Origin of the sequence: Marivivens niveibacter (genome assembly GCF_002150005.2) — a bacterium.
GTDB lineage: Bacteria > Pseudomonadota > Alphaproteobacteria > Rhodobacterales > Rhodobacteraceae > Marivivens > Marivivens niveibacter.
On the sequence record NZ_MSPP01000001.1, the window covers coordinates 112,568 to 168,096 of the forward strand.

The following is a 55,529-nucleotide window of genomic DNA, read 5'->3' on the forward strand; positions in this document are numbered from 1 at the left end:
TTCATCGTGCCTGGATTAATCATGCTATCGGTGATGACGCAGGCCACCACAAACGCATCATTTGGAATATATTTTCCAAAATTTACGGGGTCGATATATGAACTTCTGTCCGCGCCCGTAAATTTCCTAGAGGCAACCATCGGCTATGTCGGCGCCGCCGCTAGCAAAGCGTTAATCATCGGCGCGATCATCTTTGCGACGTCGTTCTTTTTCGTCGATGTACAGGTCGCGCACCCGCTGGCGATGGTGGCGTTTTTGCTGCTGACCTGTTTGTCGTTTGCTTTGCTGGGGTTCATCATCGGCATCTGGGCGGGCAATTTCGAACAGTTGCAGCTGATCCCGCTGCTGATCATCACGCCGCTGGTGTTTTTGGGCGGCAGTTTCTACAGCACGTCGATGTTGCCGCCGTTCTGGCAAATCGTGACGCTGTTTAACCCCGTTCACTACCTGATTTCGGGGTTCCGCTGGTCGTTCTTTGAACAGGCGGATGTGCCTGTTGCGATATCGTTGATCGCGATTGCGGGCTTTACCGCGTTGTGTCTGGGCGCCATTGCGTGGATTTTCCGCACTGGTTGGCGCATTCGGGACTAAGGCGGCTTGTTTGACATGGGGGGGCAGACTATCTGTCCCCTTATGAAACGCTGGATCCCATTTGTTAAATCAGGCCCGCGCGTTGCAGTCGTTCGATTGCAGGGCGCGATTTCAAATTCATCGCGCGGATTGGATGACGTCAGCCTATCGGCAGTCATTGAAAAAGCGTTTCGCGGCAAACCCGATGCGGTCGCGCTGCAGATCAATTCGCCGGGTGGATCGCCTGTGCAATCGTCGCTGATCGCTGCACGTATCCGCCGTTTGGCCGATGAAAAGAACATTCCCGTCTACGCATTCGTCGAAGATGTCGCTGCCTCGGGCGGGTATTGGCTGGCCTGTGCTGCCGATGAAATTTACGTGGATCGCGGGTCGATCGTGGGATCGATTGGCGTGATTTCGGCGGGGTTCGGGTTTAGCGACCTGATCGGCCGCTATGGCGTTGAACGCCGCGTTTACACCGCTGGGACGTCGAAATCGCAGCTGGATCCATTCAAACCCGAAAATCCCGAAGACGTGAGCCGCCTAAAAGGCTGGCTGACCGATCTGCACGGGTATTTCATTGATCACGTCAAATCGCGCCGCGGGGCGAAATTGAACGCGGATCAGGACCTGTTTACCGGCGAAATTTGGGTCGGTGACAAGGCAGTTGAGCTGGGCCTAGCCGATGGCATCGGGCATCTGGTGCCATTTATGAAAGACAAATTTGGCAAAGACGTCAGTTTCCGCCGTTACGCGCCGCGCAAACCGCTGGCGTTACGGTTCGGGGCATCGGCCATTTCGGGCGTAGTGGACACTATCGAAGAACGCGCAGCATTCGGGCGGTTTGGTCTGTAAATGCTGTTCCGCGTCGTTTCCATTTTTCTGATCGTCATGGTCGTTTTGGCCATGTTTGGGCGGTTGAAATACCCCGGCCAGAAACGAATTCAGAATGCAAAATGCCCCAAATGCGGGCGATTTAGAATTGGTAAAGGCCCCTGCGCCTGCAAAAAGGAATAACTCGGGATGGATTGGGTATATACCGTTATCGGCCTTGTACTATTGTTGCTGGCCGGCGATGCGCTGGTCAAAGGTGCGGTAAACCTGTCCTTGCGGGTGGGTATCCCTGCGCTAGTAGTGTCGCTGACAATTGTGGCATTCGGAACGTCTGCGCCTGAACTGCTGATTTCGATCAAGGCGATCATGGATAATGTTCCTGAATTGGCTTTGGGTAACGTTGTCGGGTCCAATACTGCAAATATCCTGCTGGTTTTGGGTATCCCCGCGTTGATTGCGACCATGCACACCAGCCATCACGATACGCGCGCGTCGTATTTGCAGATGATATTTGCGTCCGTTTTGTTCATCGCGCTATGTTTCATGGGGCCGCTGAATTGGGTCAAAGGTATTGTCTTGCTGCTCGCGCTGGCGGCCATGATTGGTCACGCCGTTTATGGCGCGATGCAGCACCGCGCTGAACGTGCCGCATTAGAAGAAGAGGTCGAAGGCGCTGACCCTGACATCACATGGCCCAAAATCGGGTTCTTTTTGGTTGCTGGTCTGATCGGCCTGCCATTGGGCGCAAACCTATTGGTCGAAGGCGCAACCAATATCGCGTTGCATTATGGCGTCAGCGAAGCGGTGATCGGTCTAACGCTGGTTGCAATTGGTACGTCGCTGCCTGAATTGGCGACAACTGTGATGGCTGTGGTACGTAAACAGGCGGACGTTGCGCTGGGTAACGTGATCGGTTCGAACATGTTTAACCTGCTGGCGATCATCGGCATCTCGACGCTGTTCGGCACCATTCCTGTTGATCCGAATTTCTTGCAGTTTGATTTGTGGGTCATGCTGGCGGCATCGCTTTTGCTGATCCCGTTTGTGTTCATGCGCCGTGATTTGACGCGTGTCAGCGGCGTGATCTTGACCGCGCTATATCTGGCCTATCTGTTCGTTCTGTTGTGATCGGAGGATAACCATGCGGGCATTGGTAACGGGGGCTGGGGCGCGCCTAGGTCAGGCGATGGCGATTTATTTGGCGGACCGCGGATATGATGTCGCCGTCCACTACGCGACCAGCCGTGATGGCGCGGATGAAACAGTCAATGCGATCAAAGAAAAGGGTCGTAATGCCATTGCCATTCAGGCTGACCTGCTGAACGAGGCAGAGGTTCAGGGCCTGTTGCCCGCAGCGGCTGATGCGTTGGGTGGGCCGATTACCTGTCTGGTCAACAACGCCTCGATTTTCGAATACGACAATATTCATACGGCGACCCGTGAAAAGTGGGACCGACATATGGAGTCGAATTTGCGCGCGCCTTATGTGCTGACACAGGCGATGGCGACGCAAATACCTGATCCCGTAATGGATGAAATGGACGAACCAGTCGCCCAAGGGTTGATCGTCAATATGATCGATCAGCGTGTACGCAAGCTGACTCCTGAATTTTCGACCTACACAATCGCTAAGATGGGTTTGTGGGCATTGACACAAACTGCGGCCCAAGGTTTGGCTCCAAAAATTCGGGTCAATGCAATCGGGCCGGGTCCGACGCTGCAGGGCGCACGTCAAAGCCGTCAACATTTTGACACTCAACGAAAAGCAACGGTTCTGCAGCGCGGCGCAAATCCGTCCGATATTTGCGCGGCATTAGGATACTTCATCGATTCGCCGGCGATCACAGGACAGCTTTTGTGCGTGGATGGTGGTCAGCATTTGTGCTGGGAAACGCCAGATATCTTGGGCGTAGAGTGAGTTTTTCCGACAACTGCGACAAGTTGTGCACCGATGGGCCAAGCTGACATGAAAGTGTCACGTTGGAAAATCACTGCTCTAAAATAAGCATGGTGAATAAAAATATCATTTGTTTCCAATGGTTTGAAACTGTGCTTATTTTTTGTGCAAATAGCTGAGGGGCCAGAAAACTAAGGGTTTTTTCTAGATGCCCATAATTTACCAACAGAGTTATCCACAGATTCAGTGGATGCCTTTCCTCTTGCGCCTGCCTTTGTAACATTGCAGCGCCACGCAGAATCACGGATCTGTTACATGACCAATGACTCGCCCGCAGAAAAAACCGGATATGACCGGATCGCGGAGTACCTGAAAACCCTAGACGGATCGCCCGGCGTGTACCGAATGCTGGACGCTGAAAGTCGGGTTTTGTACGTCGGTAAGGCACGTAATTTGCGTAATCGGGTCAGTAATTATGCCCGCCCGGGAAATCATTCGGCCCGCATTGCGCGAATGATTTCTGAAACTGTTTCGATGATGTTTCTGACAACGCGCACCGAAACCGAAGCGCTTCTGCTGGAACAGAACCTCATCAAACAGCTGAAGCCGCGCTACAACGTATTGTTGCGCGACGATAAATCTTTTCCGAACGTTTTGGTGACGGGCCACGAATTTCCGATGGTCAAAAAACATCGCGGTGCGAAAAAGGAAAAGGGCCAGTATTTCGGCCCCTTTGCCAGCGCTGGGGCGGTGAACCGAACGCTGAGCCAGTTGCAACGCGTTTTTCTTTTGCGCAACTGTACAGATAGCCAATTTGAAACGCGCACGCGTCCATGTTTGCAGTATCAGATCAAACGATGCAGCGCGCCTTGTGTTGGCAAGATCAGCGCGGCTGAATATGGCGCTGCGGTAAAAGACGCGGCAGATTTCCTGTCTGGTAAAACGGCCCATATCCAAGAGGCGTTAGCCAAACAGATGATGGACGCGAGCGAGGCCATGGAGTTTGAGCGTGCCGCGGCGCTGCGTGACCGGATCAAGGCATTGACCCAAGTGCAAACGGCCCAAGGGATCAATCCGCGCACTGTGTCCGAAGGCGACATTATCGCTCTGCATACAGAAAACGGTCAGGCCTGCGTTCAGGTTTTTTTCATCCGAGCAAACCAGAACTGGGGCAATCACGATTATTATCCGCGCATCACAGGTGACGAAGATTTGTCAGAAGTGATGGAAGCCTTTGTTGGGCAGTTTTATTCGGATCGAGAGCCGCCAAAGCAAATTGTTCTGTCGCATGGTTTGGATAACGAAGACCTTATGTCGGCTGCATTGGCGGAAAAAGCAGGGCGTAAGGTCGAAATCACCGTTCCCCAGCGCGGGGAAAAGGCCGAGTTGGTCGCGAACGCAGCGCGAAACGCCAAAGAAAGTCTAGCGCGCCGCATGTCAGAAAGCGCGACACAGCTGAAACTGTTGCGCGGGATCGCCGAAGCATTTGATCTGGATGGGCCGCCCGAACGGATTGAGGTTTACGATAACAGCCACATCCAAGGCACGAATGCGGTGGGCGCTATGATCGTGGCTGGTCCCGAAGGGTTTTTGAAATCCCAATATCGGAAATTTAACATCAAAGGCGATAGTCTAACCCCCGGCGACGACTTTGGCATGATGAAAGAAGTGCTAACCCGCAGGTTCAGCCGCCTTTTGAAAGAAGACCCCGATCGAACCCAAGGCATGTGGCCCGATTTGCTGTTAATCGACGGTGGTGCAGGGCAAGTTTCGGCGGTTCAGGAAATTCTGGACGAAATGGGCGTCGAGGACGTTGCTATGGTCGGTGTCGCCAAAGGCGAATTCCGCGATCACGGTAAAGAGGAGTTTTATCGAACCGGCGAACGGCCATTTGCGTTGCAACGTAATGACCCTGTTCTGTATTTCATTCAGCGCATGCGGGACGAGGCGCATAGGTTCGCGATTGGCACACACCGCGCAAAGCGGGCGAAATCGTCAATGGCAAATCCATTGGACGATATCGATGGCGTTGGCGCGACCCGCAAACGCGCGCTTTTGGCGCATTTCGGTAGTGCGAAAGCGGTCAGTCGCGCGAATCTAGCCGATTTAAAAGCGGTCGAAGGGATATCGGATGCCTTGGCCGAAACGATATATGCGCATTTTCACGAAAACGGCTGATCTGTTTCCAAAAGGTGCGGCTGCGCCGCGTTCTTTTTGTCTCGGGCCTTTTGGGGCCCTCGGGTTTAGGGCTGTTCGTTCGGGTTCGCCCCGTTTATGAAGGTCGCAAAGAACCAGAGGGACAAAGATATGAACTGGAACCTGCCGAATATTCTGACGGTTTTGCGGTTGCTCGCGGCGCCAGGTGTGGCGGTGATGTTCCTGTATTTTCATCGTCCCACGGCGGATTGGGTTGCACTGGTGCTGTTTATCCTGGCCGCTGTGACCGATTTCTTTGACGGCTATTTGGCGCGCCGCTGGGGACAAGAAAGCAAAATCGGCGCAATGTTGGACCCGATTGCCGATAAGGCGATGGTGGTTATTGCGCTATTGGTCATCACAGGGTTTTCTGGCATGAATCCGTGGATTTTGCTACCTGCGACTGTGATCATGTTCCGCGAGGTTTTCGTTTCGGGACTGCGTGAATTTCTGGGCGATACAGCCGGTTTGTTAAAGGTGACCAAACTGGCAAAGTGGAAAACGACAGCCCAGATGGTTGCGATTGCCGTGTTGTTTTCAACGGGTGCGTTTGAAACCTATTTCGCAATGGAAACCGACGGCATGGATGTGGCGTTCATTGCCGAAGTGTTACGCGGGAATGTGCCAGATGAAAACGGGATCATCTGGAAACATTTCGGTGCTGTTTGGTCGTGGAACATCGGTGTGGTTTTGCTGTGGATCGCGGGAATTTTAACCATCCTGACCGGATGGGACTATTTCCGTAAGGCTCTTCCTTATCTAAAGTGATCTTATGATCGACGTTTTATATTTCGCATGGGTCCGTGAACGGATCGGAGAGCCAAAAGAAACTGTAGAGACGTCTGCGGTGACGGTTTTGGATTTGGTCAACGAATTGCGGGCGCGCGAAGAACGCTACGCTCTTGCCTTTTCTGACCTGTCGGCGTTGCGCGTTGCTGTGGATCAGGAGCTGACCGAATTTGATGCGCCGCTTGCTGGTGCGCGTGAGGTCGCGTTTTTCCCGCCGATGACAGGTGGCTGATGTCGGTACGTGTGCAATCAGAACCGTTTGATGCAGGTGCCGAACTGAATGCTTTTAGCATGGGGGCTGAAGGTGCCGGCGCGGTTGTTAGCTTTACCGGAATTGTGCGTGATATTGCTGGAGGGTTGGACGTGATGGAGATCGAACATTACCCCGGCATGACCGAAAAGGCGATTTCAGGCATCGTCGCGCAGGCGCAGCAGCGATGGGATTTGGCTGATGTGTTGGTGATTCATCGTTATGGCGCATTGCACGCAAACGATCAGATCATGATGGTCGCAACAGCGTCGCGGCACCGTGTTGCAGCGTTTGAGGCAGCAGAATTTCTGATGGATTATTTGAAATCACGCGCACCATTTTGGAAAAAAGAACACACCAAAGATGGCGCTGATTGGGTGGATGCCACCGATGCCGATGAAAAGGCGCTGGACCGCTGGTAATCTAGATCGGATTTTAACGAACGCCCCATATTTTTAGGGGCTGTTAAAGACCCAAGGTCATAGTCGGACTGATCAGTCAGGACGTATCTATGACCGCCGTTACCAATAGCCCGCTGGACTATATCGTTCAGGAAAGTCAGAAAAATATTAAGCAGACCGTACGCAATTCGCTGGCGGCCGGGCATGCGCAATTGGCCTATCAGCCAATTGTTACCGCAGACCACAATAACTTTGTCGCATTTTACGAAGGCCTGATCCGACTGCGGGACGACGGCGGGCGGATCATTCCTGCGGGCCAATTTATGTCGGATGTCGAAGAAACCGCGATGGGGCGGGACATTGACTGCGCGTCTTTGCGGCTGGGATTAAATGTGCTGCGGACCCATCCAACCTTGCGATTATCTATCAATATGTCAGCGCGCAGTTTGGCGGACGGCAAATGGCGCCGTACACTGATGGAGGGGTTGCGCGGCCAAACCAAATGCGGAGAGCGTTTGATTTTGGAAATCAGTGAAACCTCGGCCATGCAGCTGCACGAGGTGCTGATCCGTTTCATGGAAGAAATGCAGCCCTATGGTGTCAATTTTGCTTTGGATGATTTCGGGGCGGGGTTGATTGCCTTTCAACGTTTAAAAGACTTTTACTTTGATATGGTTAAGATCGACCGGTGCTTTGTGCGCAATATCCACGATTCGCCTGATAATCAGGTCATGACAGAAGCGTTGGTAAATGTGGCGCATCAGTTTGAAATGTTTGCGATTGCTGAAGGTGTGGAATCTCAGCAAGAAGCCGCCGTTTTGACAGCGTTGGGCGTGGATTGTTTGCAAGGCTATTTATACGGTGTTCCAAAATTGAAACTGACACTGTGACCTTTGGTCTTAGCCGCGTCGCAGCGAAATAATGTTGCGCAAATGGGGTCCAGTACTTACAACAATGGCAAGGGCGAGCCAGAATCTATTTCTTCGCCTATTCGGATTTAAGAGGAGATTCCCCTATGACCAATATTGTTATCGCATCTGCTGCACGTACCGCTGTAGGCAGCTTTGGTGGTTCGTTTGCAAATACCCCAGCACATGATCTGGGTGCAGCAGTGCTAGAGGCGGTGGTCGAACGTGCGGGTATTGATAAAGCTGACGTTAGCGAAACCATCATGGGTCAGGTTCTGACCGCTGGTCAGGGTCAGAACCCTGCGCGTCAGGCTCATATCAACGCAGGTCTTCCTATCGAAAGCGCCGCATGGGGCATCAACCAAGTTTGTGGTTCGGGACTGCGTACTGTTGCGCTGGGTGCGCAGCACATCATGCTGGGCGATGCGTCCATCGTAATTGCAGGCGGTCAGGAAAACATGTCGTTGTCAGCGCATTGTGCCCACCTGCGCACAGGCACGAAAATGGGCGACATGAAAATGATCGACACCATGATCAAAGATGGCCTGTGGGACGCATTCAACGGTTACCACATGGGTCAGACCGCAGAAAACGTTGCCGAGAAATACGGCATCACCCGCGAAATGCAGGATGAATTCGCACTTGCATCGCAGAACAAAGCAGAGGCCGCGCAAAAGGCTGGTAAATTCGCTGACGAAATCGCGGCCTTTACCGTGAAAACTCGCAAGGGTGAGACTGTCGTTGATCAAGACGAATACATCCGCCACGGCGCAACGCTGGAAAGCATGCAGAAACTGCGCCCAGCGTTCACCAAAGACGGCTCGGTCACTGCGGGTAACGCATCGGGCATCAACGATGGTGCGTCCGCTACCTTGATGATGACCGAAGAAGAAGCCGCAAAGCGTGGCATCACGCCAATGGCGCGTATCGCTGGTTATGCGACCGCTGGTCTGGACCCATCGATCATGGGTTGCGGCCCAATCCCTGCATCGCGCAAAGCGCTGGAAAAGGCAGGCTGGTCGGTCGGCGATCTGGATCTGGTCGAAGCGAACGAAGCTTTCGCCGCGCAGGCCTGTGCCGTTAACAAAGAAATGGGTTGGGACCCAGCGATCGTGAACGTCAACGGCGGCGCGATTGCAATCGGTCACCCGATCGGCGCATCGGGCAACCGCGTGCTGAACACCCTGTTGTTCGAAATGCAGCGCCGCGGTGCTAACAAAGGTTTGGCTACCTTGTGTATCGGAGGCGGCATGGGCGTGGCACTTTGTGTTGAACGCGCGTAACAAACGTACTTTAGTATGGTTTTTGAGGGGGCGGTTCTTCCGCCCCTTTTTTATTGTTGTGCATTTGCGGCGTAACTATGTTGCGCGCGCAGCATCGTTAATGTAACAAGATTACTAAATGATTTTGTAGGAAGGAGAATCATATGTCCCGCGTAGCATTGGTAACTGGTGGATCCCGCGGCATTGGCGCCGCTATTTCGAAAGAGCTAAAAGAGGCTGGATACACCGTTGCGGCGACTTATGCCGGCAATGATGAAAAAGCTGCGGCATTCACCGCAGAGACCGGTATTAAAACCTACAAATGGAACGTAGGCAGCTATGACGATAGCGCTGCTGGCCTAGCAAAAGTCGAAGAGGAATTGGGTCCTATCGACATCATCGTGGCAAACGCTGGCATCACCCGCGATGCGCCGTTCCACAAAATGACCAAAGAACAGTGGAAAGAGGTCATCGACACCAACCTGACCGGCGTGTTCAACACCGTGCATCCTGTGTGGCCAGGTATGCGGGAACGCAAATTCGGCCGCGTTGTCGTGATTTCGTCGATCAACGGTCAAAAAGGTCAGTTCGGTCAGGTGAACTATGCCGCGACCAAAGCGGGCGATCTGGGTATCGTGAAGTCGCTGGCCCAAGAAGGCGCACGTTTCAACATCACCGCAAACGCAATCTGCCCAGGCTACATCGCAACCGAAATGGTTATGGCTGTGCCTGAAAAAGTACGCGAAGCGATCATCGGCCAAATCCCAACTGGCCGTCTGGGCGAACCAGAGGAAATCGCGCGCTGCGTGAAATTCTTGGTCGCGGATGACGCGCAATTTGTGAATGGTTCGACCGTTTCGGCAAACGGCGCTCAGTTCTTTGTCTAAGGGCTTGCCCGTTTAGCAAAAATCACAATGAATGGGCCGGTCAAATGATCGGCCTTTTTCATGTCTAAAAATACCTATACCGCGATTGGGTTTATTGCTGTTCTGCTGTGGGCGTTGCTGGCGTTGTTCACGGTCGGATCAGCGCCCGTTCCTGCGTTCCAATTGAATGCCATTTGTTTTGCCATTGGCGGCGGGATCGGCGTGGTATGGCTGCTGGCGACAGGCAATGTCGGGCAACTGAAAACGGTGCCGCTGCATGTTTATGTGATCGGCACGCTGGGTCTGTTTGGATACCATTTCCTGTATTTTTCCGCGCTCCGCTTAGCCCCCGCAGCCGAGGCTGGTCTGATCGCCTATCTTTGGCCGCTGCTGATCGTGCTGTTTTCGGGCCTTTTGCCGGGCGAAACGCTGCGACGGGGGCACATCATTGGCGGGTTGATCGGCTTTGCGGGTGCGGCACTGATCGTGGCCAAGGGTGCGAATTTTAACGCGGATGCCTTGCCCGGATACGGATTGGCGTTTTTGTGTGCGCTGACGTGGTCGGGGTATTCGGTGATCTCCCGCAGCTTTGGCGCGGTGCATACGGCATCGGTCGTGGTGTTCTGCCTTGCGACCGCTGTTCTATCGGGAATCGCGCATGTCGGGCTTGAAACCACGGTTTGGCCTGAAACCACGTTGGGCTGGCTGTCGATCATCGGGCTAGGCGTTGGCCCCGTTGGGATCGCGTTTTTCGTTTGGGATGTGGGCGTGAAACAGGGCGACATACAGCTGTTGGGCGTCGCATCCTATGCGGCGCCCGTGTTGTCTACCTTTGCTCTGGTTGTTTGTGGGATAGCAGAACCAACGTGGGTTCTGTTTGCTGCTGCGGCGTTAATCACCGCAGGGGCAGCACTGGCCGCAAAGGCCAGCGCCTAACCTTTAATGGGTGGTCAGTCGGGTAATTTCCTCTTTGACCATGAGCTTTTGTTTTTTCAGTTGCGCGACTTCAAGCGAACTGGCGCTTGGACTTCGTTGAACGGCATCGACTTTGGCCGAGAGGGTCTGGTGTTTCTTCCTTAGTTCTTGGATATGCGAACTTAGGCTCATTATCTTCTCCTCTGTTGTGTGTTGTCACAACTCCACTGCAGCATAGTTTTGCAAAACTGTCACGCGGCAGTGCAGAAAATTTAATAATAAGTCGTTTTCCGCCGATTGAACGCAATTTTATTAATCAAAATAGGCGTAATTCAGCGCCGTCACGTAAAATCGACTTGACCACGGTCGTATAGGATTCGCCGTCAGCGGTATGCGCAACCCCGTCGTGCATGACCAAAGGGGGACGCAATTTGAACGCCGCCCGCCCGTTTTTTCGGGCTGACAGAATAAACAGTCCCGATTCGCGCCCCTGTCGCGGTGCGATCGGTTGAATGACGATCGATCCCAGCAGTGAATGAACCACCGCTACTGTTTCAGGTAGGCGGTCTATCCGCTGGATCAAGGTCAGATAGCCACGCGGCGCGATCCTTTTGGCGCCGATGGTGATCCAATCGGCTAGCGGGGTGTCGCCGCCCAATGCTGTGTCGCGGCCTTTGTCCGTGGCGGGCGTGGACGCGTCGCGCAGGTAGTAGGGCGGGTTCATAATGACGTGATCGAATTGCGTGTTTCGAATGTCGGCGGGCAGGGCGCGTAGGTCTGCGGTGATCACGTCAAACGGCAGATCATTTTCGGCGGCGTTCCGGCGGGCCAGATCCGCGTAATCGGGCTGTAGTTCGATCCCCGTTGCGCGAATGCCCGCGACCCGCGTCGCCGCGCATAATGACGCCGCGCCAACGCCGCAGCCCAATTCCAGCAGCGTTTCGCCTGATTTTATGGGTGTTGCTGCGGCCAGCAATACAGGGTCCACGCCCGCGCGGTATCCGTTGGCGGGTTGATACAGGCGCAAACGTCCGCCCAGAAAATCGTCACGCGTCAGGTCGGTCACTGGCCCAAATCAATCTCGTTATCGCGCATAATCGCGGCGGCGATGAAATGATCGCGGTCGGCCACCATCAAACGGCGCGGCAATATGCCAATGCTTCCGTCAAGGACGCTCATATTTACGTCGAATTCAAAGCAGTCTATACCCTCACCATCCAAGAGCACCTTTGCAAAGGCGATCACTGTCGGGTCAGTCGTGCGCAAAAGTTCTTTCATACCACAGACCTAAGACGCCAAAGAGCGTTTGCCAATACCGCGGATGGAGCCGGCATGAGCCTAGATGTAGCTGCGACTAAACCTCATGAACGTCTGGCGCAGGCGCTGGCCCCTGAAATGGCGGCCGTGAATGCCATGATCCGCGAACGTATGGCGTCTGAACACGCCCCCCGCATCCCCGAGGTCACAGCGCATTTGGTCGAGGCAGGCGGCAAACGTCTGCGCCCGATGCTGACCTTGGCAGCGGCGAAACTGTGCGGCTATACCGGCGACTATCACATCCATCTGGCGACGACCGTTGAATTCATTCACACGGCGACCCTGCTGCATGATGATGTCGTGGACGAAAGCGACCAGCGCCGTGGCCGGCCAACCGCGAACCTTTTGTGGGATAACCCAAGCTCGGTTCTGGTTGGCGATTACCTGTTTTCCCGTTCGTTCCAGATCATGGTGGAAACGGGGTCGATCCGCGTTCTGGGCATTTTGGCCGATGCGTCCGCCACTATTGCCGAAGGCGAAGTTTTACAGCTGACCGTTTCGCGTGACCTGTCCACCAGCGAAGACACTTATCTAAAGGTCGTTCGCGGCAAAACCGCAGCGCTGTTTTCTGCCGCGACCCAAGTCGGCGCGGTGATTTCGGGCGCGGATCAGGCTGTTGAACAGGCGCTGTATGATTATGGTGATGCCCTGGGTATTTCGTTCCAGATGGTTGACGACCTGCTGGATTACGGCGGTACCGAAGCGATCGGCAAAAACATCGGCGACGATTTCCGCGAACGCAAACTGTCGCTGCCATTGATCAAAGCTATCGCAAAATCGGACGCTGATGAAATGGCGTTCTGGACCCGCACCATTGCCAAAGGCAAACAGGACGACGGCGATCTGGAACAGGCCATCGCGATCATGAAAAAACATGGCGCGCTAGAGGCGACCCGCGACGAGGCGCTGGCGTGGTCCGCCAAAGCCAAAGAGTCGCTGCAATCCGTGCCCGACCACGAAATCCGCACCATGTTGTCGGATATCGCAGACTATGTGGTCGCGCGGATTAACTAAGCAGCGGGGTCGGCACGACCCACCAGCTACCTTTGCGAATTTGGATAGGGCGTGCGACCTGACGGGCGGCGCCCATATCTTTGACCAGTGCAACGCAGGTCGCGCCCGATCCTGACATACCCGCCCACAGCACGCCGCGCTGATTGCGCAGGAGGGTTAGGGCTTCGTCGATTTCGGGGGCAATGGCGGCTGCGGGTGGATGCAGATCATTGCGCTGTTCGTTCAGCCACGCCGCAAATTCGGGCAGAGTCGCCCCCGTCGGCAAATCGCCCATCGACGGGTTGCGTTTGGTTTTCAGGCCTTGGAATGTCGCAGGGGTGGGGACTTCGACGCCGGGGTTGACCAGCACCATGGCGGCGCGGGGCAGGGCGGTGAAATCCGTCAGGTGATCGCCGATGCCGCGCATACGGCAGGGTGTCGGCGCACGCAGGCAAACAGGTACATCCGCACCCAGCGCGACAACGGCGTCGTGGTCATGGGGCAATGGGTCGACGTCCCACAGCTCTGCCAGCAATTTCAATGTGGCGGCTGCGTCCGATGACCCGCCGCCGATCCCCGCCGCGTGGGGCAGGTTTTTTTCCAGATGCAGATGCGCGCCCATAGTGATGCCGCGGACGCTACGCAAGGCTTCGGCGGCGCGCAGGATCAGGTTGGATTCGTCAGTTGGAACGCCCACCGCGAAATGACCCGACACAGTCAGGCGCATATCTACGGCGCGGGTGGCAGAGATCACATCGCCGACCTCAGCAAAGGTAACAAGGCTATCCAGCAGATGGTATCCGTCCGTTCGCTGGCCCGTCACATGCAGGGTCAGGTTGATTTTTGCAGGAGCGGTTGCCTTGATCGTGGTCACGGTTTTGGCTCGTCTAGCGGTGCGTTTTCGCGTTCCAGAACGGCGTCCAGCCCAACCTCTAGCTTCAGCCGGATGCGTTCTGCGTCTTTTTCTGCGGGATCAAAGGACAATGCGCGCTGCCATTGAAAACGGGCTTCGATTTTGCGGCCGACCATCCAATAGGCATCGCCCAAATGATCGTTCACTACAGGGTCTGTCGCTTCGAGTTCAGACGCGCGTTCCAAAAGTGGTGTGGCCTCTGCGTAGCTGCCCAATTGGTACATGGCCCAACCTAGGCTGTCGATAATTGCCCCATTGTCGGGATCGGCGGCTATGGCCTCTTCGATCAAGGCCAGCGCTTCGTCCAGTTTTTCACCGCGTTCGATCAGGGAGTACCCCAGATAATTCAAAACGGTCGGATGTCCGGGACGCAATTCCAAAGCGCGGCGGAAATCCGTTTCAGCGGCGTCCCATTGCTGCATCCGTTCACGGCAAATGCCGCGGGAAAAATACACGAACCACAGTCTGCGAACCTCTTCGTCGGGGGCGTGCATTTCCAGTGCTTTGGTGTAGGCGGCTTCGGCTTCGGCGTATTGTTCGTCGCGGCGCAGGTGATCGCCTAACGTGTATAAAACGAATGGCGCCGCGGTAAATCGGCGGTTTAAATTGCGCAGCGCCTCGATTGCGGCTTCGGATTGGCCTGCGTTTTCCAATGCTTCGGCACGGCCCAATTCGGCTTCGATAAATCGTGGGTCGTCGTCGGGAACCAAAGCATAGGTTTGCGCGGCCAGATCATCGCGGCCCGTTTGGGCATAAGTTCCAGCCGCCATGATAATGGGGTCGGATTTGGTCGGGGCCAGCAGATGTGCAGACCATGCGTAGGTCAGCGTATATGATGGCGGCGCGTCAGCCGATACGGCCGAAGCAATCGACATGAACACTTCGGACAGGCCTTCGCTGGGGGACGTGATAACGTCAAAGGCAAATGTTTTTCCGTCTTGCAGCGCGCGGATCATCCGATTGCCCATCGGGTTCACGGCCATCGGGTCAGCGCGGCGTAGAATGCCGATAGCATCGTCCGCGCGGTCCAGTTGGCTTAGGATCTGGGCATAAGCGATAACGGCGGCAGGGTTGAGCGCCATGCCGTTGTCCATAGCATCGGAAAACAGTTGGTCTGCGCTTTCAAAGTCGCCGACATAGGCATAGGCCAGCGCCTTTTGATATACGCCAAAGGACGACGATCCTTGGATTTCCGACTGGGCGTCAAATGCCTCGATCGCGTCAGACATGCGGCCATCGGCCAGTGCGGCCCAAGCCTGAATCGATCCATCGACCAACGGGCTGATCGACATGCCCTGTTCCAGATAGGTGTGCGCCTGATCCCAATCGCCGTTTTTGATTGCTTGAATCATGACCACGATATTGGCGACCTGACTGATATTTCCCTGATCTGCCAGCTGACGAGCGTATGGTGCGGCGCTATCGAAATCGCCCATCGCTGCATAGGCGTTAATGATGCCGTCAACGATCGACAAATCCTGAGGGTTATCGGGCAAAAAGCGTTCGAAATAATCGGCGGCTTCTTGGTAGGAACCTTCGGTGAAAGCCTGCTTGCCCGCCAGATACGCGCCAAAACCACCATCGGCGCGGGCGGAAAATGGAATAAGGCTAAGGGTAATTGCAGTTGCTGCGCACAGGCGTCGGATCGACAAGGTCACGTAGGCCCCTTTCATTCTTTTTCGGGCTAAGCGTAATGAAAACGCCCGCCCTTCGCAATCAAAGGACGGGCGCAATTGGCAAGATGCCGCGCGTGGGATGGCCCGCGATTGGCGGGCCGCCGCTTACATATTTGGATAGTTCGGGCCGTCGCCGCCCTGAGGTGTGGTCCAGTTGATGTTCTGCGATGGGTCTTTGATGTCGCAGGTTTTGCAGTGGACACAGTTTTGGAAATTGATCTGGAATTTCGGTCCATCGTCGCCTTCGATGACTTCGTAGACGCCTGCGGGGCAATAACGCTGTGCAGGTTCATCGAATTTCGGCAGGTTCACCGCGATCGGCAGCGAAGGATCGGCCAATTTCAGGTGGCATGGCTGCGATTCTTCGTGGTTGGTAAAGCTGAACGACACGTTGGTCAGACGGTCGAAAGACAACACGCCATCTGGTTTTGGATAGTCGATCTTTTTGTGCTTTGCGGCCTCTTCGGTGGATGCGGCGTCGTTTTTGCCGTGCTTCATCGTGCCAAACAGCGAAAAGCCCAACGTGTTGGTCCACATGTCCAGACCGCCCAGTGCCAGACCGCCCAGCAGGCCGTATTTCGACCACATCGGTTTGACGTTGCGCACTTTGTTCAGGTCCTTGCCGATTACGCCGCCACGGATGCGTGCATCGTATTCGTCCAGAGTGTCACCCGAACGGCCCGATTGTATCGCGGCGAACGCGGCTTCGGCGGCTTCAATGCCCGAATGCATGGCGTTGTGGTTGCCTTTGATGCGTGGGACGTTGACCAGACCAGCCGAGCAACCCAGCAGCGCACCACCAGGGAATGCCGTTTGTGGGATCGACTGCATGCCGCCTTCGGAAATGGCACGGGCGCCGTAAGCCACGCGTTTGCCGCCCTTTAGCAGTTCTGCAACCATCGGGTGGTGCTTGAATCGCTGGAATTCCATGTACGGATACAGGTGCGGGTTTTTGTAGTTCAGGTGAACCACGAAACCGACATACACTTGGTTGTTATCTAGGTGATAGATGAACGAACCGCCGCCTGCTTCGGAACCCAAAGGCCAGCCCATGGTGTGGGTCACGCTGCCTTCTTTGTGTTTTGCTGGGTCGATTTCCCAGATTTCTTTCATGCCGATGCCGAATTTCTGCGGGCAGTGACCGTTCGACAGGTCGTATTTCGCCATGACTTCTTTGGACAGGGATCCGCGCACGCCTTCGGACAGGAACACGTATTTGCCGTGCAGCTCCATGCCTGGTTCGGTGCCTTCGCCGATGGAACCATCAGCCTCTAGGCCGAATACGCCAGCAACAACGCCTTTAACCTCGCCGTTTTCGCCGTAGACCAGTTCGGAACAGGCCATACCTGGGAAAATTTCAACGCCCAGCTCTTCGGCTTGTTCAGCCATCCAGCGGCAGACGTTGCCCATCGATACGATATAGTTGCCGTGGTTGTTCATCAGCGGCGGCATCGCAGCGTTCGGCAGGCGGATTCCGCCCGCTTCGCCCAAGAAATAGAATTTGTCTTCTTTCACTGGAACAGTGATTGGCGCGCCTTTTTCTTTCCAATCAGGAATCAGACGGTTCAGGCCCGATGGGTCCAGAACGGCGCCCGATAGGATATGCGCGCCGACCTCTGACCCTTTTTCCAAAACAACGACGCTTAGGTCTGCGTCCAGCTGTTTCAGGCGGATCGCAGCAGACAGGCCAGCAGGGCCCGCACCTACGATCACAACGTCATATTCCATAGCTTCCCGTTCGATGGCGGTCATGGCTGTTCCTTTTGCTGCGCGGAGGTATCCGGTAACTTTCTTTCGTCTCGGATTATCCTATGGGTGCGATTGGGGCAATCGCGACACGGCGTTATTTCGCCTTAACGCGACAAAACGGTACAAGATTCGGCTATTGCGGTACTTTCTGACCGTTTGCGCGATGGCGGCCACTTGACTTCTATCCCCCTCAATACGTTATGCACTTCTGATCAAGGAATTTACTTCGACGGAGTACCCAATGGAAAAGATCCCGCTGACCCGGGCTGGTTTTGATAAAATTGATGCCGAGCTGAAACACCTGAAATCGGTGGAACGCCCTGCAATCATCGAAGCCATCGCCGAGGCCCGCGCATTGGGCGACCTTTCGGAAAACGCGGAATACCATTCGGCAAAGGAAAAACAGTCCTTTATCGAAGGCCGCATCAAAGAACTAGAAGGCGTCATGGGTCTGGCCGATGTGATTGACGTCGCCAAAATGTCTGGCACCGTTAAATTCGGCGCGACTGTCGAATTGGTGGACGAAGACACCGACGAAGAAAAAACCTATCAGATCGTTGGTGAATACGAAGCCGATCTGGAAAACGGCAAGCTGAACATCAAATCGCCGCTAGCGCGCGGTCTGATCGGCAAAGACGAAGGCGACAGTGTCGAAGTTCGCACGCCAGGCGGTTTGCGCAGCTATGAAATCCTAAGCATTACGTATAAATAATCCCTAGCAACGCGGGGGTGCCTATGGCCATCGATCTAAAACAGGATTCTGATTCTACGCAGCAGGATCTGACGGCGGTGGAATGGGCAGGTATCGCAGCAGCGCTGATCTGGTTGGTCGGCGCTGGTGTCTATTTCACTTTCTTTTCGACCGGTAGCGGCGAAAATTCGGATGGTATTCGGTTCGTGTTTACTCTTGTTGCTTTGCTACTGCCTGTCGCAGTTGTCTGGATGGCCGTCACATCGGCGCGCAACATGCGCATCTACCGCGAAGAAACCGATCGCTTGCGTCAGTCGATTGATTCCATGCGTGCCGCGTTGTTGGCCGAACGTCAGGCCAAAACCCAAGCGATAGCCCCGCAGGTCGAAGAAAAACTGGCTGCGATTGCACATACAGCGCAGAAAACCGAAACGGTTCTGGCTACTTTTACTTCGTCCCGTCAGGCAGGCCGCGTTCAGGTGCCGCTGCCCCGTTCCGTCGAAGCGGACGAACAGCCCAGCTTGGCCCTTGGTACGCCCGCAGAGGATCTAGAGCCGCCGCTATCGACGACCGATCTGATCCGCGCGCTGAATTTCCCAGAAACCCAAGAGGATGTCGAAGGTTTCGCCGCCTTGCGTGCCGCGCTAAAGGACCGTCAGGCGCGTCAACTGGTGCAGGCTGCGCAGGATATCCTGACGCTGCTGTCCCAAGATGGTATTTACATGGATGACATGCGCCCGGACCGCGCACGCCCCGACATCTGGCGTCGTTTCGCCAAAGGTGAACGCGGGCGCACCGTTGCGGCATTGGGCGGCATTCGTGACCGTTCCTGTCTTGCGCTGACGTCTACGCGTATGCGCGAAGATGCGATTTTCCGCGACGCAGCGCACCATTTCCTGCGCCGTTTCGACAAGACCCTGATCGAGTTCGAAGAGCACGCAACCGACGAAGAAATCGTTTCCTTGTCTGAAACGCGAACCAGCCGTGCGTTTATGCTGTTGGGGCGCGTATCAGGTGCGTTCAACTAGGGTTGCGCCCTTTGTCATTTTAATAAATGATCAAATTCTCAATTCGTGAATTTGGCGACCGATGACACCCCAATCCCGTAAAATCTATCTCAAAGGCCTCCTTGGTGGGCTGCCTTTTATGCCGGTTTTGATCCCTTTTGGACTGCTGTTCGGCGTTCTGGCAATGGATGCCGGATTGGCCTTGGGGCAGGCTATGGGCATGACAATGCTGGTTATTGCAGGCGCGTCCCAATTCACAGCGCTGCAAATGATGGTGGATAACGCGTCATTTTGGTTGATCGTCGCGGCAGCATTGGCTGTGAACCTGCGCATGGCGATGTATTCTGCCGCATTGGTGCCTTATCTGGGCGCGGCGCCGCTGTGGCAGCGAGTCTTGGTGGCTTATGCCAATTTTGATCAAACATATGCGGTGTCTGTTGCTGCCTATGATGCCAACCCGAATTGGACCGTCTCTGAACGGATCGCGTTCTTTTTCGGGGTGGCGACCCCGATCGTGCCCGTTTGGATCGCGGCATCTTTGGTTGGCGCATTGATCGGGCAGGCTATCCCTGTGAATACAGGTATGGATTTTGCGCTGCCTATCACTTTTATCGCGCTATTCGCGCCAATGCTAAAAACCATTCCGCATCTGGTTGCGGCAGCAGTGTCGATTGTGTTCGGTTTGCTATTTGCGACGCTGCCGTCGGGGCTGGGCCTTCTCGCGGCGGGCGCTCTGGCCATGTTCGCCGGCGCGGTGACCGAAACCATGATGCTGAGACGGGGTAAATCATGATCGATAATTCAGCGATGGTATGGGCGATAATTGCGGTTTTAGGTGTCGGTACTTTTCTGATCCGCTTTTCGTTTTTGGGGCTGATCGGCGATCGCCCTTTGCCGGATTTTCTGCAGCGCCTATTGCGATATGTGCCCGTTGCTGTACTGCCCGCTTTGGTCGCACCGCAAGTTGTCTGGCCCAACGCAACAGCAGGCGTTTTTGACCCCCTTCGGTTTTCAGTTGGAATTGTGACACTGGTGGTGGGGATCGTCACGCGGCAGGTGCTTGCCGCGATTATCGCAGGCGCAGGCGTGTTGCTAATAGGGCTATTGATTACCGCAGGGGCGTGACGTTGATACGATAAAGGACGCCAGAGTTGTCGTCTGAATCGTATTCCCGCACTTCGCGCGTCCGAACGTTTGGTAGCTTTGCGAACCTATTTTCCAGCGTGACTGGGAAAAACGTTGTGCCGATGGATTCGAACCCTGGCAGACCCGACAACAGACGTGACGTGGATGCCGCGCACATGGATTTGGGCACGGGGCCGTCCGACAGTGCGGCTTGCAATGCCATTTCTGCGACCGCTGGACTGACATCAATCTCTTGAATCACGGTATAATAGGTCGCACGCGAATGGTACGACACATAGTAGTCTGCGATTTGCGGCGTGACGCCAATAATCACATCATTCCGTTCGGGGATGTCGGGGTGGCGAAATGATCCCGCAGGGTCCCAGATCACGCGCTGGGATGCATTGATCATCAAAGACGTATGCGCCCCGTTGCCAGAGCCGACGTTTCGCATTGTCATCAATGTTAGGCGGGGTGGTCCGTCATGGGTGTATTCCATGGATCGGACAAAGTCGTCGGGTGCCCAAATGGCTTCGCCACAGCCGGCAACCAACAAGGGCGCGCCTAACATGAACTGTCTACGGTTCACTAGAATCGCGCCCCCTTGGCGATTGATAACGGATTAGCCGTTGATCAGAGTCAGCAGAACCAATGCCACCAAAATGCCGATGGTGGTGCGGGTTGCCAGCTTCATGAAACCGTTAAAGGTTTTCTCGTGTTCGCTGATATCCATGCTGCCGTGTTTGTGCTCAGCCATTTCAGGCTCCTTACATTCCTGTGTCGCGTTTGCGGGACTGAATAAATGATAATTTCTGGCCTGTCATCCCTTAGACCTGCTGCATCACGTCACAGCATCTAGATCTTTGCCCAATTGGAACCCGATCCGGTTCGGTTCGGCCTGTTCATTGGGTTTTGGCAAGGCCATCAACATCACGTTCAATTGGCTGACATGCTGAATCAGCTGCGTCCGTGCCCCAGATTCGTTAGACCCGTAGAAGGTGACGATATCGGGGTCATAGTATCCCAAACCTTCGATCCTCAGCGTACCCGCCGATGATCCAGTGAAACCCATTGCGACCTCTTGATCCGCATCCAGCTGTTTTTCAAAGTTCTGGATGTAGATGATCAGGCGTTCATAGGCCCATTGCGCAGGGCTTTTGTTGGCGGCGTTTTGTTTGACGGATGCTGGCAGGTCATCTGTTGATGGGCCATGCCGCGATGGATCGACATGCACTTCGTGAATGGTTGGCAAAACGGCATTTTCCAAAATTTCTGCCGACGTGTCGATGCTATCCGTGGTTTTCATATCGCGCCCCTTGTGACTTTGCGCTGAACATAATCACACTGGGTCGAATTTCTAGGCCCGCTGCCACAGCCATGCGCCATCGTCACCCATTTGCCGCGTGATGTGACCGCGATGAAATAGGTAATTCAAATGCGCAACCGTTTCGACAAAGGCCAACCCGTATTCGCCGCCTGATATGTCGCGCTTGAACAGCGGCACAAAACACTCCCCCCCGCGCCGAGGCGTTTCCAGATGGTCCAGCAGACGATCCAAGGCACCGTGATGGTTTTCGATAAGTTGGCGCAATCGAAGGGGCAGCCCGAAATAGGGTAATTTATGCCCGCCCAAAACCAGCTGGTCATCGCGCGCGAGGGGCAGGAATTTCTCGCAAGACGCAATCCATTCGCCCAATGGGTCGCTTTCAGGTTCTGTGGGGTACACGCCGATGTTGGGGCTGATAGACGGCAGCAACTGATCGCCGCCCAGAACCAGATTGTCGTCGCGGCTCCAGAATGTGGCGTGTTCGGGGGCGTGGCCGTCGCCGGTGATAACGTCCCAGGTCCGTCCGCCCATTTGTATTGTATCGCCGTCTTTGATCCGCAGGTATCCGGCTGGCAAATCGCCAACGCAATCGGCGAAATTGAACGGGCGTTCATCGGTGGACCGAGCGGTCAGAACATCGGCGTTCATCCCATAGCGTCTGTAAAATTCCAGCGCATGGTCGGTATATTTTTCCTGAACATCCAGCGTCAGCATACGGGTCAGGATATAGGTCGTGCGCGTCGTAACTAGGGCGGCACCCTTGGCGCATAATTCGCCCGCCAACCCGACGTGATCGGGGTGGTGATGAGTCAGGACAACGCGGCCCACGGGCTTGCCTGCAAGTGGCCCGTTCAAAACGGCGTCAAGCGCCGCGCGGCATTTGCGCGTCCCTATGCCTGCATCGATCAAGGTCCAGCTGTCGCCATCATCTAGCGCGTAGATATTGACATGATCGAGCGCCATCGGCAGCGGAAGCCGAAGCCAGAAAACGCCCGAGGCGATTTCGATTGGGTATCTGATTGTCTGTTGTTCGCCGTCCATCATACAGCCAGATCATCAGGCGTAATCGCCATCAGATCAACCGCACCTTCACGTACATGACTACATAGCGACACATGTTCCGGCAGCAGACGTTTGATATAGAACGCGGCCAGTCGCTGGCGGGATTCATCGCCCTTTGCTGCTGCGATCAGGTGATAATATCCGCCTAGAACACGGGCGAATGCACGCAGGTACGGAACAGACACCGCAAAACGATCCGAAACATCCTGAGCAACCAGCCATTCAGTGGTTTCGCGCAGATCTTCGGTCGATTGCCAAACGGCTTCGGCCAGTTCAGGTAGGTTGGCTTTTTGACCTTCGGCAAAGGCTTCGATTTCGTCCATCAGTTGGAAAGCAGCATCGCCGCCGTCCATCATTTTGCGGCCGACAAGGTCCATGGCCTGAATGCCGTTGGTGCCTTCGTAAATGGCTGTCACGCGGACATCGCGTAGATATTGCGCGGCGCCGGTTTCTTCGATGAACCCCATGCCGCCGTGGACCTGAATGCCCAGGTTCGCAACATCAATACCGGTGTCGGTGCCAAAGGATTTGGCGATAGGGGTCAAGAGGGCCGCACGGGCGGTCCATTTGGGGTCTTTGGTGGCGTGCTGCAGATCAATCGCAGCACCGCAAGCCAGCGCGATTGCGCGCGCCGCAAAGGTATCGGATTTCATGTGGGCCAACATGCGGCGCACATCCGCGTGTTCGATAATCGTACCCGTGCCGCCAACGCGGCCCTGTTTACGGTCCATGGCATAGTTATAAGCCGCTTGATACGCGCCTTCGGCGGTGCCAATGCCTTGTGTACCTACGCCCAGACGCGCGTTGTTCATCATCGTGAACATCGCCGCCATGCCGCCGAATTCGGGACCAACCAGCCAACCTTGTGCGCCCTCATAGCTCATCACTGCGGTCGGGGACCCGTGCAGGCCCAGTTTGTGTTCCAGGCTGACCACGCGCAGCGAATTGCGTTCGCCTAGCGATCCGTCAGCGTTGGGAATGAATTTGGGGACCATGAACAGGCTGATGCCTTTGGTGCCTGGTGCGCCATCAGGGGTGCGCGCCAGAACAAGATGGCAAATGTTTTCGGCGAAATCATTGTCACCCCAAGTGATATAGATTTTCTGACCCGTGATCGCATAGCTGCCATCGCCGTTTGGTTCGGCCTTTGTTGACAATGCGCCAACATCCGATCCTGCTTGTGGTTCGGTGAGGTTCATCGTGCCAGTCCATTCACCGGAAATCAGTTTGGGAATGTACATTTCCTTGATCTCGTCACTGGCGTGGGATTCCAGTGCTTCGATCTGGCCTTGGCTCATCAGCGGGTTCAGCTGCATCGACAGGCACGCGCCGGACATCATGTCGTTTACGGCGGTCGCAACCGTCAAAGGCAAGCCCATGCCGCCGTATTCAGGATCTGCGCAGATGCCGATCCAGCCACCTTCGGCGATTGCGCTGAACGCATCCGCAAATCCCGGAGAGGTCCGCACAATCCCGTTTTCCAGCTTTGCAGGATGCAGATCGCCATTGCGCTGGATCGGAGCGATTGCATCGTCGCACAGTTTGCCGGCTTCGGTCAGGATCGCATCGACCATATCCGAAGATGCCTCTGAGAATTTCGGCGTCGCTGCGATTGTGTCGAAATCAACGACGTTTTTCAGGATGAACTGAAATTCGGAAACAGGGCTACGGTATGGCATCGTGTCGAACTCTTTCTATCGGCTGTCGCGCGTGTTTTCCATTTTGCGTCAGCGCGGTCTATTCCACTTTTGTTGGGTTTAAGGTACGCACAGGCCCTGACCCCGCAACTGGAACGCAGCGTCATGACTGAATTGCACACCCGATACCTAACGTCGCAAACCGCCGACATCGCGACCGCCGCCAATATTTTGGCCGACGGCGGTTTGGTGGGATTCGCGACCGAAACTGTTTACGGGCTAGGGGCAGACGCACGAAACAGTACTGCCGTTGCCCGCATATACGAGGCAAAGGGGCGGCCATCGTTTAACCCCCTGATCGTTCATGTGCCTGATCTGGATGCGGCGCGGTGCTATGTTGAATTCAATGATTTGGCAGAAAGGTTAGCTTCGGCGTTTTGGCCTGGTGCGATGACATTGGTTTTGCCAATTAAACAGGATGCAGGCATTTCGCCATTGGTTACGGCGGGGCTGGATACTTTGGCCATTCGGGTGCCCGATGCGCCGATTGCCCAGCAGTTGCTGCGCGAATTTGGGGGCCCAGTGGCCGCACCTTCGGCCAATCCATCCGGCCAAATCAGCCCGACCACCGCGCAACATGTGATGAACGGGCTATCTGGCCGGATCGAAGCTGTTCTGGATGCTGGGCCCTGCGGCGTCGGTGTGGAATCGACAATTATCGGCTGTTCAGATGTGCCGCGTTTGTTGCGCGCTGGCGGTATCCCCGTTGAAGCGATCGAAGCTGCATTGGGCCAACCGCTTCAAGGCGCAAAAGAGGGCATAACAGCGCCCGGGCAAATGACATCGCATTACGCCCCAAATGGTACGATGCGATTGAACGTGACGGATCCCGATGCGGATGAAACTGTTCTGGGATTTGGGAATGTAGATTGCACGATTAACCTGTCGCCTTCGGGCGATTTGGTTCAGGCTGCTGCCCGCCTGTTTGACTGTCTGCATCAGCTAAACGACATGGGCGCCCAGAAAATTGCGGTCACACCTGTGCCGATAACGGGGCTGGGTCGTGCGATCAATGATCGTTTGACCCGCGCTGCGGCCCCGCGGGACTGATTAGCCTAGATTTTTCTGTTCGATATAGCGACGCAGCTCTTCGGCTTCGTGGCGGGCATCTCGCAGACCATCCATTGCCGCGCGAAGTTCCGCTTCGGTCTGGGATAGCTGGTTGGTAATTTCTGCTTCGCGCTGGTGAACATAATTGATTGCCTGATCGCGTGTTTCTTCGGCTTCGTGCAGCGCTTGGGCCATGCGGTCCAATTCGCCAATTTCCGCCTTTGTCACGCGATTGAAGCGGTTCACCAGCCAGTTCGCCATCCAGCCCAAACAAAAGGCTGCAAACAGGATCACAGCGGTCGCAAAGATCAATTCGGTTCTGTTCACTTTGGTATCCTTTGGTCTTTATTCGGCTGGCGCTGCATCATCGGATTCGGCGTTTGCCTCATCCGTGGTTTCGGTATCGTCCGCAATTTCGTTTGCTACTAGATTGAATTCGATCCGGCGGTTGGCTTCGCGGCCTTCTTCGGTGCTGTTGTCGGCGATTGGGTTTTCTTCGCCATAGCCAACAGCAACAAAACTAGAGGTCGGTATGCGGCGATTGCGTAAGGCGGATAGAACGGCCTCTGCCCGTTGTTGGGACAGGTTTTGGTTCATTTCTTCGCGGCCTTGGCTATCGGTGTAGCCTGCAATTTCCAGCTCAATATCAACGCATTCGCGCATGACCTCGGCGATATCGTCAATTACTGGAATTGAATCCGACGATAGTGTCGATTTGCCCGGATCAAATGTGATTTTGCGATCACCGGTGACCAGAGTGATTTGGTCCAAACATTCTTGCGGAGTGGGTTCGTTCGAAATCGGGTCAGGCAGGGCCACAAATTCCACATCGACGCTGAATTCTGCATCAGCGCCCAGCTTTTCAACCAGCAAAGATGAAATTTCGGCCTGCGCTTCTTCGTCGTTGGTGATGCCCGAAATAATCAGGTTGCTTGGTTCGACAATGACCGACCCGTTCGATAACCGCGACAATGCTTCTACGGCAGCCAGTGCGCGCACTTGCCAATCTGCCGGTAGGCCGTCACCGACGCGCGTACCCATCGCGATGTCCGTTCCGGGGAAACGCGCCGAGGCATAATTTTCAACCACAGTATTGGTTAAATCGTTCGGAATGCGGCCACGGAGTTGAACCAGACCTTCGGGGCTAAGGGTCGCGGAGAATTGCGGCGGACCTTCTTCGGTTTCGGTGGGCGCTTCGGGCAAGGTTGCGTCCAGCGCGAATAATTCGGGCAGCGCGTTGTCTAATTCACCCACGACCTGATCAAAGCGGGCTTGGGTCGTGCCGATGCGGCCTACCAGCGAAATATCCGCATCCGATACAGTGATCGTCCCGCCGCCCAATTCTGCGATGGCGTCAATCGACAGAGCGACCGCGTCGCCCCATGTGCGGGATGGAACGCCCAACGCCAATGCGCAGGTCACATCGTCTGTCACACCGGCGGTTCGTGCTGCGGCCAGAATTTTTTCACGCGCCTCTTCGGTATCGGCCGTGCAAGCCTCAAACGCGGGTCCATTTTCGTCGATGGTAAAGCGGGTGATGTATGGCGACACAACGGGGCGGGGCGCAGCGATTTCCATTGTGACGTCGACGTTATCGGGCGCGATTGTGGTTAAACGCTGTTCAACGCGGCGTTTTTCATCGGCGCTGTCTGTGCTTGCGATGACGGTGACTTCGCCAGCAGCGACAGAAATTTTGGAACGCGGCAACATTTCCAGCGCACGCAGCCCAAAATTGATCGCCGGGCGCCAGTTGTCTGGCATGGGGTAATCGGCAAATTCCATCAGGTCCGAAACAGGCACGCCATCTGCCAAATCGGTCATGCGTTTCGTGAAATTTTCACGATCGGTTTCTGCTGGGACCAGACCAATGAGGAACACGCCGCTATCGTTGCGCAGGATTTCCAGCGCGAAATCAGGGGTGTCAATTCCAACCTGATCGGCGACGCTAATGTTGTTGATCACGCGGCTGGGGTCGACGGCCTGACCCGCGACGGTAACAGAGCGCAAGCGAACAACTTCGTTCGGGGCTTCGCCTTCTAGGACGATCTGCAAACCATCTGCAATGACCCGCGACCAAGACATGTCAGCATCAATCAATGCCTCTTGCACAGCCATCTGGGATTTGTATTCCAGCGTTTTGACTGCAGCCTTACCCGCTAATACGGCGACTCCGGCAGCTATGCCAAAGGCTCCAAAACGGATCGCAACTGATGATAGACGCATTGTGTGCTGTCTCTGACTTCTAAGAAATTTGTCTCTGATTAAGCTGTTAAACCTATTGGTGCAATCAAAGTAGCAGCGCACAGGCGAAAAACAGCACAGGGATCAGCCCTGCGTCGCGGTTTGAACGAAACAACCGCAGTAATCCGTCGCCGTTTTCTGGATCAAATCGTGCCATTTGCCACATCAGGTGCCACCCCATCGCCCAAACGCCGCAGAACGCGACGATCAGCGATAGCAGGGAACGGTCAATGGTTGCAAAAATTGCGGCCGACCCCAGCAGGATCATCGTCAGTGCCATGAACAGCCGCAGCCATTTGGGCGTTGCGTCGCCAAACAGGCGGGCGGTGGATTTGACGCCGATCAGGGCGTCGTCTTCGGTGTCTTGGTGGGCATAGATTGTGTCGTAAAACAGCGTCCACGCGATACCGCCCAGATACAGCAGTACCGCAGGCCAACCCAATGATCCCGTATGCGCTGTCCAGCCGACCAGCGCGCCCCAGTTGAACGCGATGCCCAGAAAAACTTGGGGCCACCAAGTGAAGCGTTTTGCAAACGGGTAGATCGCAACGGGCGCCAGCGACAGAACGCCGAGCGCTATGGTGTAGGAGTTGAACGTCAGCAAAATGCCCAGCGAAATCAGCGACTGTACGGCCATCCAAACGGCGGCCTGTTTCGTCGAAACTTGCCCCGACGGGATCGGGCGTGAACGGGTGCGGGCGACCTGCGCGTCGATTTTGCGGTCGGTGATGTCATTCCACGTGCATCCCGCGCCGCGCATCAAAAACGCGCCCATCGCGCAGCCCAGAGCGATCCACAGATCAAACCAACCCGCATTACCCGTTTGCATACAGGCCAGCGCCAGTGACCACCAGCAGGGCAGCAGCAATAACCACGTGCCAATCGGGCGATCCGCGCGGGATAGGCGCAAATAGGGGCGGGTCCAGCGGGGGGCGATGGTATCGACCCAGTTATCTTTCACCGCATCTGCTACTGTGCCCTCTGGCAATTGGTTCTCTGCGCTCATATTGTCCGGCCCATGGCATCCAAAGTTCGACTGTATGTAGATCATCCCCTGACCAAAGGGCAAACCGTCTCTCTGAATAAAGAGCAGGCGCATTATTTATTTGGCGTCATGCGCCTGACCGAAGGCACGGTTTTATCCTTGTTTAACGGCTCCGATGGGGAATGGGACGCCGAGGTTGTGTCCGCTGGCAAACGCGCAGGCGAATTGGTTTGCGCGGATCAGACCAAACCGCTGCAATTGCCGCCTGATATCTGGCTGGTTTTCGCGCCGATCAAAAAGGATCGCACCGATTTTATCGTGGAAAAGGCGACCGAATTGGGCGCCGCGCGGATTGTACCGATGCAGACCGAATTCACGAATTCGGGGCGGATCAATCAGGAACGTCTGCAGGCCCATGCGTTAGAGGCGGCAGAACAATGCGGCGGCACCTATGTGCCCGAGGTCGCCGATCTGGTGAAATTCACCCGACTGATCGACGATTGGGATCACAGCCGCCAGATCATGTTCTGTGACGAATCCCTTGTCGGCGCAGCCGAGGCACTGGGTGACGTCAAAGGTGGCCCTTGGGCGATTTTCATCGGGCCAGAGGGTGGATTTTCCGACGCAGAACGCGCGCGTCTGAACGGAATGGACTGCGCCCGCGCTGTATCATTGGGCCCGCGCATTTTGCGCGCGGACACGGCGGCTGTGGCGGCATTGACGGTTTGGCAACAGCAGTTGGGCGATTGGGAATGACCCGCGCCACGCAGGCCGATCTGCCCGAGGTGATCGATTTTCTGAAACGCGATATTTGTCGGTCGATGTTCGCGCTTTCCAATCTGGATCGGCTCGGACTGGACGGGGCGGGCAAATATGGCACGTCCTGTTGGATTCGCCGTTCGGGCGGGGACATCACTGACGTTTTGTCGATCACAAATAATGGGATCGTGATGCCTCAGTGTCCGACCGAACCGATTATTGCCCCGATTTTCGGACGCAAAGTCGCGGGCTTTGTCGGGCCAGCGGAACAGTGCCGCCCGCTGATGGACCTGCTGAAAATCGACGGGCCCATCAACGTTGATCGGGACGAACCGCAGTTTGAATTGGCCCGCGCCGATCTGATCGTGCCTGACGCGGGCGGTGAACTAATCCCATTCCGCGATGCGCCACGCGATCTGATGATCCAGTGGCTCACCCAATATTCGCAAGAGGCGATCGGCATGACCGCCCAAGACGCCGCAAATTCGGCCGCTGCTGCGGTTGATGGTATTGCGGCTGATCCCGAGCAATGGGTGCTGGTTGTTGATGGTGTCCCTGTCGCGAAAACAGGGTTTAACGCTGATTTCGATGGTGTAGCGCAAATCGGCGGAGTCTTTACGCCGCCCGAACATCGTGGCCGCGGATATGCCCGCCGCGCGGTGGCGATGCATTTGGCTCAAGCCGCCGAATTTTCGCGGTTCACCCTATTTGCCGCCAGCGATACCGCCGCGCGGGTCTATAAATCCATCGGGTTCAAACGCATCGGCGATTGGACGTTGTGCCTGTATCGGAGTCCAATCGATGTCTAATTTCCTACGCCCCGAAGCCGTCCGCACCATAAAACGCTGGACCCAAGCAATTGTCGGCGTCGCGGTCACGGTGTTTGGCTTGTGGGTTTTCGTGTCCACCTTTGGATTCGTAAAATGGTTCGGCGCGGGCGTTGCCGTTTTGGGGCTGTCGATCATGATCGAAGGCACCCGCCGCGCGCGTCTGGCTGCGCGGATGGGATCAGAAATCGGCGTCGGCATGGTCGATATCGATGAACGCCAGATCAGTTGGCTGACCGCCGAATGGGGCGGTGCGGTATCGATCGATCAACTGGCCAGCGTTGCCATTCGCATCGACGAAAATGACGATATGTTTTGGCAACTGACCCAAAAAGACGGCGAACGTCTGACGATCCCAGCTAATGCGACAGGCGCCGAAGAAATCATGGACGCTTTATCTGCGCTGCCGTCGCTGAACTATGATGCGGCGGTTTCGGCCATCAATTCCAAAGGCGCGGGTGTTTATGTGCTTTGGCGAACACCTATTCCGCATAACGAAATCCGTGGTCCCCGTCCCTTGACTTGACCCGCTAACAGGTCCACCTCATGAGCTTAAGACTTTGTAACTAGATCGAGGCCATCTATGTCCATTCCACAATCCGGCGGAGGCCCGATCGAGCGGCACGAACAACTGGCCGAATATTTGGCGGCTGGCTGCAAACCCGCAGAAGATTGGCGCATCGGCACCGAACACGAAAAATTCGGATATTGCCGCGACACGCTGAACCCGATCCCATACGAAGGCCCGCGTTCCGTTCTGGCGGTACTAGAGGGTTTGCGCGATCGTTTCGGCTGGGCCCCTGTGACCGAGGCCGGCAAATTGATCGGTCTGGAAAAAGACGGCGCAAACGTCAGTCTGGAACCAGGTGGTCAGCTGGAATTGTCTGGTGCGCCGCTGGAAACCATCCACCAAACCTGCGACGAGGTGAACACACACCTGCGCGAAGTCCGCGAAATTGCGGACAAGATTGGTGTTGGGTTCATTGGTCTGGGTGCTGCCCCGATCTGGAACCACGAACAAATGCCGGTCATGCCAAAGGGCCGCTATTCCCTGATGACCGACTACATGGACCGCGTTGGGACCTCGGGCAAATCGATGATGTACCGCACCTGTACCGTTCAGGTGAATCTGGATTTCGGTTCGGAATCCGACATGGTCAAAAAATTCCGTACCGCACTGGCGTTGCAGCCTGTTGCGACGGCTCTGTTCGCGAATTCGCCGTTCTTTGATGGCAAACCGAACGGGCACAAATCGTGGCGCAGCCGCGTTTGGCGTCATTTGGATGATAGCCGCACAGGCATGTTGCCGTTCGTGTTTGAGGACGGAATGGGGTTTGAACGCTATGTCGATTATGCCTTGGATGTGCCGATGTATTTCGTCTACCGCGACGGCAAATACATCAATGCGCTGGGCCAATCGTTCCGCGATTTCCTAAAGGGCGAACTGCCCGCGCTACCTGGTGAAAAGCCGACCCTGTCAGACTGGGCCGACCACCTGACCACGATCTTCCCCGAGGCGCGGATCAAGAAATTCATGGAAATGCGCGGCGCTGATGGCGGCCCGTGGCGTCGTTTGTGCGCTCTGCCTGCGTTCTGGGTCGGCCTGATGTATGATGGATCGGCGCTGGATGCTGCGTGGGATCTGGCCAAAGGCTGGGATACAGAAACCCGCGAAGGTCTGCGCGTTGCCGCATCAGTCGATGGTTTGGCTGGCGAATTTGGCGGCTTGAAGCTAATGGACATCGCGCGCGAGGCGGTATCCATCGCCGATAGTGGCCTAAAGGCCCGCGGCAAAGAGGGTGCAGGCGGCATGGTCCCTGATGAAACCCATTTCCTGAACGCGCTGAAAGACAGCATTGAAACAGGCCAGACGCCTGCGGATGAATTGCTGGAACGCTATAATGGTGACTGGGGCGGCGATCTGACCCGCATCTACGGCGAATTCAGCTACTAAAGAAAAAGGCGCCCTTTGCGGCGCCTTTTGTTATTTTTTGCCAATCTTGCTTTCTGTACCGGCCCGTAGGCGGCGGATGTTTTCGGCGTGTCGCCAGTAGATCAGCACCGCCAGAACAATGCAAAATCCGAACAAATGGCCGTATCCCAAAAACACCGCATATACGGCGGACATGCCCGCAGCCAGCAGTGCAGAGAGCGACGAATAGCGGCTGACAACGGCGGTGATCAGCCATGTTGCGCAGACGGCCAAACCGACAGGCCAGGCAATCGCCAGCATGATCCCGATGAATGTCGCAACGCCTTTGCCGCCTTTGAATTTCAGCCAAACGGGGAAACAGTGGCCGATGAATGCGAAAAGACCCGCGATGATCGCAGCGTCTTGGCCCGCAATGGCGCGGGCGATCAGCACGGCGACTGCGCCTTTGCCGCCGTCCAGCAATAGGGTTGCGGCTGCGGCCTTTTTATTGCCAGTGCGCAGGACGTTGGTCGCGCCGATGTTGCCCGACCCGATTTTGCGCAGATCGCCCAAATTCAGAACCCGCGCCAGTAGGATGCCAAACGGGATGGACCCCAGCAGGTAACCGATGCTGGCCCATGCGACGGCGGTGGTGATGTCGGTTGCGAAGATGGTCATTGCGGCCTCCCTTAGACGCGGCGCCCAGCGACCCACGTTCCGGCAACGGTGCCTTGCATCCGCGCGCCATCAAAGGGGGTGTTTTTCGATTTCGATTTCAGTTTGAAACGGTCCAAAACGAATGGCGCATCCGGATCGAACAGCACCAGATCGGCAGGGGCCTCAACGGCAATGGTGCCGCCGTCGATGCCAAACCGCTGCGCAGGGTTGTAGGACATCGCACGGAACAGTTGCGGCAGCGTCATCTGGCCCGCATGGTACAGACGCAGGGACGCAGGCAGCAGGGTTTCCAGACCAACAGCGCCGCTTGCCGCTTGTTCGAATGGCAGGCGTTTGGATTCTTCGTCCTGCGGGGTGTGCATCGAACAGATGATGTCGATCAGGCCGCTGGCAACGGCATCGATCACCGCGTTACGGTCGTCTTCGCTGCGCAGAGGCGGTTTCACCTTAAAGAACGTGCGGTAATCCGCGACATCGAATTCGTTCAGTGTCAGGTGGTGGATGCCGACGCCTGCGGTGATGTCCAGCCCGTTGTTTTTCGCGCGTTCCAGCGCGGGCAGGGCACGGGCGGTGGTCACTTGATCCACGTGGTATTTCGCGCCTGTCATTTCCAGCAGAGCAATATCACGGTCCAGCCCCATCCGTTCGGCCATTGGGCTAACTCCCGGCAAACCGCGCAGCGACGCAAATTTGCCCGAGGTCACAGCCGCACCAGCCGACAGGGTGGGTTCCTGAATATGACCCACGACCAGCGCGTTTAGGCTGCGGGCGTAGGTCAGGGTGCGCGACATGATTTTGGTGTTTTCGATGACGCTCGACCCGTCGGAAAACGCAATCGCGCCTGCGTCCAGTAGAAACCCGATTTCGGTCATTTCGCCGCCTTTGCGGCCCTTGGTCAGGGCAGCCATGTGGCGGACGTTGACTACGCTGTCTTCGGCTGCGCGGCGAGCAACGAATTCCAGCGTTTCGGGGGAATCGATGGTCGTGTCGGTGTCTGCGCGGGTCACGATGGTGGTCACGCCGCCCGCCGCCGCAGCGCGGCCCGCTGAGGCGTAGGATTCTTTGTGACGTTCGCCCGGTTCGCCCACCTTTACGCCAACGTCGATGATGCCCGGGGCCAGACACAGGCCGCCGCAGTCGATCACCTCGGTCGCGGTTGGCAGGTCGCCGCCTGTGTAGACGCCTGTGATTTTGCCGTCTGTGACAGCGATTGCGCCTGTGGTTTCGGTCAGCTCAGCCGGATCAATCAGCCGCGCGTTTTGGAACAGAATATCGGTCATTGCCGTCCTATATCATTTGCGCGGGATCAGCCCGCGACCATCACCATTACGACGACCAACAAGGCCATCACGATCAGGGCCGCCATGGCGACCATGCCGCTCATTCGGGCGTCGGATTTGGGTTTCTTGTCTGCCATCAGACCGTTACCACCTGACCAGCCGCGCGGCGTTCGCGCAGGTTGCGGGCCAGCAGGTCCATCGCGGCCATACGCACAGCGACACCCATTTCGACCTGAGTCTGGATCACCGAACGGTTGATGTCATCTGCGATTGATCCGTCGATTTCCACGCCGCGGTTCATTGGGCCGGGGTGCATGACGATGGCGTCATCTTTGGCATAGGACAGTTTTTCCGCGTCCAAACCATAGCGGTGGAAATATTCGCGTTCGGACGGGATGAACCCGCCGTCCATGCGTTCTTTTTGCAGACGTAGCATCATCACAACGTCCACGTCTTTTAGGCCTTCGCGCATGTCGTCGTACACCTCGACGCCGAGTTCTGACACTTCGGACGGCATCAGGGTTGGCGGCGCGATCAGGCGCACGCGGTTTTCCATTTTGCCCAGTAGCATGATGTTGGACCGTGCCACGCGGCTGTGCGCGATGTCGCCGCAAATCGCGATAGACAGGCGGTGCAAACGGCCCTTGGCGCGGCGGATTGTCAGGGCATCCAGCAACGCTTGGGTCGGGTGTTCGTGGCGGCCGTCGCCCGCGTTCAGGACAGCGCAGTTTACCTTTTGCGACAGCAGGCTGACCGCACCAGCGGACCCGTGGCGCACCACCAGAATATCGGGGTGCATTGCGTTCAGGGTCAGCGCGGTGTCGATCAGGGTTTCCCCCTTTTTCACCGAAGACGTCGCCATCGACATGTTCATCACATCCGCGCCCAGACGTTTTCCAGCCAATTCAAAGCTGGACTGAGTCCGCGTGGAATTTTCAAAGAACATGTTCACTTGGGTCATGCCCGCCAGAACATCCTTTGACTGGATGCCTTTGCGGTTTTGTTCGGCGTAATGGTCTGCCAAATCCAACAACGTTGTGATTTCGGTCGGATGCAGGTGTTCGATCCCCAAAAGATGGGCAGCGTTAAAGGTCATTAGATGCTCCGGTCTGGCTGCGCCCTTATAGTCAGACGATGGGCCGCGCGGCAAGGCAGAGTCGATTGCCTCTGCACATCTGCGCGCAATCGGGCTAACATCTGGCCTATGGATTCTGCTGTGGATTATTGGACGGCGCGGGCCCTGCTGGAATGGCAGGTGGAAATGGGCGCGGACGAGGCGATTTTGGATACGCCCGTCGACCGCTATGTTATTCCCGAACCTGTGGCCCCAACGCCCGCTGCCGCGAATATTCAGCAGCCCCCCACGGTTCCGATCAAGCCCGATATCGATCCAGTGGTCGAGGCGAAATCCGCCGCAGGTGGCGCGGGCACGATCGAGGCGCTGCGCAGCGCGATGGAATCGTTTGACCATTGCGAACTGAAAAAAGGAGCGCGGTCGTTTGTCTTTGCCGATGGCAACCCAGAGGCGCGTTTGATGATCGTGTCAGAGGCCCCGAACCGCGACGAAGACCAGCAGGGCAAACCGATGGTTGGCCAGATCGGCGCGCTATTCGATAAAATGTTCGGCGCAATCGGGCTGGATCGTTCGGGCTTGTATGTCGTGCCCGCGATCCCGTGGCGACCACCCGCGAACCGTGCGCCGTCCAAACGGGATCTGGAAATCATGGGCCCGTTTTTGCAGCGCCACATCGAATTGGTGCAGCCAGACGTGATCGTGTTGATGGGCAACTGTGCCTGTCAGGCGTTGATCGGGCAGGGCGGTATCACACGGTCACGCGGCAATTGGACCAAAGTGTTGGGCCGTGATGCCGTGCCGATGTGCGATCCGGATTACCTTATGTCTCGACCTGTCGCGAAACGTGATGCGTGGGCCGATCTTTTGTCGATCAAATCGAAATTGGGTATCTGATGTCCCGCGAATTTATTCCCGTCCGCATTGCCGTTTTGACCGTCAGTGACACCCGCGGTTTGGCCGATGACAAATCAGGTGACACGCTGGTTCAGCGGATCACAGATGCGGGGCATTCTGTGGCGGATCGCAAAATTCTGCGCGATGACCGCGCGGCGATTGCGTCGCTGTTGCGGGCGTGGTGCGCGAACCCTGATATCGATGTGATCATTTCCACGGGCGGTACGGGCCTAACGGGCCGTGATGTCACGGTCGAAGCGCACCGCGATGTCTATGAAAAGGAAATCGACGCGTTTTCAACCGTCTTCACCATCGTTTCCATGCAGAAAATTGGCACCAGCGCCGTCCAGAGCCGCGCAACAGCGGGCGTGTCGAACGGCACATATCTGTTCGCATTGCCTGGTAGCACGGGCGCCTGCAAAGACGCGTGGGATGAAATTTTAGTCAAACAGCTCGATTATCGGCACATGCCTTGTAACTTTGTCGAGATTTTTCCGCGATTAGACGAACATAAACGACGGAAATAACAAAACCGCGCGTTACATATCCCATTAGGCGCAATTTGCGCTGGTTTTAAAACCTTTTCACAGGGGGCGAACCCATGGGATTTTTGCGGCGTAGTCTGATTGGCGTATTTTTGTTCGGGGCGACGTTTGCCTTTCTTGCGATTGCAGGGGCGACGGTTTGGAATGCAGTTCAGGTGCGCATGTCCGATTCACCGCGCCAGTTCGGATCGCGTGAACGTGTTGCTTCGGTCAATTTGGTTACGGTCGACGCTGCCACAATCCAACCTGAAATGACGGTGTTCGGTGATGTCCGCAGTTTGCGGACCCTGACATTGCGCAGCCCTGTCGCAGGTAGCGTGATCGCCGCATCGGATAATTTCGTCGAAGGTGGTAGCGTGAAAGCGGGCGACCTGTTGGTGACGATTGACCCGACAGAAGCCGAAACCGCACTGGCACTGGCACGCGCCGACCTGACAGATGCCGAAGCAGAATTAAAAGACGCCGAGACCGCGCTGATCATTGCCCAAGATAGTTTAGAAGCTGCCCGCGCTCAGGCCGATTTGCGCGAAACAGCGCTGGTGCGCGCCCAAGAATTGCGGGATCGCGGAACAGGCACGACCGCTGATTTGGAAACCGCGCAATTGGCTGTCGCGTCTGCCAATAGTTCGGTCCTGAGCCAACGGCAGTCGGTGGCGCAAGCCGAAACACGCGTGGCGCAAGCGGGTACCGATTTGGAACGTGTCCGTCTATCAGTCGCTGATGCAGAACGCACTTTGGCCGATACGCAGATTTATGCGACCTTTGACGGAACGCTGTCTAGCGTTGCGGTGTTAGAGGGCGGACGCGTGACCGCGAATGAAACCTTAGCTGAACTGATTGATCCATCCGCGTTAGAGGTCGCATTTCGTGTGTCGACTGCGCAATACACGCGGTTGATCGACGAAAGCGGGACCCTGCTGGACCTGCCGCTGCGCGTGACGCTGGATATTTCTGGCGTGACGTTAGAGGCGTCGGGCCGGTTAACCCGTGAAAGCGCGACAGTTGCCGATGGGCAGACGGGCCGTTTGCTATACGCATCATTGGATGCCGCGCCGGGTTTGCGTCCGGGTGACTTTGTGACCGTCCGTGTGATTGAACCACCGTTAGATAATGTAGCGATTGTGCCGTCTACCGCTGTGGCCGCTGACAGCACGGTTTTGAAATATGGCGAAAACAGCCGTTTGGAATTGGCGAGTGTCGAACTACTGCGCCGTCAGGGTGACAACGTCATTATCAGTGCGGAAAACATCGATGGTGCATCCATCGTTGCCGAACGGTCGCCTTTGCTGGGGGCAGGTATTCAGGTCAATCCGCTGACCGATGAACCCGCGCCTGAAGCCGCTGCAGAACCTCAAATGGTGCAGTTGGATGACGCCCGCCGCGCGGAATTGGTTGACATGGTTAATGCCAGTCCCATGCCCGATGACGTCAAAACACGCATCTTGACACAACTGGAACAACCCGAGGTTCCCGTAGACGTCATCAGCCGTCTGGAAAATCGGATCGGGGGATAAACCATGGCGATGATGGATAACGGGGCAGGCGGTATCCTGTCATATTTCACCCGCCACCGCACCGCTGCAAACCTGTTGATGGTCCTGATGGTCGTCGCGGGGCTGGTTGCGATCCCGAAAATGCGCGCCCAGTTTTTCCCAGACGTTGTTTCCGAAACGGTGCGCGTTTCCGTGGCATGGGACGGGGCAGGGGCCGAGGATGTAGATCGCGGCATCGTTCAGATTTTGGAACCTGCGCTGTTGGCCGTTGATGGCGTGACAGCCAGTACCAGCCGTTCGACCGAAGGGTCGGCTACCATCGCGTTGGAATTTGAAACAAACTACGACCTTGCGACTGCGCTGACCGATGTCGAAGACGCGATAGATAGCGTTTCGACATTGCCTGACGATGCAGATGACCCTGTCATTCGCAGCGGCGGTTGGTCCGATGACGTGACCGATGTGGTTATTACCGGCCCTGTCGGTGTCGACCAGCTGTCCCGTTTCGCCGATGAAATGGTGGCGCGTTTGTTTGCCGAAGGTGTCACCTCGACCTCGATCCAAGGGATCGTGGCCCCGCAAACGTTGATCGAAGTCACGTCACTGTCATTGATCCAGCACGACATTACGATTAGCGAAATCGCGTCCGCCATCGCGGCAGAGGTAAACGCCGATCCGGTCGGTGACTTGGATGGTGCATCGCGCATTCGGGCCGGTACGGAAAAACGCTCTGCCGAAGAACTATCCGCAATCGTCTTGCGCACTGATGACGATAATTCCGAACTGACTGTCGGTGACGTGGCGACGATCACTGTCGAAGGCCCAGACCGTGAACGCGCCTATTACCACGAAGGTAATCCAGCGGTTCTAATCGCGGTGACCCGCTCTGCCTCTGGTGACGCGATTGGTTTGCAGCGGTCTGTCGAACAAGTGGCCGATGAAATGCGTGCGACGCTGCCTTCAGATGTAAGCGTCGATTTAATCAATACACGGGCCGAAATGATTACGGGCCGTCTGAACATCCTGATGGAAAACGGGGCGCAGGGCCTGTTTTTGGTGATGGTTCTGCTGTTTTTGTTCCTCAGCGCGCGCACGGCGTTATGGGTCGCTATGGGGATCCCTGTGTCGATGCTGGCCGCTGTTGCGCTGATGTATTCGGCGGGAATCACGATCAATATGATTTCCCTATTCGCCTTGATCATCACTTTGGGGATCGTGGTGGATGATGCCATCGTGGTGGCCGAACACGCTGATTTCAGATCGCGCCGTTACGGAGAAGACGGCCCAACCGCCGCCGAAACGGCCGCACGGCGGATGTTTAGCCCTGTGTTTTCGGCAACGATCACCACGAATATCGCCTTTTTCGGGCTGATTATGATCGGTGGGCGATTTGGCGAATTGATCGCGGATATTCCGTTTACCGTTATTGTGGTGCTGACGGCGTCGCTGGTGGAATGTTTCATCGTGTTGCCACATCACATGTCCCATTCTGTTGGGGCGCATCTGAAAAACCGTTGGTATGACCTGCCGTCGACCTATGTGAACCGCGGCTTTGACTGGTTCCGCCGCACGGCGTTTCGTCCGTTCATGGCGTGGGTCGTGCGTGGGCGCTATGTCGTGATCGCGGCGGCGCTGGCGTTGCTATCAACCCAAGCTGCCCTGTTTATCAAAGGCGATGTTCAGTGGCGTTTCTTTTCGTCGCCAGAACGGGGGCAGGTGTCGGGCAATATCGCGATGCTGGCATCGGCCACCCGCGAAGACACCGAAGAGATGCTGGAACAGCTATCAATCGCAACCATGGCTGTTGCCCAGCAGTTCGAAGATGAAACAGGTGTAAACCCTGTGGACTACATCCTGACCGAAATCGGTGGCAATTCGGGGCGCGGGCTGCAAGGGTCGGACACGAAAGAAAGCTATCAGTTGGGCGCGATTACGATCGAATTGGTGGATGCAGATTTGCGCCCCACCACGTCGAACGAATTTGTGACAGCCGTTCAACAGGCCGTGGTTGCCACGCCTATGACAGAAACCGTGTCGTTCCGCAGTTGGGGCGCGGGCCCTGGCGGCAACAGTTTGGAAATCCAATTGTCGGGGGCGGATGCTGATACGCTGAAAGAGGCGTCGCTGGCGCTGCAAACCGAATTGGGCCGTTTTGGCGAAATTTCGGGGCTAGAGGATTCTCTGGCCTACGACAAAGAAGAGTTGGTGCTAGAACTTACGCCCCAAGGGCAGGCATTAGGGTTCGATATCGAAACATTAGGAGCCGAGCTGCGCCGCCGTTTGGCAGGGGTTGAGGCCGCAACATATCCCGACGGAACCCGCAGTGCCGCAATCCGTGTTGAAATACCCGAAGGTGAAATTACCGCCGATTTTCTGGATCGTGTTCTAATGCGTTCTGATGCGGGCGAATATCTGCCTTTGGCGGATATTGTGACCGTTTCGCGCGAAACAGGGTTCAGCACCGTTCGCCGTGAAAACGGCATCATGTTGATTTCCGTGACAGGTGATTTGGATGACGATGACGCCGACCGAGCCACCGAAATTCAACAAGTCATAGACGAAGAGATCCTGCCAACAATCGAAAGCCGCTATGGCGTATCAGCGGCCTTGGGCGGGCTGAGCGAACAGGAACAGGAATTCCTGTCGGACGCGCAGACCGGTTTGGTCTTTATTCTGACGGGCATCTATCTAACGCTCGCGTGGATTTTTGGCAGCTGGACACGGCCTTTGGTCGTTATGTCGATTATCCCGTTTTCGCTGGTTGGGACGATCTACGGGCATAATGCATGGGGCATCCCCATGAGCATGTTCACTGTGGTTGGCCTATTGGGAATGGTCGGGATCGTCATCAACGATTCCATCGTTTTGGTGACGACCGTCGATGAATATGCACGCGACCGAGGTCTGATCCCTGCCATTATTGACGGCGTGTCTGATCGTTTGCGCGCTGTTATGTTGACCACGGCGACAACCGTTCTGGGTCTGCTGCCGCTACTGTACGAAGGGTCCAGTCAGGCCGAGTTCCTGAAACCTACCGTGATTACGTTGGTGTATGGCCTGTCATTCGGAATGATTATGGTCCTGCTGATCGTTCCATCGTTCATGGCGATCCAAGCGGATATAGCCAGTTTCAACGCGGCTGCACGACGCGGTATCAGGTCCAAAGCGCGTGCGATCCAATTGCCGACCGTTATTGGTGCAGTTTTGGTCGCGGTATTGTTGTCGGTGATCGTTTTGCCTGTTGCCTTTATGGGGGCGCCATTATCTCAGGCCTTGCCTGCGACGACGGGTGCAGCCATTGGTCTGTTTTTGCTAATGCTGGGGATCGGGCTTGCCCTGATCTATGGCATCGCCATGGTGATGATGCGGCGCGCGGCTTAGCCTGCGCAGCCGCGAATATCGACGGCACGTTGATCGCCCAGAACCGTCAGGCGAATGGCCGAACGGTCCAGCGCAAAACCCTTGACCATGGGAACGATGTCCACCTTGGCTGACAATGTGTCGCCGTTTCGGGATGTATCGCTCTCGGATACCCACGCTTGCGGCGCTTCGACGATGATCCATTCGTTTGCGCCGACGGCCGGTACATTGACATGCGCCGTCATTTCGATGGTGTCGCCTTTGATTTCGAAGTCACAATGCACATCGGTGACCTCTGCGCGGTCCGCTGTCATCGGTTGGTCGATCAGTGCGCCCGCAATCATTGGATTGGGTCCGCCGGATTGCAAAACGGTCGAATCGAAATCCAGCGCGACGGGTACGCAAATATTGTCACAGACACCAATATCAACCCGGCCTTTGATCCGCAGGGGGCCATCGTCTAGTGATTGGAATTCAACAGGGATCACGACCGAATCGTGATAGCCGATAGTGCGCATTCCGTTGGTGTCGAACACTTCGGGTGTGGGCCAGTGAAAGGATGCAGAGGCGATGTTTTCCGACCCAATCCATTGAAATAGCGGGGGGATGCCTGCGTCACCTGGTGCGCGCCAATATGTTTTCCACCCATCTGCCAGCGTGATTTTGATGCCCGCCATATAGGTGCCTTGGGGCGTTTCCCAACCTGGTATAATCTCTAAATCGGCAACGTCCATTGGGGCTTCGGCCCATGCAGGGACCGAAAGGGATAGGGCAGCGATGACTGGGGTGAGTAATTTCATATCGGTTAATCTAGGCATAGCCGCCGTAATGGGAAGTCACGTTCCAGCGATGACTTTGTTGCAAAGGGGTTGAACGTGGCGCCATTGCACCACATCATTGAAGTATGGACTTTGCGTCAAACGACCTAACCGGAAAATTGTTAATCGCCATGCCGGGCATGAGTGATGATAGATTTGCTCAAGCTGTGATTTATGTCTGTGCCCATTCGGATGATGGGGCCATGGGATTGGTCATCAACAAACCTGCCGATGAAATCAAATTCAGCGACTTGTTAGAGCAATTGGAAATTCCGATTGGCGACACAATGCGGGATATTCGTATCCACATTGGTGGCCCTGTCGAACATGGCCGCGGGTTTGTTTTGCACAGCGATGATTACGAATCTGATACGGGCACAATGGAAATCGGTCAGGGCAAATCCATGACCGCAACTGTCGATGTTCTGCGCGATCTGGCTGCCGGTGGCGGCCCTTTGTCGTCGTTTGTGGCGCTGGGCTATTCGGGATGGAGCCCGGGTCAGTTGGAATTTGAACTGTCTGAAAACGCTTGGCTGACCTGCGACGCGCGCGACGACATTATTTTCGGGCGCGATCCGTCCGTTAAATGGCAGACCGCGCTATCGGTGTTGGGAATTGATCCACTGACGTTATCTGCATCCGCAGGACATGCCTGATTATTCGGTCAGCGATCGAACCATGTTATAGACGACCTCTTGGTCCCAGTGCTCTTCGCCTGTCAGTCGCGCGATTTCGCGGCCTTCGGGATCTAGGATTACCGTTACGGGCAGACCCATCACCCGCATCGACCGTGCAAGGCGCATGTTGTTGTCGATATGTTTGGGCAGGTTGGTCACACTTATTTCATCGAAAAAGCGGTCGATCGCGGGGCGTGGGTTGCGGCCTGTGGCGATTGTGACGACTTCAAATTCGTCTCCGCCCATTTCTGTTTGCAGCGCCGAAAGGGACGGCATTTCGGTGCGGCATGGTACGCACCACGTCGCCCAAAAATTAACTAGAGTAAATTTTCCATTATATTCAGCCAGAGTAATCTCTGCGCCGTCTTCGGTCACAAACGGCACATCGCTGGGGGCAAAGGGTTCGGCGTGCCAGACCAATTTTGGCAGGTCTGCGGGGTTAAATCCGCCCATGTCACCGGATTCAGCGGCCGCACCGTTTGCAACAATGGCTAGGGCCGTATAAAGCAACGCAGACTTTAGTTTCCGCATGGGATCTCCGAATTATGACCAAATCTTCGAACGCGATGTGGGGCGGGCGTTTCGCCGCCGGACCGGATGCCATCATGGAGGCGATCAATGCCTCTATTGATTTTGACAAACGTATGGCCCGACAGGACATCGAAGGGTCCCGCGCCCATGCCGCAATGTTAGCTGCACAAGGCATCATTAGTGATAGCGACGCGAATGCCATTCGGGAAGGCCTGCTCACTGTATTGTCAGAAATCGAGGGCGGTTCGTTTCAATATTCAAAGGCGCTAGAGGACATCCACATGAACGTGGAGGCCCGCCTGAAAGAAATCATTGGCGAACCTGCTGGCCGTCTGCACACCGCGCGCAGCCGTAACGACCAAGTCGCAACCGATTTCCGTCTGTGGGTCCGCGATCAATGTGATGCCGTAGATAGTGCGCTGGAAACCCTAATGCAGGCCCTATTGGGTCAGGCAGAGGCGGGCGCCGATTGGGTTATGCCTGGTTTCACCCACCTGCAAACCGCGCAGCCTGTGACCTGGGGCCACCACATGCTGGCCTATGTCGAAATGCTGAACCGCGACCGTTCGCGTTTTGCCGATGCGCGCAAACGCATGAACGAAAGCCCGCTGGGCGCGGCTGCGCTGGCTGGCACCGGTTTCAACATTGATCGTCACATGACAGCCGCGGAGCTGGGTTTTGATCGCCCAACATCGAACAGTCTGGATTCGACGGCTGATCGCGATTTCGCGCTGGAGTTCCTGTCGGCGGCGTCGATCTGTGCGATGCACCTGTCCCGTTTCGCCGAAGAATTGGTGATCTGGTCGTCCGCGCAGTTCCGTTTTGTTGTCATGTCGGATCAGTGGTCGACCGGTTCGTCGATCATGCCGCAAAAGAAAAACCCTGACGCTGCCGAACTGATCCGCGCGAAAATCGGCCGTATCTTTGGTGCGAACGTTGCGCTGATGACCGTGATGAAGGGCCTGCCGCTGACCTATTCCAAGGACATGCAAGAAGACAAAGAACAAGTGTTCGACGCAGCCGATAACCTGATGCTGTCGCTGGCCGCGATGACGGGCATGGTTGAAACCATGATGCCGCAGCGTGACAACCTGCGCGGCGCGGCTGCGAACGGTTTCTCGACCGCGACGGACCTTGCTGACTGGCTGGTCCGCGAATTGGGCATGCCATTCCGCGATGCACACCACGTCACGGGTGCTTTGGTCGCGATGGCGGAATCAAAAGGCTGCGATCTGCCTGATCTTTCGCTGGACGAAATGAAATCGGTCAACGAAGGTATCACTGAAGGCGTGTTCGACGTTCTAACCGTCGAAGCTTCGGTTATGTCCCGTCAGTCCTATGGCGGCACGTCCCCGATCCGCGTCAACGAACAGATCGCGCGTTGGAAAGAAGAGTTAAAGTGAAAACAATCGCCGCCCTGTTGATGATCGCAACCCTTGCCAGCTGCGGCGCGGCAGGGGCCCCCTTGCGCCCTGTCGCAAATATGGGGTTAACGATCGGATCGGGCGGCGTTTCCACATCCTGTGCGGTAGGCGGTACCAACGGCACCGTTACGCTATCGGTGGCCTGCTAATGACTGTGTTGCGTTTTATCTGGCTGGCTTTGGCTATTTGGGGCGCGATTCACCCCATGTCCTATTTCATGGGGTACATGGACGAAACGGGCACAGGGCTAAGCGGCCTGATCGACGCGTGGTACGTGAACGATTCGACCATCGGCCTGACGTGGGATTTGACCATCGCGGCGATCACGCTGACGGTTTGGATTTTGGCCGAAACGCTGGTGCGCAAAAATTGGATGGCTTTGCTGGCGATCCCAGCCACGTTTTGCATTGGCGTTAGCTGCGGTTTGCCGCTGTATCTGTTTTTCCGATCCTCGCCCGTGCGTTGATTTGGGGCTTACGACCCCGTCGGGATTTGATATGACGCGCCAACACCGCGCGGAGGCCCCATGGATCATTTCATCTACAAAGATGGCGTTTTGCACGCCGAAGACGTTGCTCTGACCGATATCGCACGCGAAGTCGGCACACCGTTCTATGTGTATTCGTCGGCAACCTTGCTGCGCCATTATCAGGTGTTTGATGAATCGCTGGCGGGTATGGATCACCTGATCTGTTTCGCGATGAAATCGCTGTCCAACGTGGCCGTCCTGAAAATGCTGGGCAAAGCGGGCGCTGGCATCGACGTTGTGTCCATCGGTGAATATCTGCGCGCCAAAGCGGCAGGCGTTGACGGATCGAAAATCGTGTTTTCGGGCGTTGCGAAATCCAAAATGGAAATGCGCACCGCGCTAGAGGGCGGTATCCGTCAGTTCAATATCGAATCTGAACCAGAGATGGAGGCGCTGTCTCAAGTCGCCACCGAACTGGGTGTCGAAGCGCCGATCACCATCCGCGTGAACCCTGATGTTGACGCCAAAACCCATGCGAAAATCGCAACGGGTAAGAAAGAAAACAAATTCGGTATTCCAATTAGCCGCGCGCGCGAGGTCTACGCCCGCGCTGCCGAATTGCCGAACCTGAAAATCGTTGGCATCGACGTGCATATCGGCAGCCAGTTGACCGATCTAGAACCATTCCGTCAGGCCTATCGCAAGGTGGCCGAACTGACCGAAACGCTGCGGGCCGATGGGCATTCAATCACGCGTCTGGATCTGGGCGGCGGTCTGGGCATCCCATACACCCGTTCGAACGAAGCGCCGCCGCTGCCTATGGAACTGGGCCAAGTCATCCGCGAAGAGGTCGGCCATCTGGGCTGCGAAATCGAACTGGAGCCGGGTCGTCTGATCGCGGGCAACGCGGGCCAATTGGTGTCCGAAGTCGTCTACGTCAAAGAAGGCGAAGACCGTAAATTCCTAATCTTGGACGCGGCGATGAACGACTTGACCCGTCCTTCCATGTATGACGCGCACCACGACATCGATCCCGTGATCGAAGCAGACGCAGGCGTCGAAAAAGAACCCTACGACGTTGTGGGCGGCATTTGCGAAACGGGCGATACCTTTGCCAAAGGGCGCGATTTGCCACCGCTCAAGGCGGGTGATCTGGTGTCTTTCCGGTCGGCGGGTGCTTATGGCGCGGTGATGGCCAGCGAATACAACTCGCGCCCGCTGATCCCCGAAGTGCTTGTCGAGGGCGATAAATTTGCGGTTATCCGCCGACGTCCTACCTATGAAGAAATGATTTCCAAGGATATCGTTCCCGAGTGGGTCTGATCGCGCTAAGGTCAGCCCAACGGACATAAAAACCGGAGCAGGACGCTGACCAAAACGCCAGACAGTCTACCGCATTTGCGATTGCCGATCTTTGCAACGCGCGTTGGCATGATTGCCGAACGCGTGGTGCGCGGGTTCTGGCCAGTCTGGACGATCGGCTTTGCGCTGCTTGCGCCTGTTTTGTTGGGCGTTTTGCCTGATATTCCGCTGGAAATCGTGTGGGCGGGGCTGGTGTTGGGCCTGCTGGGTATTGCCTATTTTCTGTATCGCGGCTGGAGGCAATTCAATTTCCCGACATTGGTCGAGGCGATGGCCCGCGTTGATGCGCGTTTGCCTGGGCGGCCCATTTCTGCGCTTTACGACGCGCAGGCCATCGGGGCGAGTGACCCTGCATCGATCGCGATTTGGAACGCTCATATCGAACGGATGCGCGAACGGACGCGGGATGCGAAACCCGTCGCTCCGAACCTAAGCGTCGCAACCGCCGACCCATACGGGTTGCGTTATATTGCGCTGCTGGCGGTGACGGTCGGCGTGTTGTTCGGCAGTGCATCGCGCGTGACGGCCCCTGCGATGGCAGGCCCGCAAACGGATACGATGACCGCATCTGGCGCGAGCTGGGAAGGCTGGATTGAACCGCCCAGCTATACGGGCAAACCCACGCTGTATTTGTCCGACCTGACAGGCCGCGTCGAAGTCCCCAAAGGATCGCGCGTGACGCTGCGGTTTTACGGGGATGTGGGCGATCTGACCTTGGCCGAAACGGTATCGGCGCGCGCGGCCGACATGGTGCCGCCCGCGTCGGACCAGTCGCAGACATTTGACATCCTGCAAGACGGCGAAATTTCGATCCTTGGCGCGATGCCACGGGCGTGGAATATCGCGGTGCAGCCTGATGCGATGCCCTTTGTCGAACTGACGGGCCCAGTGCAGGCGGATGCGATGGGGGTGATGACTCAGCCGTTTTTCGCCAGCGATGATTTCGGAATTGTGGGCGGTCAGGTTGCTATCCAACTGGATCTGACGGGCGTCGATCGCCGCTATGGCCTGATGGTTGATCCCGATCCGATCGCGCCGTTGATCGTTGATCTGCCCATTCCAATTTCCGGCAACCGCGCCGAATTTGACGAAGCCCTGATCGAAGATTTCAGTCAGCATATTCTGGCAAACATGCCCGTCACCATCGCGTTCGAAGTGACCGACGCGTTGGGGCAGGTAGGTGCCGCTGAACCTGAACAGATCGTTCTACCGGGCCGCCGTTTTTTCCGCCCCGTGACCAAGGCCGTGATCGAACAGCGCCGCGATTTCATGTGGTCGAAATCGAACGCTCCGCGCGTTGCATCCATGCTGCGGGCGATTGCCTATCGCCCTGATCAGGCGTTCCGATCCCCAAACATCGATCCTATTTTCCGCGGTATCATCGAAAAAATCGAACTGGCCGTGGCTGATGGATCGCTGGATGACGAAACGCAGGCCGAAATCGCGCAGAACCTGTGGGATCTTGCCATTGAATTAGAGGAGGGCGCGCTTGCTGACGCCCGCGAACGTCTGAACCGCGCACAGGAACGTCTGGCCGAGGCGATGCGCAACGGTGCATCCCCCGAAGAAATTCAGGAATTGATGCAAGAACTGCGCGACGCGACCGACGATTACATGGATATGCTGGCCGAACAGATGCCTGATGGTGATGGGTCCGATCAGCCTGACAACAGTCAGGACACAAACGAAATCACGCAAGATGAAATCGATGCGTTGATGGACCGTATTCAGGAATTGATGAACGAAGGCCGCATGGCCGAAGCTGCCGAATTGATGGAACAGCTGAACCAACTGCTGCAAAACCTACAGATGCAGAAATCGCAGTCACAGAATGGCGAAGGCAGCCCAGGCCAGCAATCGATGGAACAGCTGGGCGATACGTTGCGCGATCAGCAAGAACTGAACGACGACGCTTTTAACGACCTGCAAGACCGCGCCTTTGGCGAAGAGGGCGAAGAAGGCGAAGAACAAGGCGGTCAGGATTTGGCAGATCGTCAACGTGAACTGCGCGAGTTGCTGGAACAACAGCGTCGTAATTTGCCCGTTCTGCCTGATGGACAAGAGGACGCCGCCCGCCGTTCGTTGGAACAGGCAGAACGTTCGATGGACCGCGCTGAACAGGCATTGCGCGACGAAAATTTACCCGAAGCCGTCGATCGACAGGCCGAAGCGATCGATGCGCTGCGTGAAGGTATGCGCCAATTGGGCGAAGCATTGACCCAAAGCGAAGAAACGGATGCGGACTCTGATGGCGAATCTGATGGCGTGCAGCGCGGACAACGTCAGGCCAATATTGATCCGCTTGGCCGTCAGTCGGGGACCGAAGGGCCAGCGGGCACCGATCAGTCGATGATGCAAGAGGACGTTCAACGTCGCGCGGGCGAGCTTATGGATGAGATTCGTCGCCGTGCAGGTGAATTGGACCGCGACGAATTAGAGTTGGATTATCTACGCAGGCTGTTGGATCGGTTCTGATCAGCCATCGCTGGATTGCGACGATAAGAACCCTTCGACGGCTGAATTCAGAGACACACGCAACCCGTCCACCCAAGTGCTGTAGCTGTCCAATGGGGCCGCGACGGTAGGGATCATATCACCGATGGTATCACCATAGATATAACCCGCTGCTGCAATGCCTGCGGCAATGATTGTGCCTAGAAACCCAGTGCGGAAGCCGCTGCGATTTTCTTGTTCGACCTTTTCACTAGTAGGAACAGTTCGGTCCGCTGCGGACCGAAGGGTCGAATTGATTTCTTCGATGTCGGGCAGCAAATCTTTGCGTGGACCATCGGTAGCGTTCTCTTCACCTTTTAGCGTCGAAAGACGGCGCTGAACCTCTAACGAATGTCGTTCCTCTGGGTCCATGTCTGGCGTGTCGGACAGGTCATCCAGACCCAGATCAGGTTGGCTTTCGATTGGATCGGGGTCTTGGGCCCGACGGGACGCGGCCAGATCCGCCTCTTCGCGTAGGATGCTAGCGATTGCGGGGTCGATGGTCCGTGCGGGGCGGGTCGGACGAATCCGTGCAGGCATGACGCCGATAGGTTCGTCTTCCGCGTCATCGGGTTCATCGTCGTCTTCGGAATAATCATGGAAATCGGCAGGGGCGACGGTTTCTTCTGCGTCATCCTCTTCTTCGAGTTCGGGGTCTTCGAATTCGTAATGTTCGTCGCTGTCGTTTGTATCAATCGACAAAACGGATGCGATTACATCGTCTTCTGCCTCTGGTGCTGCATTAACTGTTTCTGGTTCAGGTTGCGGCTCTGGCTCTGGCTGCGGCTCTGGTTCAGGTGCAGGTGGTGGGGGTTGAATTTCAACGCCGCCAACCTCTTCGGCTGATTCATATGGATTTTCGAACCAAGTATTGCCGCAGTTGGAACATTGTACATCACGTCCCGTTTCGGGGATGATGTCGTCAGGAACTTCGTATTGCGCGCCGCAATTTGGGCAAGTGAGCCGCATTAGCCATTCTCCAACGTCCAAGGAACGGACGAAATATTCGGTGTCTTTCGAGTATTAACAATCACTTATTATTTGGAAAAGCGAAACAATGCCTCTCTCTTCTGAGGTGATTGAATTCTGACTGTGTTTTAGGCAGAACACAAACGGCATGGTGCATGAAAGGATTTTTCAGTGATCGAACTGGATCGGGTTGCGTATTCCTATGGTGGCGGGGAACTGTTTTCGGACGTTTCGCTCACGCTTGCGCCGGGGTCATTTCAGTTTCTGACGGGGCCGTCAGGGGCTGGTAAAACGACTTTGCTGAAATTGTGTTACGGCGAATTGGTTTCGACGGCGGGCTATGTCCGCCTGTTCGGTAAAAATACGCGTGAAATGGAACGCGACGATGTTGCGATGTCGCGCCGTAAAATTGGTGTTGTCCATCAGGATTGCCAATTTTTGGATCATCTGTCGGTGGCCGAAAATATCGCATTGCCACTGACAGTTTCTGGCCGTGCCCAAGAGGCGGGCGATTATCTAGAAGATTTGCTGCGTTGGGTCGGTCTGACGCATCAGGCATCACAATTGCCACCGCAACTATCGGGGGGTGAACGCCAACGTGCGGCTTTGGCCCGTGCCGTCATCATTTCGCCTGACGTGATCATCGCGGACGAACCGACGGGGAACATTGATTGGGAGATGTCTCAGCGTTTGCTGCAGTTGTTGGTCGAGCTGAACAAGATGGGTAAAACCGTGCTGATTGCGACGCATGATCTGAATTTGATCCGCGCATCAAAATCGCAGGTATCGACGCGCGTCTTGCGCCTTGCGAACCGCCGTCTACATGTCGCGGGGGCAGAGCTATGAAGGTCAACCTAGGGCGATATATGTCGATGCTGGCTGGCGATCCGCTGGCTGATCGGGCCGTGCCGCCGACGGGATATACGGCAAACCTAACGGTCTTTACGGCGGGCGCGATGGCGTTTTTGGCAGTCTTTGCGCTGGCTTTGTCTTTGGCAACAGGCCGGTTGGCGGATCGTTGGTCGGCAGAATTGGCGCGCACGTCAACGCTGCGCATTTCCGCGCCTGCAGACCAATTGGCCGCTCAAGAGGCCGCAGCCGTCCGCGTTTTGGAAACGACCCCCGGTGTTGCGTCGGCAAAGCCGCTGACAACCGAAGAACAACAGGCATTGCTGGAACCGTGGTTCGGGCCTGATCTGCCGGTTGAAACGCTACCGATCCCGCGACTGATCGAAATTATCGAAGAAGGCGATGGATATGACCCCGCAGGCCTACGAGCCCGTCTACAGGCCGAAGTGCCAGGTGCGATTTTGGACGATCACACACGTTGGCGCGAACCGCTAATTGCGGCGGCGAACCGTCTTAGGTTGCTCGCAACGGTTGCAATTTTGTTGATCGCTGCGGCAACGGGCGCGATGATTACCCTAGCGGCCCAAGCTGCTTTGGCAGCAAATGCCCAAGTAATCCGCGTTATGCGTTTGGTTGGTGCGCGCGATTTATATATCGCGGGGGCCTTTGTGCGGCGGTTTACCTTGCGATCTTTGACTGGATCGGCGGCAGGCACTGCGGCGGGTATGCTGGCCGTACTGTTGCTGCCAAAGACCGAAGTCGCAGGCGGATTTTTAACGGGTCTGGGATTTCAAGGCGCGGGCTGGATCGCGCCACTGGTGATCCCGCCTCTGGCTGCTATCGTGGCCTTTTTTGCAACCCGCGCGGCGGCGCTGCGTACACTTAGGGCCAATTCATGATTGTCATTCAATTTCTGCGGTCGATGATTTTCCATGTCGTTATCTATGTTGGCATGGTGATCTTCGCGATTGGGTTCTTACCTTGGATGCTGGTCGATAAACGTGGTGGTCACGCTGCGTGTCATGCGTGGTGTTATTTTGTGTTATGTTGCGCGCGCTGGATCATCGGCCTAAAATGCGAAGTCCGCGGTACCCCCCCAACGGACGAGGTTTTGGTTGCGGGCAAACACCAGTCTTTTCTGGATATCATCATGATCTACGGCGCGATGCCGCGTGGTAAGTTCATCATGAAAAAGGAAATCCTATACACGCCCATCGTTGGTCAATATGGTCTGCGGATCGGTTGTATCCCTGTGGATCGTGGCAAGCGCGGCGTCGCCATCAAAAAGATGGTTGCCGATGTAGCAGCGGGTCGGTCTGATCCAGGTCAGTTGATCATTTTCCCCCAAGGCACCCGTGTGCCTGTCGGTGAAAAACGCCCGTATAAGATCGGGTCGGCGGTATTGTATCGTGAATTGAATCAGGACTGCGTGCCTGTGGCAGTGAATGTGGGTGTAACGTGGCCTAGCCACGGATTGATCCGCTATAGCGGAACCGCCGTGGTCGAATTTTTGCCGCGCATCAAACCAGGCTTGGCCACAGACGAATTCATGCAGCGACTTGAGGCCACAATCGAAACCGCCTCTGATAAATTGGCGGCAGAGGCTCTGGGGAAATGATCCGGTTGGTCCAGAACCCGCTGCATCCCTATGCGGCCTATCTGGATGTGGATCGCCTGACTCAACATGATGACCTGAACGCGGTCGAATTGCCCGAAGGGTACGACCGCGTGATCGCCACGCTGCCATTCGATCACGATTATGACCTGTCAGAATGGTCTGAAATGTCCCGATCTGGCGTTTTTAATTTAGCGGCACGCGCAGTTGATTGCCCAAATGCGCGGGTTGTTGCGGCATCGCAAATGGATCAATGGCTGAACGCCCATTGGGATTATTACCGCGATTGCAAGTCTGATAACCTGCCTGAAAAACCCACCAACCTGCGCCATACCTTTGGGCAATCCATCGAAGACGGCACCGCCGCATTTATCGGCGGAGGCTTTGCATCGTTGCGCGGTATGCGAGGGGGCGTTGCCGAGGCAGGATGGATCGCAGGCAATCGCGCCGAAATCAATGAGGCGATTGATTGGTGTCTGACCCAAGCCGACCGCATCGGCGCGCGCGTCGTCCAATTTGATGCCGAAGATACTGATCCGTTTTTATGGTCGGCTTTGATGGCGCGGGGAAAACCCGCAGAAACCTACGTCACGTATCAAAAAACGAACTAGCGTTTTGCAGCGAAAAAATCGCGCAACAGGTCTTCGGCGGCTTTGGCGTCGATGCCGTCATAGACCTCGGGCGTGTGATGGCATTGTTTGTGGGAATAGATACGCGGTCCCACTTCGACGCCGCCCGATTTCGGATCGGACGCGCCATAATACAGGCGGCTGATACGCGCAAATGAAATGACAGATGCACACATGGGGCAGGGTTCCAGCGTCACATATAGGTCATGACCAACCAGCCGTTCCGACCCGATTTGGGCGCACGCATCGCGTATCGCTAAAACTTCGGCATGAGCGGTGGGATCGGATAATTCGCGCGTCCTGTTTCCCGCGCGGGCTATGATGTCGCCAGACGGGGACACGATCACGGCGCCCACGGGTACTTCGCCCCGTTCGGCTGCGGCGTGGGCCTCTTTCATGGCTTCGGACATGTAGCTGCGGAATTTCATATCGTCTTGTGCGATGGGGCGTCTTTTCGCGCAACCCTTAACCGCTACCGATTGCGCAAAGCGCCGTGCTGCGATTAAAGGGGTATATGACCAAAGATACCCCAACGGGCGATCGCATCGCCAAAGTCCTATCCCGCGCTGGCGTCGCATCGCGCCGCGAAGCGGAACGCATGATCACCGAAGGCCGTGTCAAAGTGAACGGCAAGGTGATTGATAGCCCTGCGCTGAATGTGACCCTAAAGGATCGCATTCAGGTGGATGGGAAATGGGTGTCTGAACCTGAACCTGCGCGTTTGTGGCTGTATCACAAACCTGTGGGTCTAGTGACCACAACCCGCGACGAAAAAGGCCGCGAGACCGTTTTCGATCAATTGCCCGAAGATATGCCGCGCGTCATGAGCGTGGGCCGTTTGGATTTGAATTCCGAAGGTTTGTTGTTGTTGACCAACGACGGCGAATTGAAACGGAATTTGGAATTGCCATCAACGGGTTGGCTGCGCCGCTATCGTGTGCGCGTCAAAGGTAACGGCGAAAAAATCGATATCGAGGCTCTGCGCAAAGGCGTCACCGTTGATGGTGTGAAATATGCACCGATGGAAGTGATTTTTGACCGCCAGCAGGGCGCGAATGCGTGGTTCACCATCGCCTTGCGCGAAGGTAAAAATCGCGAAATCCGCCGCGCGATGGAACATGTGGGCGCGACCGTGAACCGTTTGCTGCGCCTGTCCTATGGTCCATTCCAGTTGGGCAACCTAAAGGCTGGCGAAGTCGAAGAGGTCAAGCGCCGCGTGCTGCGTGATCAGATGGGATGGGATGCGGAAATGAAACCGCTGACCAAACCCAAACCGAAACCTGCGCGCCGCCGTAAACCTTCGGCGACGGGGAAAAACAGCTAAATCTATCCCCTTGCGTGAAATCTGTGCCAACGTCATGGTGTTGGCATGGATTGGGGACATTGTTGGATTTGAAACGGGCTTGGCCTGACAAATCCGCGCATACGGATTCCAGTTCAAAAAGATCGACCTTGGCGCATTGTCATGCGGCTGTTGTGCCGCGCGCCTATGGTCACACGGAATGAAAATGGAATTTTGAATGCCCAAAGCCTTTCGCAATATTGCTTTTGCGCTGTTGATGGTCCTGATGTTTGGTGTCGTCACTGGCACAATTGGGGGGCTGTGATGGCTAAACGGTTTGGCGGAAAATACAGCCCCGACGGCAACGCAGATAGCGGTGCAACCTCCAATGTCATGGTTTCGGACGACCGCCGCGTTGATCCTGCTGGTGGTAAATCCAATGTGATGTTTGTCCCGCCGGTTGTTCTGGCGTTCACGTCAATTCGACAAGAGCCGACCACGATGATCACGGGCCTGATTTGTGCCGCCATTTTGGGGCTGGGGGCATGGCTATTACGCGAAGGATTGCGCGCCGAGGCGGCCTATAACGCGCGATCGATTGCGCGCCGGCCTGCGCTGCCGCGTAAAATTTTGGCGGCTATTTTGGCTAGCGTCGGAATTGCTGGTGCCGCGCTGTCCAAAGATGCGGGTATCATTGGTGCGGTTATTTACGGCATCGCGGCGGGCGGTTTGCATATCGCCGCGTTTGGGATTGATCCGCTACAGAATAAACGGCTCGAAGGGATTGATGATTTTCAGCAAGACCGCGTTGCCCGCGTTGTGGACGAGGCGGAAACCTATCTGTCTGCAATGTCTGATCACATCGCA

General features: G+C 56.0%; 59 protein-coding genes (2 of these 59 running past the window's edge). 38 read left to right on the top strand and 21 right to left on the bottom strand.

Annotated features, from left to right (window positions below; all coding sequences use genetic code 11):
• From BVC71_RS00565 to yddG, 12 genes are all read left to right on the top strand, one after another.
• On the top strand, window positions 1-591 hold the 3' portion of the coding sequence (locus BVC71_RS00565) for an ABC transporter permease (protein ID WP_086449697.1). The gene continues 171 nt to the left of window position 1, outside the view; 591 of the gene's 762 nt are visible here — the last part of the coding sequence; its start codon lies off the left edge, out of view; the stop codon is at window positions 589-591.
• 42 nt (window positions 592-633) lie between these two features.
• Window positions 634-1,425 (top strand): S49 family peptidase, encoded by a 792-nt coding sequence (locus BVC71_RS00570; protein WP_086449698.1) that lies wholly within the window; start codon window positions 634-636, stop codon window positions 1,423-1,425.
• 168 nt (window positions 1,426-1,593) lie between these two features.
• Window positions 1,594-2,532: a calcium/sodium antiporter gene (locus BVC71_RS00575; protein WP_086449699.1), complete on the top strand. Its 939-nt coding sequence runs from the start codon at window positions 1,594-1,596 to the stop codon at window positions 2,530-2,532.
• A gap of 13 nt (window positions 2,533-2,545) precedes the next feature.
• The gene (locus BVC71_RS00580) at window positions 2,546-3,322 is read left to right on the top strand and encodes an SDR family oxidoreductase (RefSeq protein WP_086449700.1); all 777 of its coding nucleotides are present in this window, start codon (window positions 2,546-2,548) and stop codon (window positions 3,320-3,322) included.
• Between the two features lie 294 nt (window positions 3,323-3,616).
• Window positions 3,617-5,479, top strand: coding sequence for an excinuclease ABC subunit UvrC (uvrC, locus tag BVC71_RS00590; protein ID WP_086449702.1), 1,863 nt, complete (start codon window positions 3,617-3,619; stop codon window positions 5,477-5,479).
• A gap of 129 nt (window positions 5,480-5,608) precedes the next feature.
• Entirely contained in the window at window positions 5,609-6,265 is a 657-nt protein-coding gene (gene pgsA, locus BVC71_RS00595) for a CDP-diacylglycerol--glycerol-3-phosphate 3-phosphatidyltransferase (protein WP_086449703.1), read from the top strand.
• 4 nt (window positions 6,266-6,269) lie between these two features.
• A complete protein-coding gene (moaD, locus tag BVC71_RS00600; RefSeq protein WP_086449704.1) occupies window positions 6,270-6,518 on the top strand; it encodes a molybdopterin converting factor subunit 1 in 249 nt (82 codons plus the stop codon).
• Window positions 6,518-6,958: a molybdenum cofactor biosynthesis protein MoaE gene (locus tag BVC71_RS00605; RefSeq protein ID WP_086449705.1), complete on the top strand. Its 441-nt coding sequence runs from the start codon at window positions 6,518-6,520 to the stop codon at window positions 6,956-6,958. Before moaD ends, BVC71_RS00605 begins: the two co-directional genes overlap by 1 nt.
• A gap of 89 nt (window positions 6,959-7,047) precedes the next feature.
• A complete protein-coding gene (locus tag BVC71_RS00610) occupies window positions 7,048-7,827 on the top strand; it encodes an EAL domain-containing protein (protein WP_086449706.1) in 780 nt (259 codons plus the stop codon).
• A 125-nt stretch (window positions 7,828-7,952) separates the two neighbouring features.
• Entirely contained in the window at window positions 7,953-9,128 is a 1,176-nt protein-coding gene (locus BVC71_RS00615; protein WP_086449707.1) for an acetyl-CoA C-acetyltransferase, read from the top strand.
• Between the two features lie 143 nt (window positions 9,129-9,271).
• Complete coding sequence (phbB, locus tag BVC71_RS00620; protein ID WP_086449708.1) at window positions 9,272-9,994, top strand: acetoacetyl-CoA reductase; 723 nt, start codon at window positions 9,272-9,274, stop codon at window positions 9,992-9,994.
• A 60-nt stretch (window positions 9,995-10,054) separates the two neighbouring features.
• A complete protein-coding gene (gene yddG, locus BVC71_RS00625) occupies window positions 10,055-10,909 on the top strand; it encodes an aromatic amino acid exporter YddG (protein WP_086449709.1) in 855 nt (284 codons plus the stop codon).
• Window positions 10,910-10,912: 3 nt separating this feature from the next.
• Here the strand turns inward: yddG and BVC71_RS00630 are convergent, their stop codons facing one another.
• The 3 genes from BVC71_RS00630 to BVC71_RS00640 form a co-directional block, all read right to left on the bottom strand.
• Window positions 10,913-11,080, bottom strand: coding sequence for a YdcH family protein (locus BVC71_RS00630; protein WP_086449710.1), 168 nt, complete (start codon window positions 11,078-11,080; stop codon window positions 10,913-10,915).
• A 124-nt stretch (window positions 11,081-11,204) separates the two neighbouring features.
• Window positions 11,205-11,954 (bottom strand): tRNA1(Val) (adenine(37)-N6)-methyltransferase, encoded by a 750-nt coding sequence (locus BVC71_RS00635; RefSeq protein WP_086449711.1) that lies wholly within the window; start codon window positions 11,952-11,954, stop codon window positions 11,205-11,207.
• On the bottom strand, window positions 11,951-12,166 hold the full coding sequence (locus tag BVC71_RS00640; RefSeq protein ID WP_086449712.1) for a putative signal transducing protein: 216 nt from the start codon (window positions 12,164-12,166) through the stop codon (window positions 11,951-11,953). Before BVC71_RS00640 ends, BVC71_RS00635 begins: the two co-directional genes overlap by 4 nt.
• A gap of 54 nt (window positions 12,167-12,220) precedes the next feature.
• On the opposite strand from BVC71_RS00640, the gene BVC71_RS00645 reads away from it, so the two are divergent.
• Entirely contained in the window at window positions 12,221-13,219 is a 999-nt protein-coding gene (locus tag BVC71_RS00645) for a polyprenyl synthetase family protein (RefSeq protein WP_086449713.1), read from the top strand.
• On the opposite strand, the gene BVC71_RS00650 is transcribed toward BVC71_RS00645, so the two are convergent.
• The 3 genes from BVC71_RS00650 to BVC71_RS00660 all read right to left on the bottom strand — a co-directional run bounded on the left by BVC71_RS00650 (window position 13,212) and on the right by BVC71_RS00660 (window position 17,539).
• Window positions 13,212-14,072 carry a 4-(cytidine 5'-diphospho)-2-C-methyl-D-erythritol kinase gene (locus tag BVC71_RS00650; protein WP_086449714.1) on the bottom strand — a complete coding sequence of 287 codons (861 nt, stop codon included), beginning with the start codon at window positions 14,070-14,072 and terminating at the stop codon, window positions 13,212-13,214. The genes BVC71_RS00645 and BVC71_RS00650 overlap by 8 nt on opposite strands.
• Window positions 14,069-15,769, bottom strand: a complete 1,701-nt coding sequence (locus tag BVC71_RS00655; protein ID WP_165767693.1) for a tetratricopeptide repeat protein — start codon at window positions 15,767-15,769, stop codon at window positions 14,069-14,071. The genes BVC71_RS00650 and BVC71_RS00655 overlap by 4 nt, the downstream gene beginning before the upstream one ends.
• 123 nt (window positions 15,770-15,892) lie before the next feature.
• Complete coding sequence (locus BVC71_RS00660; RefSeq protein ID WP_086449716.1) at window positions 15,893-17,539, bottom strand: electron transfer flavoprotein-ubiquinone oxidoreductase; 1,647 nt, start codon at window positions 17,537-17,539, stop codon at window positions 15,893-15,895.
• Between the two features lie 238 nt (window positions 17,540-17,777).
• Between BVC71_RS00660 and greA the strand changes: the two genes are divergently transcribed.
• The 4 genes from greA to BVC71_RS00680 all read left to right on the top strand — a co-directional run bounded on the left by greA (window position 17,778) and on the right by BVC71_RS00680 (window position 20,359).
• Window positions 17,778-18,248 carry a transcription elongation factor GreA gene (greA, locus tag BVC71_RS00665; protein WP_086449717.1) on the top strand — a complete coding sequence of 157 codons (471 nt, stop codon included), beginning with the start codon at window positions 17,778-17,780 and terminating at the stop codon, window positions 18,246-18,248.
• 23 nt (window positions 18,249-18,271) lie between these two features.
• Window positions 18,272-19,255, top strand: a complete 984-nt coding sequence (locus BVC71_RS00670; protein WP_086449718.1) for a hypothetical protein — start codon at window positions 18,272-18,274, stop codon at window positions 19,253-19,255.
• 118 nt (window positions 19,256-19,373) lie between these two features.
• Complete coding sequence (locus BVC71_RS00675) at window positions 19,374-20,027, top strand: AzlC family ABC transporter permease (RefSeq protein ID WP_240516738.1); 654 nt, start codon at window positions 19,374-19,376, stop codon at window positions 20,025-20,027.
• A complete protein-coding gene (locus BVC71_RS00680; protein ID WP_086449720.1) occupies window positions 20,024-20,359 on the top strand; it encodes an AzlD domain-containing protein in 336 nt (111 codons plus the stop codon). Before BVC71_RS00675 ends, BVC71_RS00680 begins: the two co-directional genes overlap by 4 nt.
• On the opposite strand, the gene BVC71_RS00685 is transcribed toward BVC71_RS00680, so the two are convergent.
• The 5 genes from BVC71_RS00685 to BVC71_RS00705 all read right to left on the bottom strand — a co-directional run bounded on the left by BVC71_RS00685 (window position 20,343) and on the right by BVC71_RS00705 (window position 24,427).
• Window positions 20,343-20,948: a hypothetical protein gene (locus BVC71_RS00685; RefSeq protein WP_086449721.1), complete on the bottom strand. Its 606-nt coding sequence runs from the start codon at window positions 20,946-20,948 to the stop codon at window positions 20,343-20,345. The genes BVC71_RS00680 and BVC71_RS00685 overlap by 17 nt on opposite strands.
• A gap of 33 nt (window positions 20,949-20,981) precedes the next feature.
• Entirely contained in the window at window positions 20,982-21,116 is a 135-nt protein-coding gene (locus BVC71_RS00690) for an aa3-type cytochrome c oxidase subunit IV (RefSeq protein ID WP_086449722.1), read from the bottom strand.
• Between the two features lie 84 nt (window positions 21,117-21,200).
• Window positions 21,201-21,665, bottom strand: a complete 465-nt coding sequence (locus tag BVC71_RS00695; protein WP_086449723.1) for a DUF6173 family protein — start codon at window positions 21,663-21,665, stop codon at window positions 21,201-21,203.
• Window positions 21,666-21,716: 51 nt separating this feature from the next.
• The gene (locus BVC71_RS00700; protein WP_086449724.1) at window positions 21,717-22,730 is read right to left on the bottom strand and encodes an MBL fold metallo-hydrolase; all 1,014 of its coding nucleotides are present in this window, start codon (window positions 22,728-22,730) and stop codon (window positions 21,717-21,719) included.
• A complete protein-coding gene (locus tag BVC71_RS00705; protein ID WP_086449725.1) occupies window positions 22,727-24,427 on the bottom strand; it encodes an acyl-CoA dehydrogenase in 1,701 nt (566 codons plus the stop codon). Before BVC71_RS00705 ends, BVC71_RS00700 begins: the two co-directional genes overlap by 4 nt.
• A 123-nt stretch (window positions 24,428-24,550) precedes the next feature.
• On the opposite strand from BVC71_RS00705, the gene BVC71_RS00710 reads away from it, so the two are divergent.
• The gene (locus BVC71_RS00710) at window positions 24,551-25,495 is read left to right on the top strand and encodes an L-threonylcarbamoyladenylate synthase (protein WP_086450618.1); all 945 of its coding nucleotides are present in this window, start codon (window positions 24,551-24,553) and stop codon (window positions 25,493-25,495) included.
• Here BVC71_RS00710 and BVC71_RS00715 read toward each other — a convergent pair whose 3' ends face one another.
• The 3 genes from BVC71_RS00715 to ubiA form a co-directional block, all read right to left on the bottom strand.
• On the bottom strand, window positions 25,496-25,822 hold the full coding sequence (locus BVC71_RS00715) for a hypothetical protein (RefSeq protein ID WP_086449726.1): 327 nt from the start codon (window positions 25,820-25,822) through the stop codon (window positions 25,496-25,498). It lies immediately after the preceding gene.
• Between the two features lie 18 nt (window positions 25,823-25,840).
• Window positions 25,841-27,718: an OmpA family protein gene (locus tag BVC71_RS00720; protein ID WP_086449727.1), complete on the bottom strand. Its 1,878-nt coding sequence runs from the start codon at window positions 27,716-27,718 to the stop codon at window positions 25,841-25,843.
• A 64-nt stretch (window positions 27,719-27,782) separates the two neighbouring features.
• The gene (ubiA, locus tag BVC71_RS00725; protein WP_165767694.1) at window positions 27,783-28,742 is read right to left on the bottom strand and encodes a 4-hydroxybenzoate octaprenyltransferase; all 960 of its coding nucleotides are present in this window, start codon (window positions 28,740-28,742) and stop codon (window positions 27,783-27,785) included.
• Between the two features lie 12 nt (window positions 28,743-28,754).
• Between ubiA and BVC71_RS00730 the strand changes: the two genes are divergently transcribed.
• From BVC71_RS00730 to BVC71_RS00745, 4 genes are read left to right on the top strand one after another with little or no spacing between them, the layout of a single operon-like run.
• Window positions 28,755-29,477, top strand: a complete 723-nt coding sequence (locus tag BVC71_RS00730) for a 16S rRNA (uracil(1498)-N(3))-methyltransferase (protein WP_086450619.1) — start codon at window positions 28,755-28,757, stop codon at window positions 29,475-29,477.
• On the top strand, window positions 29,474-30,289 hold the full coding sequence (locus BVC71_RS00735) for a GNAT family N-acetyltransferase (protein WP_086449729.1): 816 nt from the start codon (window positions 29,474-29,476) through the stop codon (window positions 30,287-30,289). Before BVC71_RS00730 ends, BVC71_RS00735 begins: the two co-directional genes overlap by 4 nt.
• The gene (locus BVC71_RS00740; RefSeq protein ID WP_086449730.1) at window positions 30,282-30,833 is read left to right on the top strand and encodes a hypothetical protein; all 552 of its coding nucleotides are present in this window, start codon (window positions 30,282-30,284) and stop codon (window positions 30,831-30,833) included. The genes BVC71_RS00735 and BVC71_RS00740 overlap by 8 nt, the downstream gene beginning before the upstream one ends.
• A gap of 57 nt (window positions 30,834-30,890) precedes the next feature.
• A complete protein-coding gene (locus BVC71_RS00745) occupies window positions 30,891-32,261 on the top strand; it encodes a glutamate--cysteine ligase (RefSeq protein WP_086449731.1) in 1,371 nt (456 codons plus the stop codon).
• Window positions 32,262-32,291: 30 nt separating this feature from the next.
• Here the strand turns inward: BVC71_RS00745 and plsY are convergent, their stop codons facing one another.
• The 3 genes from plsY to BVC71_RS00760 form a co-directional block, all read right to left on the bottom strand.
• Window positions 32,292-32,897, bottom strand: a complete 606-nt coding sequence (plsY, locus tag BVC71_RS00750) for a glycerol-3-phosphate 1-O-acyltransferase PlsY (protein ID WP_086449732.1) — start codon at window positions 32,895-32,897, stop codon at window positions 32,292-32,294.
• An 11-nt stretch (window positions 32,898-32,908) separates the two neighbouring features.
• Window positions 32,909-34,177: a dihydroorotase gene (gene pyrC / locus BVC71_RS00755; RefSeq protein ID WP_086449733.1), complete on the bottom strand. Its 1,269-nt coding sequence runs from the start codon at window positions 34,175-34,177 to the stop codon at window positions 32,909-32,911.
• 136 nt (window positions 34,178-34,313) lie between these two features.
• The gene (locus tag BVC71_RS00760; RefSeq protein WP_086449734.1) at window positions 34,314-35,273 is read right to left on the bottom strand and encodes an aspartate carbamoyltransferase catalytic subunit; all 960 of its coding nucleotides are present in this window, start codon (window positions 35,271-35,273) and stop codon (window positions 34,314-34,316) included.
• A 120-nt stretch (window positions 35,274-35,393) separates the two neighbouring features.
• On the opposite strand from BVC71_RS00760, the gene BVC71_RS00765 reads away from it, so the two are divergent.
• The 4 genes from BVC71_RS00765 to BVC71_RS00780 all read left to right on the top strand — a co-directional run bounded on the left by BVC71_RS00765 (window position 35,394) and on the right by BVC71_RS00780 (window position 41,565).
• Complete coding sequence (locus BVC71_RS00765) at window positions 35,394-36,146, top strand: uracil-DNA glycosylase (RefSeq protein ID WP_338036442.1); 753 nt, start codon at window positions 35,394-35,396, stop codon at window positions 36,144-36,146.
• Window positions 36,146-36,673 carry a molybdenum cofactor biosynthesis protein B gene (gene moaB / locus BVC71_RS00770; protein ID WP_086449736.1) on the top strand — a complete coding sequence of 176 codons (528 nt, stop codon included), beginning with the start codon at window positions 36,146-36,148 and terminating at the stop codon, window positions 36,671-36,673. The genes BVC71_RS00765 and moaB overlap by 1 nt, the downstream gene beginning before the upstream one ends.
• Before the next feature lie 74 nt (window positions 36,674-36,747).
• Window positions 36,748-38,205: an efflux RND transporter periplasmic adaptor subunit gene (locus tag BVC71_RS00775; protein ID WP_086449737.1), complete on the top strand. Its 1,458-nt coding sequence runs from the start codon at window positions 36,748-36,750 to the stop codon at window positions 38,203-38,205.
• Between the two features lie 3 nt (window positions 38,206-38,208).
• Window positions 38,209-41,565 carry an efflux RND transporter permease subunit gene (locus BVC71_RS00780; protein WP_086449738.1) on the top strand — a complete coding sequence of 1,119 codons (3,357 nt, stop codon included), beginning with the start codon at window positions 38,209-38,211 and terminating at the stop codon, window positions 41,563-41,565.
• Here BVC71_RS00780 and BVC71_RS00785 read toward each other — a convergent pair.
• On the bottom strand, window positions 41,562-42,344 hold the full coding sequence (locus tag BVC71_RS00785; protein ID WP_240516739.1) for a protein-disulfide reductase DsbD domain-containing protein: 783 nt from the start codon (window positions 42,342-42,344) through the stop codon (window positions 41,562-41,564). The genes BVC71_RS00780 and BVC71_RS00785 overlap by 4 nt on opposite strands.
• A gap of 104 nt (window positions 42,345-42,448) precedes the next feature.
• Between BVC71_RS00785 and BVC71_RS00790 the strand changes: the two genes are divergently transcribed.
• On the top strand, window positions 42,449-43,018 hold the full coding sequence (locus BVC71_RS00790) for a YqgE/AlgH family protein (protein WP_086449740.1): 570 nt from the start codon (window positions 42,449-42,451) through the stop codon (window positions 43,016-43,018).
• Here BVC71_RS00790 and BVC71_RS00795 read toward each other — a convergent pair whose 3' ends face one another.
• A complete protein-coding gene (locus BVC71_RS00795; protein WP_086449741.1) occupies window positions 43,019-43,570 on the bottom strand; it encodes a TlpA disulfide reductase family protein in 552 nt (183 codons plus the stop codon). It abuts the gene before it with no gap.
• A gap of 14 nt (window positions 43,571-43,584) precedes the next feature.
• Between BVC71_RS00795 and argH the strand changes: the two genes are divergently transcribed.
• From argH to BVC71_RS00815, 5 genes are all read left to right on the top strand, one after another.
• Window positions 43,585-44,973, top strand: coding sequence for an argininosuccinate lyase (argH, locus tag BVC71_RS00800; RefSeq protein ID WP_086449742.1), 1,389 nt, complete (start codon window positions 43,585-43,587; stop codon window positions 44,971-44,973).
• On the top strand, window positions 44,970-45,143 hold the full coding sequence (locus BVC71_RS15400) for a hypothetical protein (protein ID WP_165767688.1): 174 nt from the start codon (window positions 44,970-44,972) through the stop codon (window positions 45,141-45,143). The genes argH and BVC71_RS15400 overlap by 4 nt, the downstream gene beginning before the upstream one ends.
• Window positions 45,143-45,460, top strand: a complete 318-nt coding sequence (locus BVC71_RS00805) for a DUF2834 domain-containing protein (protein WP_086449743.1) — start codon at window positions 45,143-45,145, stop codon at window positions 45,458-45,460. Before BVC71_RS15400 ends, BVC71_RS00805 begins: the two co-directional genes overlap by 1 nt.
• Before the next feature lie 60 nt (window positions 45,461-45,520).
• Window positions 45,521-46,786: a diaminopimelate decarboxylase gene (gene lysA, locus BVC71_RS00810; RefSeq protein WP_086449744.1), complete on the top strand. Its 1,266-nt coding sequence runs from the start codon at window positions 45,521-45,523 to the stop codon at window positions 46,784-46,786.
• 81 nt (window positions 46,787-46,867) lie between these two features.
• Window positions 46,868-49,300, top strand: coding sequence for a DUF4175 domain-containing protein (locus BVC71_RS00815; RefSeq protein WP_338036443.1), 2,433 nt, complete (start codon window positions 46,868-46,870; stop codon window positions 49,298-49,300).
• On the opposite strand, the gene BVC71_RS00820 is transcribed toward BVC71_RS00815, so the two are convergent.
• Window positions 49,301-50,287, bottom strand: coding sequence for a zinc-ribbon domain-containing protein (locus BVC71_RS00820; RefSeq protein WP_086449745.1), 987 nt, complete (start codon window positions 50,285-50,287; stop codon window positions 49,301-49,303).
• Between the two features lie 171 nt (window positions 50,288-50,458).
• On the opposite strand from BVC71_RS00820, the gene BVC71_RS00825 reads away from it, so the two are divergent.
• From BVC71_RS00825 to BVC71_RS00840, 4 genes are read left to right on the top strand one after another with little or no spacing between them, the layout of a single operon-like run.
• On the top strand, window positions 50,459-51,133 hold the full coding sequence (locus tag BVC71_RS00825; protein WP_086449746.1) for a cell division ATP-binding protein FtsE: 675 nt from the start codon (window positions 50,459-50,461) through the stop codon (window positions 51,131-51,133).
• Entirely contained in the window at window positions 51,130-52,035 is a 906-nt protein-coding gene (locus BVC71_RS00830) for a cell division protein FtsX (protein WP_086449747.1), read from the top strand. Before BVC71_RS00825 ends, BVC71_RS00830 begins: the two co-directional genes overlap by 4 nt.
• Window positions 52,032-52,754 carry a lysophospholipid acyltransferase family protein gene (locus BVC71_RS00835; RefSeq protein ID WP_086449748.1) on the top strand — a complete coding sequence of 241 codons (723 nt, stop codon included), beginning with the start codon at window positions 52,032-52,034 and terminating at the stop codon, window positions 52,752-52,754. Before BVC71_RS00830 ends, BVC71_RS00835 begins: the two co-directional genes overlap by 4 nt.
• Window positions 52,751-53,362 (top strand): hypothetical protein, encoded by a 612-nt coding sequence (locus tag BVC71_RS00840; RefSeq protein ID WP_086449749.1) that lies wholly within the window; start codon window positions 52,751-52,753, stop codon window positions 53,360-53,362. The genes BVC71_RS00835 and BVC71_RS00840 overlap by 4 nt, the downstream gene beginning before the upstream one ends.
• Here BVC71_RS00840 and BVC71_RS00845 read toward each other — a convergent pair.
• The gene (locus BVC71_RS00845; RefSeq protein WP_086449750.1) at window positions 53,359-53,808 is read right to left on the bottom strand and encodes a nucleoside deaminase; all 450 of its coding nucleotides are present in this window, start codon (window positions 53,806-53,808) and stop codon (window positions 53,359-53,361) included. The genes BVC71_RS00840 and BVC71_RS00845 overlap by 4 nt on opposite strands.
• 86 nt (window positions 53,809-53,894) lie before the next feature.
• Here BVC71_RS00845 and BVC71_RS00850 point away from each other — a divergent pair, with 86 nt between their 5' ends.
• Both BVC71_RS00850 and BVC71_RS00855 read left to right on the top strand, forming a co-directional pair.
• Entirely contained in the window at window positions 53,895-54,704 is an 810-nt protein-coding gene (locus BVC71_RS00850) for a pseudouridine synthase (protein WP_086449751.1), read from the top strand.
• Window positions 54,705-54,986: 282 nt separating this feature from the next.
• On the top strand, window positions 54,987-55,529 hold the 5' portion of the coding sequence (locus BVC71_RS00855) for a 5-bromo-4-chloroindolyl phosphate hydrolysis family protein (RefSeq protein ID WP_086449752.1). Its footprint extends 345 nt past the window's final position; only the first 543 of its 888 coding nucleotides appear in the window; the start codon lies at window positions 54,987-54,989; its stop codon lies off the right edge, out of view.

What these genes read in the sequence shown, in the direction of transcription:
- BVC71_RS00760 (WP_086449734.1), bottom strand. Translation starts at nt 35,273, where the DNA reads ATGACCTTTAACGCTGCCCATCTTTTGGGGATCGAACACCTGCATCCG.
- pgsA (WP_086449703.1), top strand. Translation starts at nt 5,609, where the DNA reads ATGAACTGGAACCTGCCGAATATTCTGACGGTTTTGCGGTTGCTCGCG.
- pyrC (WP_086449733.1), bottom strand. Translation starts at nt 34,177, where the DNA reads ATGACCGATATTCTGTTCCAAAACGCGCGGCTGATTGATCCGGCTGAG.
- lysA (WP_086449744.1), top strand. Translation starts at nt 45,521, where the DNA reads ATGGATCATTTCATCTACAAAGATGGCGTTTTGCACGCCGAAGACGTT.
- BVC71_RS00735 (WP_086449729.1), top strand. Translation starts at nt 29,474, where the DNA reads ATGACCCGCGCCACGCAGGCCGATCTGCCCGAGGTGATCGATTTTCTG.
- BVC71_RS00785 (WP_240516739.1), bottom strand. Translation starts at nt 42,344, where the DNA reads ATGAAATTACTCACCCCAGTCATCGCTGCCCTATCCCTTTCGGTCCCT.
- BVC71_RS00845 (WP_086449750.1), bottom strand. Translation starts at nt 53,808, where the DNA reads ATGAAATTCCGCAGCTACATGTCCGAAGCCATGAAAGAGGCCCACGCC.
- BVC71_RS00575 (WP_086449699.1), top strand. Translation starts at nt 1,594, where the DNA reads ATGGATTGGGTATATACCGTTATCGGCCTTGTACTATTGTTGCTGGCC.
- BVC71_RS00580 (WP_086449700.1), top strand. Translation starts at nt 2,546, where the DNA reads ATGCGGGCATTGGTAACGGGGGCTGGGGCGCGCCTAGGTCAGGCGATG.
- ubiA (WP_165767694.1), bottom strand. Translation starts at nt 28,742, where the DNA reads ATGAGCGCAGAGAACCAATTGCCAGAGGGCACAGTAGCAGATGCGGTG.
- greA (WP_086449717.1), top strand. Translation starts at nt 17,778, where the DNA reads ATGGAAAAGATCCCGCTGACCCGGGCTGGTTTTGATAAAATTGATGCC.
- BVC71_RS00745 (WP_086449731.1), top strand. Translation starts at nt 30,891, where the DNA reads ATGTCCATTCCACAATCCGGCGGAGGCCCGATCGAGCGGCACGAACAA.
- BVC71_RS00720 (WP_086449727.1), bottom strand. Translation starts at nt 27,718, where the DNA reads ATGCGTCTATCATCAGTTGCGATCCGTTTTGGAGCCTTTGGCATAGCT.
- BVC71_RS00830 (WP_086449747.1), top strand. Translation starts at nt 51,130, where the DNA reads ATGAAGGTCAACCTAGGGCGATATATGTCGATGCTGGCTGGCGATCCG.
- BVC71_RS00680 (WP_086449720.1), top strand. Translation starts at nt 20,024, where the DNA reads ATGATCGATAATTCAGCGATGGTATGGGCGATAATTGCGGTTTTAGGT.
- BVC71_RS00605 (WP_086449705.1), top strand. Translation starts at nt 6,518, where the DNA reads ATGTCGGTACGTGTGCAATCAGAACCGTTTGATGCAGGTGCCGAACTG.
- moaB (WP_086449736.1), top strand. Translation starts at nt 36,146, where the DNA reads ATGTCCCGCGAATTTATTCCCGTCCGCATTGCCGTTTTGACCGTCAGT.
- BVC71_RS00780 (WP_086449738.1), top strand. Translation starts at nt 38,209, where the DNA reads ATGGCGATGATGGATAACGGGGCAGGCGGTATCCTGTCATATTTCACC.
- BVC71_RS00700 (WP_086449724.1), bottom strand. Translation starts at nt 22,730, where the DNA reads ATGATGGACGGCGAACAACAGACAATCAGATACCCAATCGAAATCGCC.
- BVC71_RS00805 (WP_086449743.1), top strand. Translation starts at nt 45,143, where the DNA reads ATGACTGTGTTGCGTTTTATCTGGCTGGCTTTGGCTATTTGGGGCGCG.
- plsY (WP_086449732.1), bottom strand. Translation starts at nt 32,897, where the DNA reads ATGACCATCTTCGCAACCGACATCACCACCGCCGTCGCATGGGCCAGC.
- BVC71_RS00775 (WP_086449737.1), top strand. Translation starts at nt 36,748, where the DNA reads ATGGGATTTTTGCGGCGTAGTCTGATTGGCGTATTTTTGTTCGGGGCG.
- BVC71_RS00660 (WP_086449716.1), bottom strand. Translation starts at nt 17,539, where the DNA reads ATGACCGCCATCGAACGGGAAGCTATGGAATATGACGTTGTGATCGTA.
- BVC71_RS00710 (WP_086450618.1), top strand. Translation starts at nt 24,551, where the DNA reads ATGACTGAATTGCACACCCGATACCTAACGTCGCAAACCGCCGACATC.
- BVC71_RS00850 (WP_086449751.1), top strand. Translation starts at nt 53,895, where the DNA reads ATGACCAAAGATACCCCAACGGGCGATCGCATCGCCAAAGTCCTATCC.
- phbB (WP_086449708.1), top strand. Translation starts at nt 9,272, where the DNA reads ATGTCCCGCGTAGCATTGGTAACTGGTGGATCCCGCGGCATTGGCGCC.
- BVC71_RS00740 (WP_086449730.1), top strand. Translation starts at nt 30,282, where the DNA reads ATGTCTAATTTCCTACGCCCCGAAGCCGTCCGCACCATAAAACGCTGG.
- BVC71_RS00840 (WP_086449749.1), top strand. Translation starts at nt 52,751, where the DNA reads ATGATCCGGTTGGTCCAGAACCCGCTGCATCCCTATGCGGCCTATCTG.
- BVC71_RS00695 (WP_086449723.1), bottom strand. Translation starts at nt 21,665, where the DNA reads ATGAAAACCACGGATAGCATCGACACGTCGGCAGAAATTTTGGAAAAT.
- BVC71_RS00645 (WP_086449713.1), top strand. Translation starts at nt 12,221, where the DNA reads ATGAGCCTAGATGTAGCTGCGACTAAACCTCATGAACGTCTGGCGCAG.
- yddG (WP_086449709.1), top strand. Translation starts at nt 10,055, where the DNA reads ATGTCTAAAAATACCTATACCGCGATTGGGTTTATTGCTGTTCTGCTG.
- BVC71_RS00610 (WP_086449706.1), top strand. Translation starts at nt 7,048, where the DNA reads ATGACCGCCGTTACCAATAGCCCGCTGGACTATATCGTTCAGGAAAGT.
- BVC71_RS00615 (WP_086449707.1), top strand. Translation starts at nt 7,953, where the DNA reads ATGACCAATATTGTTATCGCATCTGCTGCACGTACCGCTGTAGGCAGC.
- BVC71_RS00730 (WP_086450619.1), top strand. Translation starts at nt 28,755, where the DNA reads ATGGCATCCAAAGTTCGACTGTATGTAGATCATCCCCTGACCAAAGGG.
- BVC71_RS00570 (WP_086449698.1), top strand. Translation starts at nt 634, where the DNA reads ATGAAACGCTGGATCCCATTTGTTAAATCAGGCCCGCGCGTTGCAGTC.
- BVC71_RS00640 (WP_086449712.1), bottom strand. Translation starts at nt 12,166, where the DNA reads ATGAAAGAACTTTTGCGCACGACTGACCCGACAGTGATCGCCTTTGCA.
- BVC71_RS00820 (WP_086449745.1), bottom strand. Translation starts at nt 50,287, where the DNA reads ATGCGGCTCACTTGCCCAAATTGCGGCGCGCAATACGAAGTTCCTGAC.
- BVC71_RS00675 (WP_240516738.1), top strand. Translation starts at nt 19,374, where the DNA reads ATGCCGGTTTTGATCCCTTTTGGACTGCTGTTCGGCGTTCTGGCAATG.
- BVC71_RS00670 (WP_086449718.1), top strand. Translation starts at nt 18,272, where the DNA reads ATGGCCATCGATCTAAAACAGGATTCTGATTCTACGCAGCAGGATCTG.
- BVC71_RS00835 (WP_086449748.1), top strand. Translation starts at nt 52,032, where the DNA reads ATGATTGTCATTCAATTTCTGCGGTCGATGATTTTCCATGTCGTTATC.
- moaD (WP_086449704.1), top strand. Translation starts at nt 6,270, where the DNA reads ATGATCGACGTTTTATATTTCGCATGGGTCCGTGAACGGATCGGAGAG.
- BVC71_RS00705 (WP_086449725.1), bottom strand. Translation starts at nt 24,427, where the DNA reads ATGCCATACCGTAGCCCTGTTTCCGAATTTCAGTTCATCCTGAAAAAC.
- BVC71_RS00790 (WP_086449740.1), top strand. Translation starts at nt 42,449, where the DNA reads ATGGACTTTGCGTCAAACGACCTAACCGGAAAATTGTTAATCGCCATG.
- argH (WP_086449742.1), top strand. Translation starts at nt 43,585, where the DNA reads ATGACCAAATCTTCGAACGCGATGTGGGGCGGGCGTTTCGCCGCCGGA.
- BVC71_RS00795 (WP_086449741.1), bottom strand. Translation starts at nt 43,570, where the DNA reads ATGCGGAAACTAAAGTCTGCGTTGCTTTATACGGCCCTAGCCATTGTT.
- BVC71_RS00690 (WP_086449722.1), bottom strand. Translation starts at nt 21,116, where the DNA reads ATGGCTGAGCACAAACACGGCAGCATGGATATCAGCGAACACGAGAAA.
- uvrC (WP_086449702.1), top strand. Translation starts at nt 3,617, where the DNA reads ATGACCAATGACTCGCCCGCAGAAAAAACCGGATATGACCGGATCGCG.
- BVC71_RS00630 (WP_086449710.1), bottom strand. Translation starts at nt 11,080, where the DNA reads ATGAGCCTAAGTTCGCATATCCAAGAACTAAGGAAGAAACACCAGACC.